Raw genomic sequence first — 56,611 nt, forward strand, 5'->3', positions numbered from 1 at the left:
CACGGTCCTGAACAGCGCACAGGTCTCCTCGATCGCGAGCTGCGCCGCCTGCGAGTGGTGGCCCATCGCGAAGAAGCCGTGGATGAGGCCGTCGCAGTGGTGGTAGGTCGTGGGGACCCCAGAGCTCTCCAGCGCCTTGGCGTACGCGATGCCCTCGTCGCGCAGCGGATCGAACTCCGCGGTCACCACGACCGCCGGCGCCAGACCTTCCAAGGAACCCTTGATCGGACTCAGCCGCGGGTCGGTGCGGTCGGCGTCGGCCACGTAGTGGTCGGAGAACCACTTCATCGTCGGCAGCTCGAGGAAGTAGCCGTGGCCGTTCTCCGCGTAGGAGGGGTAGCCACTGGTCATGTCGGTCGCCGGGTAGATCAACAGCTGGCCGGCGAGCTCGCGCCCCTCGGTGCGGAAGGCCTGGGCCACGGCGGCGGACAGGTTGCCCCCGGCGCTGTCGCCGGCGACCGCGATCCGGCCGTCGCCGCCGAACGTCGCCGCGTTGTCGCTCACCCAGCGGGCCGCGGCCACCGCGTCGTCGTAGGCGGCGGGGAAGGGGTGCTCGGGCGCCAGCCGGTAGTCGACCGCGACGACCACGGCGTCGCAGATCGTGGAGAGGTTGCGGGCCTGGTCCTCATGGGTGTCGAGGTCGCCGACCACCCAACCGCCGCCGTGGAACATCACGATCGTGGGCAGCGGTCCCTGCGTGGTGGGCCGGTAGATGCGTACGTCCAGGTCGCTGGCCGGCCCTGGGATCACCGCGCTCTCCACCGATCCGATCGGTGGAAGTGGGATGCCCTCGCCCAACGCGCGGTAGAGCGCTCGTGCCGTCGGCGGATCGTAGGACTCCAGGGGCTGGCCCTTCGCGAAGAGGGTGAGCAGGTCAGCGATCTGGCTGTCGAGCGGAGGCATGGCGACAGTCATATCGGTAATCGCCAAAATGTGTCGAGCGTCACGTTCTACTGATGGGACCGATTGGTCGAACGCGACCGGGAATAACCATTCGACAGAGGTGCCAGACTGGACGGCTGTGGGACATGTGGACGTTGCTGGAGTGCGGTTCCAGCTGCCTGACGGGCGAGTGCTGCTCGACGACGTCTCCTTCCGGGTGGGGGAGGGCGCCAAGGTCGCGCTGGTGGGCGCCAACGGCGCCGGGAAGACGACGCTGCTGCGGATCGTCACGGGAGAGCTGACCCCGACGTCGGGGTCCGTCGTCCGCTCGGGCGGTCTCGGGGTGATGCGGCAGATGGTCGGCAAGGGCTCCTCGACCGTGGGCGAGCTGCTGCTCTCGGTGGCGCCCGCGCGCGTGCGCGAGGCCACCGCGGCCGTGGAGGCGTGCGAGCTGGAGCTGATGTCGTCCGAGGACGAGCGGCTGCAGATGCGCTACGCGACCGCGCTGGCCGAGTACGCCGACGCCGGCGGCTACGACATCGAGGTCGTCTGGGACGTGTGCACCATGGCCGGGCTCGGCGTTCCCTACGACCGCGCCCGCTACCGCGATCTGGACACCCTGTCCGGCGGCGAGCAGAAGCGACTCGTGCTCGAGTACCTCCTGCGCGGCCCCGACGAGGTGCTGCTGCTCGACGAGCCCGACAACTTCCTCGACGTGCCCGGCAAGATCTGGCTGGAGCAGCGCATCCGGGAGTCTCCGAAGACGATCCTCTACGTCAGCCACGACCGTGAGCTGCTGGACAACACCGCCACCAGGGTGGTCACGGTCGAGCTCGGTGCGTCCGGTGCCGGCAACAGCACGTGGACGCACCCTGGTGGGTTCGCGTCCTACCATGAGGCCCGCAAGGACCGGTTCCTGCGGTTCGAGGAGCAGCGCCGCCGCTGGGACGAGGAGCACGCCAAGATCAAGGCCCTGGTCCTGCGGCTGAAGGTCAAGTCGGAGTACAACGACGGGATGTCCAGCCAGTACAGGGCGGCCCAGACCAGGCTCCGGAAGTTCGAGGAGGCCGGCCCGCCCGTCGAGCAGCCACGAGAGCAGGCTGTGCAGATGCGGCTGCGCGGCGGGCGCACCGGCAAGCGGGCAGTGGTCTGCGAGGCGCTCGAGCTCAGCGGACTGATGAGACCGTTCGACCTGGAGGTCTGGTACGGAGAGCGGGTTGCCGTGCTGGGCTCCAACGGCTCGGGCAAGTCCCACTTCCTGCGGTTGCTCGCTCGCGGCGGGACAGACCCGGACGTGGAGCACCGCCCGGTCGAGGACACCCCCATCGAGCCGGTCCGCCATCGTGGGAAGGCCAAGCTCGGCGCCCGCGTGCGGCCGGGCTGGTTCGTGCAGACACATGCCCATCCGGAGCTGGTGGGACGTACGCTGCTCGACATCCTGCACCGCGGTGACGTCACGCCTGACGGGCGGGGACGCGCGGGGATGGGCCGGGAGGCCGCCTCCCGGGTGCTGGACCGCTACGAGCTGGCGCACGCCGCGGAGCAGACCTTCGACTCGCTCTCGGGCGGGCAGCAGGCGCGCTTCCAGATCCTCCTGCTCGAGCTCTCCGGTGCCACGTTGCTGCTCCTCGACGAGCCGACGGACAACCTCGACGTCCAGTCCGCCGAGGCGCTCGAGGCCGGCCTGGAGTCGTTCGAGGGCACCGTCATCGCGGTCACGCACGACCGCTGGTTCGCCCGCGGCTTCGACCGGTTCCTGGTCTACGGCGCCAACGGCGACGTCTACGAGTCCCCGGAACCGGTCTGGGACGAGACGAGAGTGGAGAGGTCACGATGAGTGAGCTGGTGATCGAGCGGGTCGACCCGTTCGACGACGAGGTCTTCGACGCCTGGCACGACGTGATGACCGCCTCGTGGCTCGACGCCCGCGGCCCCGACGCGGATCTGTGGGCACGTGAGGAGCAGCGCGTCGAGCTGCAGCAGCAGACCGCGAAGACCGACCGGCGGGCCTACGTCGGCCGCGTCGACGGCGAGACGGTGGCCGCCGGCTGGATCGCCATGCCGCTGCTCGACAACCTCCACCGAGCCACGCTCGTCGTGGCGGTGCTGCCCGCCCACCGCAGGCGCGGCCACGGCACCACGCTGCTGGACCATGTCGAGGCGGAGGCCCGCGCCCAGGGACGTACGTCGTTGACGGGTGAGGTCTGGTGGCCGTGGTCGTTGGGCTCCGGTGGTGAGGGCTCGCCGGGTCGCGACTTCGGGGTGGCCCGGGGCTACGCGCCCGCCCTGGTGGAGGTACGCCGCCTGCTGAGGCTGCCGGTGCCCGACGACGTCCTCGACCGGCTGGCGGCGCAGGCCGCCGAGCGGCACGCCGCCTACACGCTGCGGTCCTGGGTCGGCCGGGTGCCCGACGACATCGTCGAGAGCTGGGCGGTGCTCGACGCCAGCCTGGAGACCGAGGCGCCGACCGGTGACCTGGACATCGAGGCGCCCGAGCCCGATGTGGCGAAGGTGCGCGAGACCGAGGAGCTGGTCGCGGCCCAGAAGCGGACCCTCTACCACTCGGTGGCACTGGACGCCGACGGCAAGGTGGTGGCCTACACGGTGATCGGCTACTCGAGCCTGGACGGCAAGAGCTACCAGTGGGGCACCCTGGTCGAGGCGGCGCACCGCGGCCACCGGCTCGGGCTCGCGGTGAAGGTCGCCAACCTGAGGCTGCTCCAGTCCGAGCGGCCGGAGGTGCCGACCCTGGGCACCTACAACGCCGAGGTCAACTCCCACATGATCCAGGTCAACGAGGCCATGGGCTTCGAGCCGGTCGAGTGGCTGTGCAGCATCCAGAAACAGGTCTCCTGACCCGCGTCCGCACAACGCACGAGCGCCTCATACCCGGTCAGAGACGGGCATGAGGCGCTCGGTTGGTGGCACCCCGCGGCTACTGAGACCCTGCGGACCCCAGCGTCTTGCGGGGAGTCAGGATGCGTCGGAGTCCAGCGTCACCTTCTCGGTGCGCTCCTCGCCGTCGCGCGACCAGGTGACGTCGACCTCGTCGTCAGGGCGATAGGAGCGGACGGTGGCCACGAGGGAGTCCGATCCGGTGATGACGTGGTCGTCGACCTTGGTGATGATGTCGCCCTTCTGGAGGCCTGCCTTCTCGGCGGTGCTGCCCGAGCTGACCTCCTGGACCTGGGCCCCGGTGACCGAGTTCTGGCCGTTCTGGGCCGCGGGGGCGTCCGAGACCGAGATGCCGAACTGGGCATGGGTGGCCTGCTCGCCCTTCTCGAGCTGCTCGACGATCGGGCGGATCTCGTCGATCGGGATCGCGAACCCGATGCCGATCGAACCCGCGTCCTCGCTGCTGGCGCCGCCGGAGCGGATCGAGGCGTTGATGCCGACGAGGTTGCCGTTGAGGTCGACGAGCGCGCCACCGGAGTTGCCCGGGTTGATCGCCGCGTCGGTCTGCACCGCGGGGTAGACGGTCGCCGCGCCGTTCTGGTCCACGCCGACGTTGACCGGACGGTTGAGCGCGCTCACGATGCCGGTGGTTACCGTGGAGTCGAGCCCGAAGGGGGACCCGATCGCCACGACGCTCTGGCCGACGGTGAGGTTGGCGGACTTGCCGATCGTGATCGGGGTCAGGCCGGAGACGTCCTTGGCCTTGATCACGGCGGTGTCGGTGAGCGGGTCGGTGCCGAGCACCTCGGCGGAGGCCTTCGTGCCGTCGTTGAAGTCGACGGTCACCGTGCCGCCGTTGGCGGCCAGCTCGACCACGTGGTTGTTGGTCAGGATCGTGCCGTCGGAGGAGATGACGACGCCGGAGCCCGAGCCGGAGCCCTGCTGGGAGGTGACCTCGATCTTCACCACCGAGGGGAGCACCTTGGCGGAGACCTTCTCGATGCTGCCCTCGGGAGCCTTCGCGTCGACGACCTGCGAGGTGGCCGGCGTGTTCGCCCCGCCGATGGTGCCGTCACCGGAGAGGGCGTCGTAGATCGCCGCGCCACCGACGCCCGCGGTGCCACCGGCGACCAGGGCCCCGGCGAGGACCGCGGCGACGAGACCGGTGCGCCCGAGGGTGCGCTTCTTGGGAGGCGTGCCGGGCGCGCCTGGCACGGAAGGCATGACGGAGGTCTGGGTCGGCGGGGTTGCGAACGGGCCGGCGGGAGGCTGGGTGGATCCGGCAGGAGGGGCCGGGAGCGTCCACTGCGGCGGGGTCCCACTCGGCTGCTGAGGAGGGAGTTCGGTCATGTCTTCGAGTCTGGCCAGCGTCCCTGTGAACCGGCTGAGACAGCCCTATGCGGTCGCGAAGAGATGGTTCAGGACCCGGCGAGGAGGCCGCGGCGTACGCAGATCCGCGCGGCGGGCTACTCGGCCTCGAGGCGCAGGGTCACCTGCTTGAGCATCGCCGCCAGCTCCGTACGCCGCTCCGGGCTGAGCGCCTCCAGCAGTCTGTTCTCGGCCTCGCCGCGCAGGTCCATCGCCCGCCGCCAGATCTCGATGCCGGCCTTGGTCGCCTCGACGCTGATCTTGCGGCGGTCCTCCACCGATGCCGTACGCCGCACCCACCCGGCCTTCTCCATGCTGTCGAGCCGTCCCGTCATCCCGGCCGGACTGATGTCGAGATCCTTCGCGAGGGCCGTGGGTGAGGCGTGGCCGGGGGTGTCGCGGATCATCAGCTGGTGAAGGGTCATGTACTCGAAGTCGGCCAACCCGACCTCGCTCGCCGCCGCGCGGCGCGCATCGCTGAAGAACTTGGAGATGGACCCGATCCGCACCGTGATCGCCTCGACCTCGTCGTCGAAGTCGATGTCGAGCCAGTGGTCGCGCCACCGCGCCACGTGGCGGTCGGCCCGGTCCTCGGGGATGTCGTCGACGGACGTCTCGGAGGCTCGCATCTCGGGCATACGCCGATCCTACCCTTCGCCGACTGATAATTCGTTGACGAATAGTTCGTCGGCGAACTACCTTCTCGATATGACCGCAACCACCCCGTCGCCCACCGCGCGTCGATCGCCGCTGAGGCACCGCAACTTCCGTCGCCTCGTGACCGGCACGGCGTCCTCGTCGCTGGGCAACGCGATCACCCCGGTCGCGCTGGCGTTCGCGGTGCTCGACCTGGGCGGCACGGCGACGCAGCTCGGCCTGGTCGAGGCTGTCTTCGCGGCCTGCCAGGTGCTGACCACGCTGGCCGGGGGAGTGCTCGGCGACCGGGTCTCGCGCAAGGTGATGATGGAGGGCACGGCGGCGATCAGCGCCGTCGTCGTCGGGTCGCTGGCGGCGACGGTGATCCTCGACGTCGCGACCATCCCGTCGACCGCGGTGATGGGTGGCCTCGCCGGCATCGTCGCGGCGCTCAACCAGCCCTCGGCGATGGCGATGACGAGGGTGGTCGTGCCCGACGAGGAGCTCGGCGCGGCCGTCTCGCTCCGGTCGCTGCTGCAGACCACCGCCTCGACCGTCGGCTACGCCCTCGGCGGTGTGCTCGTCGCGGCCGTCGGGCCGGGGTGGGCGATCACGATCGACGCGCTCACCTTCGCCATCGCCGCCATCGCCTACTCCGGGATGCGGGTCCCGCACGACCGCGAGCCGCGCAAGGCCTCGATGCTGGCCGACCTGGGCGAGGGCTTCCGCGAGGTCATGCGGCACTCCTGGCTGTGGTTCCTGATCCTGCAGGCGCTGCTCTATCACCTGTTCTGGTCAGGGGCTCACAGCGTGCTCGGCCCGATCGTGGTCGGCGAGGGGATCGGCCGGGCCTCGTGGGGCTTCGCGCTCGCCGCACTGATGGCGGGCTTCTTCGTCGGGGGCCTGGTCTGCCTGCGGTTCCGCCCGCGCCGGCTGCTCTCCGTGGGCGTGGTCTTCCTGGCGATGACCGGCCTCTTCCCGATCTCGATGGCGCTCTCGGACACGCTCTGGCCGATCCTGCTCGGTGCGTTCCTGCACGGGGTCGGGCTCCAGATCTTCGACGTCTTCTGGCAGATCGCGATCCAGCAGGAGATCCCCGAGGACAAGCTCTCCCGGGTCTACGCCTTCGACATCGTGGGCTCGTTCGTCGCCCGCCCGGTGGGGCTCGCCCTCGTCGGCCCGGTCGCGGTCGCGGTCGGCTTCGACACCTGGCTGCTCGTGGTCGCCGCGGTGATCTCCGGCAGCGCTCTGCTCTCGATGTCCTTCGCGGGCGTACGCCGTCTCGAGCGGGCGCCCGACCAGAGCCTCGTCTAGAGCGCCGTCACCGGGAGGCCGAGCGCGAGCAGGTCCTTGCGGAGCTGCTCGGCCCCGGTGAACTGGAACGCCTGCATGCCGAGTGCCGCCGCGGCGGCCACGTTGGCGACGCTGTCGTCGACGAACGCCAGCCGCTCCAGTGGGATCCCGGCACGCTCGGCGACGAGCCGGTAGATCGCCGGATCGGGCTTCGCCAGGCACACCTCGCCGGAGACGACGACCTCGCGGAGCAGCCCGATCACCTCGTACGTCGCCGGAGCATGCGGATAGAGCTCGGCCGACCAGTTGGTCAGCCCGAGCTGCGGGAACCCGGCGGCCGCGAGCTCGCGGACCAGATCATGGGTGCCGGGGACCGGGCCGAGGAGCGAGAGCGGGAAGTTGTCGACGTACGCCGCCCCCGCCGCGATCCACTCGGGAGCCTCGTCCTCGAGCACGGTCAGCGCCTGGGCCCAGGTGCGGCCGGCGTCTTGGGCATAGTTCCACGCCCCGAAGTCGTAGGACTCCATGAACGCGCGGGCATCGGCGTCACCCACCCCGGCGGCGATCGCCGGGAGCGGGTCCCAGCGGATCAACACGTTGCCGAAATCCCAGACGACCCCGTCCACCACGGCCGTGGTGGACGGGGTCTGAGTGTCGGGAGTGCTCACGACCAACGAACGTCGCGAGGCACGAAGGTGAGCCCGCGCTCGCCGGTGTAGATCTGCTTCGGACGGGCGATCTTCTGCTCCTTGTCCTGGACGAGCTCCAGCCACTGGGAGAGCCAGCCCGGTGTACGCCCGATGGCGAACAGCACGGTGAACATCTCCGGCGGGAACTCCAGGGCCTCGTAGATGAGGCCGGAGTAGAAGTCGACATTGGGGTAGAGCTTGCGGGAGACGAAGTATTCGTCCTCCAGCGCGATCTTCTCCAGCTCCTGGGCGATGTCGAGGAGCGGGTTGGTGCCGGTCACCTCGAACACGTTGTAGGCCTGCTGCTTGATCAGCTTCGCCCGCGGGTCGTAGTTCTTGTAGACCCGGTGGCCGAAGCCCATCAGCCGCTCGTTGCCGGCCTTGACGCCCTCGATGAAGGCGGGGATGTTCTCGACCTTGCCGATGCGGCGCAGCATCCGGAGCACGGCCTCGTTGGCGCCGCCGTGCAGCGGGCCGAAGAGGGCGCCGACGCCGGCGGCCACCGAGGAGTAGGGGTCGACCTGGGTCGAGCCGACGCTGCGAACGGCGTTGGCCGAAGCGTTCTGCTCGTGGTCGGCGTGCAGGATGAAGAGGGTGTCGAGCGCCTTCTCGATGCGCTCGTCCGGCGCGTACTTCGACTCGCTCATCTTGAAGAGCATGGAGAGGAAGTTGCCGGTGTAGGACAGGTCGTTGTCCGGGTAGACGTAGGGCTTGCCCTGCGCGTGCCGGAAAGCCCAGGCGCCGAGGGTCGGCATCTTGGCGATCAACCGGATGATCTGCAGGCGACGGTTGTCGGGGTCGGAGATGTTGGCGGCGTCCGGGTAGAACGTCGACATCGCACCGACCGACGCCATGAGCATGCCCATCGGGTGGGCGTCATAGCGGAAGCCCTGCATGAACTCCTTGATGTTCTCGTGCACGAACGTGTGGTAGGTGATCTCGTGCACCCACGCGTCGTACTCCTCCTTGGTCGGCAGCGCGCCGTGGACCAGGAGATAGGAGACCTCGAGGAAGTTGGAGTTCTCCGCGAGCTGCTCGATCGGATATCCGCGATATTCGAGGATCCCCTTGTCACCGTCGATATAGGTGACGGAAGATCGGCATGAAGCGGTGTTGACGAAACCGGGGTCGTAGACCGCCAGGCCGGGCCCCTCTTCGTTGCTAGCCGGGTCCGCGGCCTTGATCTTCCCCAGGTCGGCGGCGCGGATGGTGCCGTCGGTGATCGGGATGTCGTACTCCACCCCGGTGCGGTTGTCACGCACTGTTAGAGATTCGGTCACGATCAGCAACGGTAACCCTCTTGAAATCGCCTACGTAACTCGGCGTCCCACCCATTGGCCGATTTCGACTCAGAGGCGGAACCTGCTCCGCGCCGGTCTGGTGTCGCCGGAGGGCTCGTCGTCGCCGAACCGGGTGAGCGCGTCGCGCAGCCGATGGAGGTCGAGAACGGTCTGCACCGACCGCTCGTTGAGGGTGTCGTCCTCTCCACGGAGCGCACGCAGCGCGTCCTGGACCTCGGTCTCGCTCGGCTCCCCGGTCATGGGGACATAATCTAGGTGCCCCGGCCAAGGGAAGCGACCACGGGTTGTCGCGGATCGCGGATCCCAGGCTGGCAGATTTCTGTCAGAAGTCTGTGAGGGCGGGCGCGCAGCATGGTCGGACGATGGTCGCGGAAAGCGGCTGGAGACGCCATCATGCTCGGGGGACGCGATGCTGCGGATTCACTTCACCTACGAGGACCTTGCCCGGGTCAGGATCGCCGACGGGCCCGATGCGCTCTGGGAGGTGCAGCTCAGCCTGCATGCGCTCCAGACGCACGGGCGCGCCGTGGAGCTGACGCCGTGGCGTCGACACACGCTGCACACACTGCCCCGCGAGGTGGTGCGACCGCTCGCCGAGATCGCGCCACCGTGCGGCATCTCGCCGGACTTCCTGACGCCGTCGGGCGGTGGTCACGGGTTCGGCGACGGGATGGAGATCTCGCTGCGTACGCCGAGGGCCACGATCTCCGCGCAGGTTGCCGCCATGGCGAGCCAGCGTCGGCTGACGCCCTGGCTCGAGGCCGTACGTCGTGCCGAGACGTCGGCGCTGCGTACGTTGGGGCGGGCGGTGGCGATCTATCACGAGGGCGCGATCGCACCGGTGTGGCGATCGTTGTCGGACGTCGTCGCCGCGGACCGGCGCATGCGCGCCCAGCAGATGTCCGCCAGGGGCGTCGGGGCGGTGCTGGCCGGGCTTCCCGGTTGTCGTTGGCGGGCGCCGGTGCTGGAGATCGAGAACTACAAAGACGCCGAGGTACGCCTCGAGGGCCGTGGGCTCCTGCTCCAGCCGTCCTACTTCTGCGAGCCGGACACCCCGATCAAGCTGTGCGACCCCGGGCCGGAGCCGATGCTGGTCTATCCCACGGCCAAGCCGGCCACCGGCCTCACGGCTTCGACGGAGTCGGCATCGGCGCCCGGGCGGTCGGTGACCGCGCTGCTGGGGCGTACGCGGGCGGCCGCGCTCGCCGCGATCGGGACCGGGTGCTCGACCGGTGAGCTGGCCCGCCGGTGCGAGATCTCGGTCGGCTCCGCCAGCCAGCAGGCGAGCATCCTCCGCGAAGGTGGACTCATCACCACCCGGCGCGTGGGCACCTCGGTCCGTCATGAGATCACCAGTCTCGGGGTGCAGTTGCTGAGCGGGGCGGCGGCGTCCTGATACGCCTTTCGGCCCTGGCCAAAAAGGTTTCGCCGACGTGACCGCTGCCCCGAACCTCGGAGCGTCATTGCTCCACATCAGGTTCTCTGGAAGGAAAGCTCATGATCAAGCGCATCCTGGCGGCGGCAGCACTCACGATGGCCGTCACCAGCATCAGCTCCGGCGCCGTGGCGGCGACCGGCGAAGGCACGGACGTCGCGACGAAGGGCGGCGGCGACGCTCGGGAGGGCGTGGTCGCGGCTGCGGTCTCGCCGTCGGTCTCGCCTGCGGCAGAGGCGGTCGTCTACCGGGCGACCGGTGTCCGGGAGTACGACTGCCCGTCGGGCCGTCTGTGCGTGGACGTGTGGGACCCGACCCGCGGCACCTACAAGGTGTTCCAGTTCTACCGGTGTCAGACGCACTCGCTCTCCGCCTTCTACTCGACCTACGTCCCGGAGTTCGAGAACAACCAGACCAGCGGAACCAACACCTACTTCGAGCGGAGCTGGGGTGACCGGTACCTGAGGTCGACCGCGAAGCACGGCGAGCGCTCGATCAACTGGGACCCGATCAACTTCATCGACGTCTGCTGACCCACCCGCAGCGCACAGCTGAGCGACGGGCGATCTCGTGTCGAGATCGCCCGTTCTGCGTCGCTCAGCGCTCCTGATCGGTGCCGTGGGCCACCCGCCAGAGCAGTAGCGCCACGGCAGCCCGCTGCCGTCCCCGGCCCTTGACCGGCGAGTAGCCGAGCTGGCCGCTCAGCCAGGTCAGCCGGTCCTGCAGGGTCGAGTGGTGCACGTGCAGCAACGCGGCCGACTGCCTCAGGCTCGGCTGGTCCAGGACCGCGTGGAGCGTGTCCACGACCCACGGATGTCCGGCGAGCAGCTCGTCCAGACGTCGTACGTCACCCACCCCCGCCGCCTCCGCGGCGCTGATCCGCTCGGCGATGACGGCGAGCGCGCCGAGGTCTTCGTGGCGGACCACCGACGGCGCGAGGCCACCGACCGTTGCGGCGAGCCGGAGCGCGGTGCGCGCCTGCTCCAGCGCGCTCGGCAGCTGCAGCGGGTCGGGAGCGACCGCGGCCCCGGCCCGGATCCCCTCCGGGAGTGCGGGCGTGCCGGGCAGCAGCCCGACCACCAGGGGACCCATGGTGCTGATCAGTGTCGTCGGCAGGTTGGCGGAGGTGCTCGATATCACAGTCACGGGCCCGGCCAGCCCGAGCCGGGCGACGGCGTCGCGCCTGTCAGCCTCGCCCGCGTCGGGGTCGCACGCGATCCTGACCATCCCGCTGGCCGAGGGCTGAGAGGAGCCGGTGCTGAGCGCCTGCAGCGCCCGGGCGGCGCGTTCGAGGATCAGCGCGTCCAGCGGACCGTCGTCCCCCGCCCGCTCCAGCCAGAGCCACGAGCCCGGCTGGCCGGGGACGGGCTCGTGGCGCCGGTCGCCCTCGTCCTTTCCGGTCAGCGTTCGGCCGTCGGGGGTGAACCGCCGCACCAGGGCCCGGGCCGCGTCGTGGAGGCCGACCGTGGCACCAGCGAGCGCCGCGGCGGCGCGGACGACCGCGGCGCTCGACGCCCGCTCGTCCACGAGCCGGTCGAAGTGGTCGATGACGCGCAGCGCGCTGGCCGCGTCGTCGTCGACCACCTCGAGCTTGCCGATCAGATCTCGCACCTGAACCTCCCTGGCCTACTCTCGCCCACCGAACGCGAGCAGACCAGCGGATCAGCCCTCGAGTGCTCGGCGGACGAACTCGTCGCGGGTCGCGACCGAGGCGCGGGAGACGGCGGCGTGCGCGGCCACCATGTCGAACGCGTGGAACCCGCCGCCCCACATGTGGAGGTCGACGCTGACCCCGGCCTCCGAGAGCCGCCGGGCGTAGGCCAGCGTCTCGTCGCGGAACGTCTCCGCCGAGCCGGTGTCGATGTAGGTGCGGGGCAGGCCGCTGAGGTCCTCGGCGCGTGCCGGCGCTGCGTACGGGGAGACGTCGGGGCCGCCGCGTCGGTCGCCGAGCAGCGCCGTCCAGCCGAACAGGTTGGCCTGGCGGTCCCAGACGCCCTCGTCGTCGAGCATGTGGCTGCTGTGGGTCTCGAAACGGTCGTCGAGCATCGGGCAGATGAGGATCTGGTGGCTCAGCCTCGGGAAGGCCCGGTCGCGGGCGAGCAGCGCCGTGCCGGCGGCGAGGCCACCGCCGGCGCTCGCTCCCGCGACCATGATGCGCTCGGGGTCGATGCCGAGCTCGGCGGCGTTCTTGGCGGTCCAGACCAGACCGGCGTAGCAGTCCTCCACGGGTGCGGGGTCGGGATGCTCAGGGGCGAGGCGGTACTCCACCGAGACGACCACGGCGTTGCCGGCCGCCACCTGGTCGAGGAACATCTCCACCCCGAGCCGGCGGTTTCCGATCACCATGCCGCCGCCGTGGGTGTGGTAGACCGCCGGCCGCGGTGGGCCGTCGGTGGCGGGGCTCAGGATCAGCAGCGTGATGTCGGGGTCGCCCTCCGGGCCGGGGACCTGACGCTCCTGCACCGTGACCGCACCGCCGACGGTCAGGTCCACCGGTTCCATGCCGGGCAAGCCGTCGGCGCTCTGCTGCCGCGCCAGCGAAAGGGTCTCGGCCGAGAGGGACGGCATCGCCTGGCGTACCACCTCGAGGACCGGCACGAGCTCCGGGTCGAACGGCGGGCGGGCGGGGGCGTCGGGGAAGATCTGGTCGGCGGTCGGCTCGGTCATGGGGGACACTCCTTCGGTGAACTGGGGTGTACCCAGCGTCCTCCGGGCATCATGCGTCACGGAACCCGGCCCGTGGCGGGAATCACATCGACAGCTCCCGCCATCCGGCGGGCCGGGCCCCGGGCCGAGCCCTCGCCGGGGCCGAGGAGAAACCGATGTGCGGTGGAGGGGTGGGCCAGGGGAGAATGGGAGACCTCATGTCCGAGTCCGACCAGTCCGCCGCCGCCTCCGTAGCGATCACCTACCCTGCCGAGCTCCCGGTCACTCAGCGCCGCGAGGACATCGCCGCGGCCATCCGTGAACATCAGGTCGTGATCATCGCCGGTGAGACCGGGTCGGGGAAGACGACCCAGCTCCCCAAGATCTGCCTGGAGCTGGGCCGGGGCTCGAACGGGATCATCGGGCACACGCAGCCTCGCCGGATCGCGGCCCGGTCGGTCGCGGAGCGGATCGCATCGGAGCTCGGGACCTCGCTCGGCGATCTCGTCGGCTATCAGGTGCGGTTCACCGACAAGTCTTCTGCCGCGAGCCGGATCAAGCTGATGACCGACGGCATCCTGCTCGCCGAGCTGCAGCGCGACCGCGACCTGCGCCGCTACGACACGATCATCATCGACGAGGCCCACGAGCGGTCGCTCAACATCGACTTCCTGCTGGGCTATCTGCGCCGGCTGCTGCCGCGACGCCCGGACCTGAAGCTGATCATCACCTCGGCGACGATCGACCCGGAGCGGTTCGCCGCCCACTTCTCCGATGTGCGCACCGGTGAGCCGGCGCCGATCATCGAGGTCTCCGGCCGCACCTATCCGGTCGAGGTCCGCTATCGGCCGCTGATGGAGCTCTCCGAGGAGACTCTGCCCGAGAAGGATGGCGAGGGCGAGGTCGTCGTCCGCGACCAGACCGAGGCCATCGTCGACGCGGTCAAGGAGCTCTCCGCCGAGGGGCCCGGCGACGTGCTGGTCTTCCTGCCCGGCGAGCGGGAGATCCGGGACGCGGCCGATGCGCTCGCGGATGCGCTGGGGCTGAACCGAGGGGGCCCGTCGACCGGCCTCGTCGAGATCGTCCCGCTCTTCTCGAGGCTCTCGGCCGCCGACCAGCACCGCGTCTTCTCGCCCCACACCGGCCGCCGGATCGTGCTCGCGACCAACGTCGCCGAGACCTCGCTGACGGTCCCCGGGATCAAGTACGTCGTCGACACCGGTGTCGCCCGCATCTCCCGCTACTCCGCACGCACCAAGGTGCAGCGCCTGCCCATCGAGCCGATCTCGCAGGCCTCGGCGAACCAGCGGTCGGGACGTACGGGGCGCGTCGAGGCGGGCATCGCGATCCGGCTCTACTCCGAGGAGGACTTCCTCGGGCGACCGGAGTTCACCGACCCGGAGATCCTGCGGACCAACCTGGCCAGCGTCATCCTGCAGATGGCCTCCCTCGGGCTGGGCGACATCGCCCGGTTCCCGTTCGTGGAGGCGCCGGACCGGCGCAACATCACCGCCGGCGTACAGCTGCTGGAGGAGCTCGGCGCGATGCGCGGGCAGCGGCTGACGAAGCTGGGACGGCGGCTGGCCAGGCTGCCGATCGACCCGAGGCTGGCGCGGATGGTGCTCGAGGCCGAGCGGCTGGGCTGCGTACGCGACGTCATCGTCGTCGCCGCCGCGCTCTCGCTCCAGGACCCGCGGGAGCGGCCGGGGCAGGACCACCCCAAGGAGCAGGCGCAGGCCGATCAGCTGCACGCGCGGTTCAAGGACGAGACCTCGGACTTCCTCACCTGGCTCAACCTGTGGCGCTACCTGAAGGAGCAGCAGCACGAGCTCTCCTCCTCGGCGTTCCGCAGGCTGTGCAAGCGGGAGTTCCTCCACTACGTACGCGTCCGGGAGTGGCAGGACCTGGAGTCGCAGCTGCGGCAGGTGTGCCGAGAGATGAAGATCGACCTCGGCAAGGGACATCGCGACATCGGTCACGACGAGGCGGAGGACAAAGCCGCCTACGACGCCGACGGCATCCACCAGGCGTTGCTCTCCGGCCTGCTCTCGCACATCGGCGCGTTGGAGGAGCGCGACTCGAAGGCCGACGCTGCCCGGGCTCGGGAGAAGCGGCGACCCGGGCCCCGGGAGTATCTGGGGGCACGGGGAGCGAAGTTCGCGATCTTCCCCGGCTCGACGCTGCACCGGAAGAACCCGCAGTTCGTGATGTCCGCGGAGCTGGTCGAGACCTCGCGCCTCTGGGCCCGGCAGAACGCCTCGATCAAACCCGAGTGGGCCGAGCGACTCGGCCGTGACCTGGTCAAACGCACCTACTCCGAGCCGCACTGGTCGCAGAAGCGCGCCTCGGTGATGGCCCGGGAGAAGGTGACTCTCTACGGGGTCCCGCTGGTGGCTGATCGTCCCGTCGCCTTCGGCAAGATCGATCCCGAGCTCTCGCGTGAGCTCTTCATCCGGCATGCGCTGGTCTACGGCGAGTGGCGCACCAACCACCGTTTCCTCCGTGACAACGCGAAGCTCATGGAGCAGGCCGAGGAGCTCGAGCACCGCGCCCGCCGCCGGGACATCGTCGTCGACGAGCACGCGCTCTTCGACTTCTACGACCGCCGCCTCCCGGCGGACATCGTGTCGGGGGCGCACTTCGACCAGTGGTGGAAGTCTGCGCGGCGGGAGAGCCCCGACCTGCTCACCTTCGACCTGTCGATGCTCACCAACGAGGCCGCGGGAGAGGTCACCGAGAGCGACTTCCCGGCTTCGTGGGACGCGGGTCCGCTGACCTTCGACCTGAGCTACCAGTTCGAGCCGGGGGCGGTCGATGACGGGCTCACGATCGACGTACCTGTCGCCACGCTCAACCGCGTCGGCGCCGACGACTTCTCCTGGCTGGTGCCGGGGTTGCGCGAGGAGCTGGTGACCGCGTTGATCCGGTCCCTGCCCAAGCCCCTGCGGGTCAGTTTCGTGCCGGCCCCCGACAAGGCGCGTGCCTTCCTGAAGGAGACGCCCCCGGGGGAGGAGCCGCTGCTGACCGCGCTGGAACGCTGGGCGCGCTCGACCGCCGGTGTGCACATCCCGCGCGAGGCCTGGGACTGGGACAAGGTGCCCGAACACCTGCGGCCGACCTACCGCGTCGTCGGCGAGGACGGTCGCGAGACGGCTCGCGGCAAGGACCTGGACGCGCTCAAGGCACCGCTGGAGGGTGAGTTCGAGGCCGCGATCGCCGAGGTCGCCGCCTCGGCCGGTCATACCCGCACCGGCGAGACGTCGTGGGTCTTCGGGTCGATCTCCGCGACGGTCACCGAGAAGCGCGCAGGTCACGAGGTCACTGTCTTTCCCTGCCTCTCCGACGAGGGCGCGACGGTCGGTCTCGTCGTCGCCGGATCCGCCGAGGAGGCCGAGGCGCGCCACCGTCTGGGCGTCGTCAGGCTGCTGCTCCTGGCCCTGCCCGACGTCGGCAAGCAGGTCGTCGACGGGCTCTCCACCATGGAGAAGCTCGCCCTGGCCGGTTCCCCCTACCCGAGCGCCGCCGAGCTCGTCGAGGACTGCCGTGCCGCCGTCGTCCGCCAGCTGGTCGATGCCCGCCCGCTGCCGCGGACCGAGGAGGCGTACGCCGCGCTGCTCGCCGCCGCCGGCACGCCGGCCGACCTGGTCGCCGGCGTCCGGGCGGTCCTCGCCGACGTGATGCGGGCGCTCGAGGCGTACCGGGAGACCGACAAGGCCCTCTCCGGCCGGGCCGACATGTTCCAGCTCCCCGCCCTGACCGACATGAAGGACCAGCTCGCCCGGCTGGTGCACCGTGGTTTCGTCGCGGAGGCGGGTGCGCTGCACATCCGGCGGTATCCGACCTATCTGAGGGCCATCGTCGAGCGCCGTCGCAAGCTCGACGCCGACCTGCGTGCCGACCGGGCCACCCACGACCGGATCGCGTCGCTCCAGGACGCCTACCTGCACCAGGTCGAGGCGCTGCCCGAGGGTCGGCCGCCCGGGCCGAGGCTACGACAGGTGCGGTGGATGCTCGAGGAGTACCGCGTCCAGCTCTGGGCCCAGCAGCTCGGCACCGCGGAGAAGGTCTCCGACGCGCGGATCCGCAAGCTGCTCGGCTGACCGACCCGTCCGATCAGGATGCGTCCGGCGGTGACGGTGGCTACGCTCGGAGGGATGCCCAGAGAGTTTCATTCGCCGATGCGTCCCGGGGACGGCTTCTTCGACTCCCTTCTCGGGGGCGACGACCCTGCCCTGGTGCAGGAGGCGGCTGACGCGGCGGCGACGGCGCTCGTGCGCGGTGCGCGGGACAGCGACGACCCGGCGGTCGCCGAGCGGATCCTCCATCTGGCCGAGTCCGAGGGCATCGAGACGATCGCGGAGGTGTGGTCGAGCTCGCCGGCGGAGTCGCTGGCCGGCTGCCTGTGGCGCCTCTATCTGCTCCGCAGCTGGGTCTACGCCGACCCGGTCGGTGCCGCTCGCGAGTTCGAGGCCGGACGGGCGAAGGCCCAGGTCGCGCAGGTCGTGGCCGGAGTCGCGGAGCCTCCGGGCCCGCAGGAGCTCAAGGCGATGGTCGACGAGGTGCTGCGCGGCATCGCGGGCAGCGACTTCGCCGTGGTGCTTCTCCGCGCTGCCGCCTTCTCCCGCGTCATCGCCGCCGGGCGGGCAGCTCTGGACCCGGACGCGGCCGCCAAGGACGTACGCAACGTACTGCAGCTCTCCGAGCAGCTCGAGGCCGCGGGGCACGCCGAGCTGGAGCAGCGGCTCACCTAGTTGCTGCGGAGCCCGAAGCGAGGGGTCCGGCTGAAGCGGAGCCCGAAGCGATGGGTCCGGCTGAAGCGGAGCCCGAAGCGATGGGTCCGGCTGAAGCGGAGCCCGAAGCGATGGGTCCGGCTGAAGCGGAGCCCGAAGCGATGGGTGCTGTAGCCTCCTGCTCGCTTTGATGTGGCTGAGGTTGGCGGCACCGTTACACTGGTCGCCGAACACGTCGGGCTGCGGCAGCCCCGGGTCCCAACTTCAGCCGCTACGAGCGGCCTTGCGCCGTGAGGCGCTCCCGGTCCGGCGTGTTCATCTGGTTTTCGATGTTCCTCGGCCGGGTGGCCAGACGAAGCCACCGACCCAGGAGCCGAAGTGACCGACACCCAGCCCACCTCGCGTGAGGGCGCCATCTCCTACGACCCCGAGATCGGCGACGGCAACGCCGACCCGGGCGAGGTCGTGTGGGGCTGGGTCCCCTACGAGGACGACGAGACCCAGGGCAAGGATCGGCCCGTCCTCGTGATCGGCCAGAAGGCCGGCGTACTCCTCTGCCTGATGCTGACCAGCAAGGACCACGATCGTGACGAGGCCCAGGAGGCCCGGTACGGTCGGCACTGGATGGATGTCGGCACCGGAGGGTGGGACCGCCAGGGCCGACCCTCGGAGGTTCGTCTGGACCGACTGATCCGGATGGATCCCGCCGATGTACGCCGTGAGGGCGATGTGCTGGCCAAAGACATCTTCGATGATGTGATCAAGGCCGCACGCGATCACCTCGCCTGAGGCGGTCCGGAGACCGGCTTCTCAGGAAGTGTCCAGGTACATACCGTAAAGTGAATCGCTGGTAAACCGGGTCTGTGGTTCCATCACAGACCCGGTCCTGGTGTTGAGATGGAGGAAATGGTGCGGCGCACGCGGTTGGCAACGGCGCTTCTGGTGACGGTTCTCTCGGCGTCCCTCGCCGCCTGCGGCGGTGAGCCGGCCTCGAAGCCCTCGCCGAGCACTGCGACGAAGGCGCCGACGAAGGTGAAGCTCGTCTTCGGGGTCTCCGGCCACAAGACGCTGGTCGATACCTACAAGCAGCTGGCCGCCGAATACACCCAAGGCGTCCCCAACGTCACCGTCGAGGTGAAGTCCTGGCCGACCGAAGACCAGCTCACCGCGGCGGTCAACGGCGGCGAGAAGGTCGACGTGGTGCTGACGCCGCGCGCCGACGTCGGGAAGTTCGCCGAGGACAAGCGGATCCAGCCCGTCGACACCCTGCTCGAGGCCCGCAACGTCGACTTCGGTGACAAGTACTCCCGCGAGGCGATGGAGGACTTCTCCGTGGAGCGCCGCCTCGAGTGCATGCCCTACTCCGTCTCACCGCAGGTCGTCTACGTCAACACCGGGCTGATCGACTTCGACGCCATGAAGGAGGAGGGTCTCCCGACCCCCACCGTCCGCGCCGACGGCTCGCTGCGTGGCTGGACCCTCGAACAGTTCGGATCGGCGATGACCTACGCCGCCGAGCACCACAAGGGGGTCCGGGGCACGTATGTCGCGCAGAACCTCTCCGCGCTGATGCCCTGGCTGGCCGGCGCCGGCGCCACGCTCTTCGACGACCCGCTGGCCCCGACGACCACGGCGCTCGGTGACTCGGCCGGTGCCTATGAGGACCTGGTCGAGGTGCTCGCCCAGCCCAACGTGCTGGCCACCGCGAAGGACCTCGGCGGCCGCACCCCGTTCCAGGCCTTCAAGCAGGGCCGCCTGGTCGCGCTTGCCGGTGACCGCTCGCTGGTCTCGGACCTCCGGGCGACCGACGGCATGGAGTGGGACGTGATGCCGATGCCGGGTGGCAACGGCACCACCGGTGACTACGCCGGCCTGTGCATGGGCTCGGAGACCGTCGATCCCGACGCCACCGCCGACTTCCTCACCTACCTCATCTCGACCGAGTCGGTCGTGAAGATGGTCCGCACCGGCCACTTCGTGCCGGTCAACTCCGAGGTCGGCTACGCCCCGGTCTTCACCCAGCCCGAGCGCAACCCCCGGAACGCCCGCATCTTCACCGACACCGTGCGTGACATGCAGGTCCTCCCCGAGGCCACCCAGCTCGCCCAGCTCCAGAAGGTCGCCGCCGTCGCGGTCCGAGGCTCGCTCGCGGTCACCGAGCCCGACCAGGTCGAGGAGTTCGCCGTCCAGATCGACGAGCTCTCCAAGACCGTCTTCCCCCAGCTGACGCCGTCGACCTCGCCGTCCCCCTCCACCTCGCCCAGCTCCTAGCTGCCGGGGCGTCGCGTACGTCGGCTGAGACGTCGGGCGGATGCCACCTCGGCCAGCGCGGGTGACGCTTCGACCGAGGGGGCTGTCGCTTCGTAAGGGGTCAGGACTCGAGGTCTGCGTGCAGGACGGCGTCGGTGAGCAACGGGGCGGTGAGAGCGATCTGCCAGCCGCGCGCGCCGAAGCCGGAGAGGATCTCGATGATGCCGTCGAGCAGGGCGCCGGGGTCACGGGTCTTCGGAGGCGTCCACATCGCGCGACGCAGGAAGTCGGGGGTCAGGAGGTTCTCCGCTGGTAGGTTGCGGGCCTCGGCGAGAGCGTTGACAGACTCTCGCGCCAGCGCGAGGCGCCGGGCGGCGGTGGGGTCCTTGTCGGCCCACGCGCGGGGCGGGGGAGGACCGTCGGCGCGCGGTGAGCGCACCGGAAGCTCGTCCTCGTCCATCGTGAGCGCACGGTTGAGCGCCTTCACCCACGAGGTCACGTAGCGCTCGGCGCCGCGGCCGTGGAAGCCTTTCAGCCCGAGCAGCGCGGCCTTGTCCTGCGGGAGGTCCTGCGCGGCGGCCACGATCGCGGCGTCGGGGATGATCCGGCTCGGGGTGACGTCGCGCTGCTGCGCGATCCGGTCGCGCTCGGTCCACAGCTCACGCACTGCGGCGAGGCCGCGTCGGCCGCGGACGCGGTGCATGCCTGAGGTGCGCCGCCAGGCATCCGTACGCACCGGCGCCTCGAACCCGCGCAGCCAGTCGAACTCCTGCCGTGCCCAGGCGTCCTTTCCCGCACCGACGAGCTCGGCGGCCAGCGCCTCGCGCAGCTCGACGAGGACCTCGACGTCCAGCGCGGCGTACTCCAGCCAGGCGTCCGGCAGCGGCCGGGTCGACCAGTCGGCCGCCGAGTGCTCCTTGAGCATGGTGAAACCGAGCACCGTCTCGACCAGGGTGCCGAGGCCGACCCGCGGATAGCCCAGCAGACGCCCCGCGAGCTCGGTGTCGAACAGCGCGGCCGGATGCAGGCCGAGGTCGCTGAGACACGGGAGGTCCTGGGTGGCGGCGTGCAGGATCCATTCGGTGCCCTCGAGCGCCTCGACGAGCGGCTGCATCGTGGTCAGCTCGATCGGGTCGATCAGCCAGATCCCCGAACCCTCGCGGCGCAGCTGGATCAGGTAGGCGCGGTTGGAGTAGCGGTAGCCGGAAGCACGCTCGGCGTCGATCCCGACCGGACCGGTCCCGGCGGCGATGGCCGCTGCGGCCTTGACCAGACCCTCGTCGGTGTCGGTCACCGGAGGCAGTCCGTCACGCAGGGTCAGCAGTGGCGCCGGAGCAGCATCTTCTGGTGTGTCCGGCCCCGTATCGGCCTCGGTGTTCTCTTCGATCACGCCGCCACCTCCGTAGCGCAGGCGCCAGTATACGGACGTGGTGACGCGATGGTCCTGGCGGTCGCTCGCTGACGCTCGCTCACGCGCCTCGCTGCCCCCGCCGGCTCGGCATGACGGTGACGCCCTCCGGCACCGGAGGAAGTCCCGCAGCCGTGCAGAGCAGCTCGCCCCACGCCTCGGTGTGCGGTCGCAGATCCAGCTCGCCGGACGGCGCACCCACCGGGGTCCAGGAAGCGCGGATCTCGATCTGCGCGGTGCCGTCCTCGTCGGCCATCCCGCCGTAGGACTCGGTGGCGACGCGGGTCACCGTGCCGGCAGCGGCGACGTGCTCGGCACCGTGACCGGACAGCGCGTCGAGCAGCCAGGACCAGCCGACCTCGCCCAGCAGCGGGTCGCTGATGTGCTCGACGTCGATGTCGGCCCGCGCGTAGGCCACCAGCCGGAACGTGCCGGGCAGTCCGTGCACCGTGCCCCATGCGTCGTTGCCGTCCGGGTCGTGCAGCAGGATCAGCCGTCCGGTCGCCACGTCGACGTCGCCGACGGTCACATCGGCCGACAGCGCCGCGGCGTACGGAGCGATCCGCTGCGGCGCCGGCATCTCCTCGGCCAGCACCTCGTGCCGGAAGGTCGCGGCGCGCATCCCCTCCGCGGCGGACCGGAACACGGCAGGACCGTTCTCCGGCCCCGCGGCGGGACGCGACTCTCCACGGACGACCATGTGAACAGGGTATGTCTTCTGCGCGATTCGCGATGTGCGTACACGCCGCACCGGATGGGACCATTGCCCGGTGGCCGCTGTACACATTCCTGGAAACACCGCTGACGCGCTCGCTTCCTCCCCGTTCCTGCAGGCGCTCGCCGGGCAGAAGCCGAGCCGTACGCCGGTGTGGTTCATGCGTCAGGCCGGCCGCTCGCTGCCCGAGTATCTGAAGGTCCGCGAGGGCATCGGCATGCTCGAGTCCTGCCAGAACGCCGAGCTGATCACCGAGATCACCCTCCAGCCCGTACGCCGCTACGGGGTCGACGCGGCCATCTTCTTCTCCGACATCGTGCTGCCGTTGAAGGCGGTCGGGGTCGACCTCGAGATCAAGCCCGGTGTGGGCCCCGTGGTAGCCGCCCCGGTGCGCACCATGGCCGACGTCGAGGCGATCCCGGACCTGACTCCGGAGCACGTCCCCTACATCACCGAGGCCGTCCACAACCTCACCGGCGAGCTGGCCGGCGTCAACGGCGGCACCCCGCTGATCGGCTTTGCCGGCGCCCCGTTCACGGTGGCCTCCTACCTGATCGAGGGCGGCCCCTCGAAGGAGTACGCCAAGACCAAGGCGCTCATGTTCGGTGCTCCCGACGTGTGGGACGCCCTGATGCGCAAGATCGCCGGGATCTCCGGCGCGTTCCTGGAGGTCCAGGTCCGCGCGGGTGCCTCCGCGGTGCAGCTCTTCGACTCCTGGGCCGGCGCCTGCACACCCGCCGACTACGAGCGCCACGTGCTGCCCTACTCCACCCAGGTGATGGCCCGGATCGGTGAGCTCGGCGTCCCGCGGATCCACTTCGGTGTCAACTCCGCCATGCTCCTGCCGCTGATGGGCAGCGCGGGTGCCGAGGTCGTCGGTGTCGACTGGCGCACCCCGCTGGACTGGGCGATCGGTCAGCTCGGCGACGGCTTCGGTGTCCAGGGCAACCTCGATCCCGCCCTCGTCTTCGCGCCCACCGAGGTGATGCTCGAGCAGGCCGGGAAGATCATCGAGGCCGGCCGGCAGGCCAAGGGTCACGTCTTCAACCTCGGCCACGGCGTCATCCCGAGCACCGACCCCGACCAGCTCGCCCGGCTGACGGAGTTCGTGCAGAGCTACGAGCCGGCCGCGGGCTGAGCTCGGGCAGCCGTCTCGACGAGCAGGTCGAGCAGGCTGCGCGCCCCCGAGGTGGTACGCGCGGTGTGCCGTCGCACCGCGACCATCGTCACCCGGGAGCGATCCCCGGCGAGGGGTCGCACGGTGATGTGCCCGCCGGTCTCGCGCGGGTCGCCGACGACGCTGTAGTCGGGCAGCAGGGTGAGCCCGAGGCCCTCGCCGACCATCATCTTGCCCATCTCGGCGCCGTCGGTGGCATGCCAGTGACGGGGGAGGTCGCGACCGAAGACGCGATGGGCGAAGCGGTACATCAGGTAGCCCGCGCGCATGCCGACGAACGGCTCCTCGCGGAGCTCCTCGACGCTGATCTCGTCACGGGCGGCGAGCGGGTGGCCGGCAGGTAGCACGACGACCGGCCGCCCGTGGAGGAGCGCGGTGCCCTCGACCGTCGGTGGCAGGTCGTCGCCGTCGAGCAGGTTGACCAGGCCGATGTCGGTGGTGCCCTCGGTCAGGGCCAGGTAGATGTCCTCCTGCACCATGGTGCGCACCTCGACGCTCGTGCGCGGATGCTCGTCGCTGAAGTGGCGCAGGGTCGGGAGAAGCACGGTCGAGGTGCCCGCGTGGACGGTGCCGACCCGGACCGAGCTGATTCCCGCATGCTGGTCGCCGGCGGCCAGGCGGAGCCGGTCGACCGCTTCGAGCACGTCGGACATGGAGTGCAGCAGATCCTGGCCCTCACGGCTGATCCGGGCGCCTGCCCGGCGCCGGTCGAGCAGCGTCACGCCCAGCTCGCGCTCGAGCTTGGTGATCGCCTCGCTCAGGGCGGGCTGGGAGATGTGGAGCTGCTCGCTCGCGCGGCGCAGGGAGCCGTGCTGCGTCACGGCCGCGATGTACTCCAGCTGCTCGATCCTCATGTCGCTCCCTTGGGGGTGATCGGTCATCCCGAGCGGGTGATCGGTGATCGCTGGCGTCCATCCGGCGCCCGCACGTCAATTCTCTACTAATTTAGTCGACTAAGGATGCAAGGTTTCACGACACAAGACTGAGAGGGCGCGAATGACCACAGAGGCTGTACGCAACGCCGCGGAGTTCGGTGCGGCACCCACGACCCCCGCGGGATGGGTCGACCGGGCGCGGGAGGTGGCCACGCGTCTCTCCGTGGACGCCGTCGCGCGCGACCGGGCGAACCAGGTCCCGACGTACGAGGTGAACCTGCTCAAGCAGAGCGGCCTGGTCACCCTGCTCGGGCCCGTCGAGCACGGCGGCGCCGGCCAGGACTGGACGACCGCGCTGCGCGTCGTCCGGGCGGTCGCCGCGGGGGACGGCTCGATCGGGCAGCTGCTCGGCTACCACTACCTCTGGGCCTGGGCGGCGCGACTGGTCGGCACTCCGGAGCAGATCGCCGCCGTCGAGCAGCTCTACACCGAGAACAACTTCTTCTTCGGTGGCGCGGTCAACCCCCGCGACGACGACCTGGTGATCGAGGTCGACGGCGACGAGCTCGTCTTCACCGGTCGCAAGTCGTTCTCGACCGGCGGGCGGATCTCCGACCTGACCGTGCTCGAGGGCGTCATCGAGGGCACCCAGAAGCATGTCTTCGCGATCGTCCCGACCCAGCAGGAGGCCATCGTCTTCGCCGGCGACTGGGACAACCTCGGCCAGCGGCTCACCGAGTCCGGTGCGGTCGAGATCAACGGCGTGCGGGTCCCGTGGGAGGCCGCGGCCGGCTACGTGAAGCAGGCCGACGGCTCGTTCGAGTTCCAGCCGCGGGTCTACAACACGCTCAACGTCCCGCTCATCCAGATCATCTTCGCCAACTTCTACATCGGGATCGCCGAGGGTGCGCTGAAGACCGCGGCGACCTACACCCGCGACACGACCCGGGCGTGGCCCTACGCCGGCGACGTCAAGGAGAGCGCGAGCGAGGAGTTCTACATCCAGGAGACCTACGGCGACCTCACCTCCAAGCTGTGGGCGGCCGAGGCGCTGGTCGAGCGTGCCGCGACCCTGATCGAGGCCATCAACTCCCACGCCGACGACGTCACCGAGCAGGAGCGCGGCGAGGCCGCGGTCGTGATCGCTGCCGCGAAGCAGGTCGCGATCGACGTCGGCCTGGAGATCGGCACCAAGGTCTACGACCTCACCGGTGCCCGGGCGACCTCCAACAAGGTCGGTCTGGACATCGCGTGGCGCAACATCCGGACGCACTCGCTGCACGACCCGGTGGCGCACAAGCGGGCCGAGGTCGGGCGCTACGCGCTGCTCGGCGAGATCCCGGCTCCGACCTGGTACACGTGAGGAGGCGGCGTTGACGACGCTCGACAACACCTTCCTGACCCGGCCGACCATCCGGACCGAGCGGCTCGACAAGCTGCGCGCCCGCTTCGCCCCGATCTTCGAGGAGATCGCCGCGGGCGCCCTCGAGCGCGAGCTGTCCGGAGAGCTGCCGACCGAAGCCGTCGACCGGCTCAAGCGGGCCGGCTTCGGCGCGGTCCGGGTCCCTGAGGAGTTCGGTGGCGCGGGCGCGACCCTTCCGGAGCTCACGCAGCTGTGGATCGACCTGGTCGCGGCCGACGCCAACCTCGCCCAGGCGCTGCGCGGGCACTTCGCCTTCGCCGAGGACCGGCTCTGGCACCACCACGCCGGGACGGGTCAGGAGACCTGGTTCGAGCGCTTCGTGTCCGGTGAGATCGCCGGGAACGCCTGGTCCGAGGTGGGTTCGACGACCATCGACACCCAGCAGACCGTGCTCACGAAGCGGTCGGACGGGACGTACGTCCTGAATGGGTCGAAGTACTACACGACCGGGACGATCTTCGCGGAGTGGGCCGACGTCTACGCCCTGCTGGACGAGGCTCCTGTTGATGGGGCACGGCCCGAGGGCGAGAAGCAGTTCGTCATCGCGGTCACCGACACCCGGGAGAACGGCGTCACCACGACCGACGACTGGGCGGGCTTCGGCCAGCTCGGCACCGGGTCGGGAACGACGACGTTCGAGAACGTCACCGTCCGGGCCGAGAACGTGCTCCCGTTCGGGCAGCGCTATCCCTACCAGACCGCGCTCTACCAGTTGAACCTGCTGGCGACGCTGGCCGGCATCGCCAGAGCGGCCACCGCGGACACGGTCGAGGCGGTGCGGGCGCGGGAGCGCAACTACTCCCACGCCAACGCCGCGCGGGTGCGCGACGACCCGCAGGTGCTGGCGCGTGTGGGTGAGATCGCCTCGGCGGCGTACGTCGTGGAGGCGGCGACCATCCGCACCGCGACCGCGCTGCAGGAGAACGCCGATCTGGCCGGCTCGGGGGACGAGGCGGCGATCGCGGCGGCCAACGAGCTCGCCGAGCTCGAGTCCTCGGCGGCCCAGGTCGTCCTGACCGAACAGGTGCTCACCGCGGTGACGAACCTGTTCGACACGCTCGGCGCCTCGGGCACGGAGCGCGAGCGTGGGTTGGACCGGCACTGGCGCAACGCCCGCACGGTCTCCTCGCACAACCCGCGCATCCTCAAGGCGAAGGTCGTCGGTGCGCACCTGGTGAACGGCACTCCGCCGCCGTATGCCTGGGCGATCGGCACCACCTCTCGCCCTGCCGCCAGGTGATAGGCGGCGCCTGTCACGGGATCGGAGCCACCGATCAGCACGGCCGGTGGTCCACATCGGGAGATCCGGTCCCGTTCCCCACCTAAAAAAATAAGTTTAATAGACATTAGCGATCCAAGGAGACCAGCATGACTTCACCGGCAACCGAGCCCCTGAAGTTCGCCTACTGGGTGCCCAACGTCAGCGGCGGCCTGGTGGTGAGCAAGATCGAGCAGCGCACCGACTGGAGCTACGACTACAACAAGTTGCTCGCGCAGCTGGCCGAGAAGAACGGCTTCGAGTACGCCCTCTCCCAGGTTCGCTACATCGCCTCCTACGGCGCGGCCTACCAGCACGAGTCGACCTCGTTCTCCCTCGCGCTGCTCCTGGCGACCGAGCGGCTGAAGGTGATCGCCGCCGTCCACCCGGGGCTCTGGCAGCCCGGCGTGCTCGCCAAGTGGCTGGCCACCGCCGACCACCTCTCCGGCGGCCGCGCGGCCGTCAACGTCGTCTCCGGCTGGTTCAAGGACGAGTTCACCAAGCTCGGCGAGCCGTGGCTCGAGCACGGCGAGCGCTACCGCCGGTCGGAGGAGTTCATCCGCTACCTGCGCGAGATCTGGACGAGCGACGCCGCCGAGCTCAACGGCGACTTCTACCGTCTGCACGACTTCGACCTGAAGCCGAAGCCGCTGGCCAGCGAGGGCCGGCCGCACCCGGAGATCTTCCAGGGCGGCAACTCCTCCGACGCCAAGGCGATGGCCGGCCGCGTCTCGGACTGGTACTTCGCCAACGGCAACACCCCTGAGGGCCTGGCCGCGCAGATCCAGGACGTCAACGCCGTCGCCGAGCCGCTGGGCCGCCGGGTCCGGTTCGGCATCAACGGCTTCATCGTCGCCCGCGACACCGAGAAGGAGGCCCGCGAGACCCTCAGGGAGATCATCGACAAGGCCGACCGCGAGGCTGTCGAGGGCTTCGGCTCAGCGGTCAAGCAGGCCGGGCAGTCGACCGGCGACAAGACCGGGATGTGGCAGGACTCCACCTTCGAGGACCTGGTGCAGTACAACGACGGCTTCCGGACCGGGCTGATCGGCACGCCCGAGCAGGTCGCCGAGCGGATCGTGGAGCTCAAGCGGGCCGGTGCCGACCTGATCCTCGGCGGTTTCCTGCACTACCTCGAGGACGTGGAGTACTTCGGTCAGCGCGTGCTTCCGCTCGTGCGCGAGCTCGAGGCCCAGCAGCTGGAGCCCGTGGCTTGAGCCCGACGGAGATCGCCCGGCTCGACGCCGAGACCGCGCCCCTGGTCGCCCGACGGATCGCCGAGGAGCTCGCGCTCGGCGACGGTGCCCGCGACCGGGACCGGGCGCTGCCCCACGACCAGGTCAAGACGTACGCCGCCGCCGGGCTCGGTGCGCTCACCGTCCCGCTCGAGTTCGGCGGTCCCGCGCTCCCGGCGACGACCGTGGCGGAGGTGTTCCGGCTGGTCTCGTGGGGTGATCCCAACGTCGGCCAGGTGCCGCACAGCCACTTCGCCATGCTCAATGGGCTCCGTCTCAACCAGCTGCGGCTGAACGGCAGCCGCGAAGCGGCTCAGCGGATCTACAGCGAGGTGCGGGCCGGGGCGCTGGTCGCCAACGCGCAGTCGGAGTTCGGCACCAAGCACGTGCGGGACATCCGGACGACGCTCACCCCTGCCCGGGAGGACGGCGAGTGGCTGCTGAACGGCGAGAAGTTCTACTGCACCGGCTCGCTCTTCGCCGACTACCTCGCCGTCCTCGCCCGGCGTGACGTCGACGGGCCGCTCCACGTGGCGTGGGTCCGCACCGAGACCCCGGGCGTCGAGATCATCGACGACTGGGACGCCGTCGGGCAGCGTACGACCGGGTCCGGGACGGTGCGCCTCACCGACGTCGTGGTTCCGGACGAGTGGATCACCCCGTTCGCGGTCACGTTCGACGTGCCGACGACCTACGGTGCCTTCGCGCAGCTGCTGCACGCGGCCATCGACGCGGGGATCGCCCGGCGCGCGCTGGACGAGGCCTCCCGGTTCGTGTGCACGAGGTCCCGCCCCTACGCCGACGCCGTCGCGCTGGCCGGTGCCGAGACCGCCGCACAGGACCCGCTGGTCGTCCGGGCCTTCGGTGAGATGGAGCTGGCCGTACGCAGCGCCGAGGCGCTCCTCGCCGAGGCCGGGCGACGCGTGGACGAGGCCGACGCGGACCTCACCGAGAGCTCGGCCGCAGAGGCGAGCCTCGCCGTGGCGGCCGCCCGGGCGTCGACCGCCGAGGTCTCGGTCGACGTCACCAGCAGGCTGCTCGAGGTCTCCGGTGCCCGGTCGGCTCTGAGGGCCGCCAACCTCGACCGGCACTGGCGCAACGCGCGCACCCACACCCTCCACGACCCGGCCGCCTGGAAGGTCCAGCACCTCGGACGCTGGGCCGTCGACGGCACCCGGCCGCCGCGGCACGGCCAGATCTGACATCCCTACGTCCCCCACGCGAAAGGCAGATGATGAGCGCCCTCAAGTTCCACTGGTTCCTCCCGACCAACGGCGGCGACGGCCGTCACGTGATCGGTGGCGGGCACGGCGTCAGCGCGCTGGCGGCCGGCCGTCCCGCGACGGTGCCCTACCTCGGCCAGATCGCCCGCAGCGCCGAGCAGCTCGGCTTCGAGGCGGCGCTGACGCCGACCGGGGCGTGGTGCGAGGACGCCTGGGTGACGACCGCGATGCTCAGCTCCCTCTCGGAGCGGCTGAAGTTCCTGGTCGCCTTCCGGCCCGACTCGGTCTCGCCCTACCTGGCCGCGCAGATGGCGAGCACCTTCCAGAACCTGTCCGATCGGCGGTTGCTGCTCAACGTCGTCACCGGCGGCGAGGACCACGAGCAGCGGATGTACGGCGACTTCCTCGCCAAGGACGCGCGATATGAGCGCTGCGGAGAGTTCCTGCACATCGTCCGCCGGCTCTGGGCGGGGGAGACGGTGACCTTCTCCGGCGCGCATCTCTCGGTCGAGAACGCCCGGCTCGAGCAGCGGCCGACGCCGGTCCCGGACGTCTACTTCGGAGGCTCCTCGCCGGCCGCGCTGGAGGTCGCCGCCGAGCATGCCGACGTCTATTTGACCTGGGGCGAGCCGCCGGCGGCGGTCGCCGAGAAGATCGCTCGCGTTCAGAAGCTGGCCGCCGACCGTGGGCGCGAGCTCCGCTTCGGGATCCGACTGCACTCGATCGCCCGGGACACCTCCGGGGCCGCCTGGGCGGAGGCCGGCCGGCTGCTGGAGAACATCTCCGACGAGGACATCGAGCGTGTCCAGGCCGGGCTCTCCCGCAGCGTCTCGGAGGGCCAGCGGCGGATGCTGGAGCTCAACCGGGGCTCACGCGACGGGCTCGAGATCCACCCCAACCTGTGGGCCGGCATCGGGCTGGTCCGCGGTGGCGCCGGCACTGCGCTGGTCGGCTCCTACACCGAGATCGCCGACCTGATCGAGGCCTACCACGCCGTCGGGATCACCGAGTTCGTACTGTCCGGCTACCCGCACCTGGAGGAGTCCTACTGGTTCGGCGAGGGCGTCCTGCCCGAGCTCGCTCGCCGGGGCCTGTGGTCCCACCCCGCCCCGGTCGTCGGCCGAGAGGCAGCGGTTCCGTTCGGAGCCCGGCGATGAGCCAGGTGGCCGGTCTGGCTTCAACCGACCCGACCGTCGAGGAGGTCTCCGGGGCAGAGCCCGCCGGGCGGGCCGTCTCGGTGCGCAGGAGCGTGCTGGCGCCGCGTACGCTCAAGATCCTGCGCTCGCTCAGCCCGGTGTTCGTGCTGGCGGTGTGGCAGCTGCTCTCGTCGCTCGGGATCCTCGACGAGCGCACGCTGGCTTCGCCGGCGCAGCTGGCCGGCACCGCCTGGGAGCTGCTCGGCAGCGGGCAGCTGCAGGAGGCGATCGCCGTCTCCGCGCGCCGTGCCGCTCTCGGCTTCCTGCTCGGAGCGCTGATCGCGTTCGTGCTCGGCGGGATCGTCGGGCTGAGTGCCCTGGGTGACGCCCTGGTCGACCCGTTGGTGCAGATGCTGCGGACCCTGCCGCTGTTCGGGCTGGTGCCGCTGTTCATCATCTGGTTCGGGATCAAGGAGGAGCCCAAGATCTACCTGGTCGCGCTCTTCGTGATCGTGCCGCTCTACCTCAACCTGGTCGCGGCCCTGCGCGGTGTCGACCCGGATCTCGCCGAGGTGGCCGGGGCACTGCGGCTCACCTGGTCCGAGCGCCTACGCCACCTGTACCTGCCGGCGGTCACACCCGGCCTGCTGGTCGGGCTGCGGCAGGCACTCGGCATGGCCTGGATCGCGCTGATCGTGGCCGAGCAGGTCAACGCCGGCGCCGGTCTCGGGTTTCTGATCAACAACGCGCGCGACTTCTTGCAGACCGACGTGATCGTGGTCGGCCTGCTCTGCTACGCCGCGCTCGGCCTGGTCACCGACTGGGCCGTACGACTGCTCGAGCGCCGCGCTCTGCGCTGGCGCGACGAAGGGAGAGGCGCATGAGCGAGCGTCAGCGAGCGACCATAAACCTCAGGCCGCCGCTTCCGTATTCTTCGCCATCCGCGACGGAGGCGGCGGCATGAGCGTCGTTGCCTCGCTGGCGCGGGTGCACCGCGCCTTCGGTGAGCACGAGGTGCTCGCCGGAATCGATCTGGAGATCCGCTCCGGAGAGTTCGTGGCCCTGTTGGGTCGCTCCGGCAGCGGCAAGTCCACCCTGCTGCGCATCGTCGGCGGCCTCGACACCGGCGCCACCGGGACGGTGGTCACCGGCACCGCCCCGGCGGTCGTCTTCCAGGACCCGCGGCTGTTCCCGTGGCGTACGGTCCTCGACAACGTCTCCCTGGGGCTGAGGGGGGCCGGTGCTGCCGCTCACGCCCGGCAGATGCTCGCCGAGGTCGGTCTGGAGGGGCGCGAGAAGGCGTGGCCGCGCCAGCTCTCCGGCGGCCAGCGCCAACGGGTGGCTCTGGCCCGTGCGCTGGTGCGCGAGCCCGACCTGCTCCTCCTCGACGAGCCGTTCAGTGCGCTGGACGCTCTCACCCGGATCGCCGCCCAGGACCTCGTACGCCGCCTGGTCGACGCCCACCGCCCGGCCGTCCTGATGGTCACCCATGACGTCGAGGAGGCGCTCCTGCTCGCCGACCGGGTGATCCTCGTCGACGAGGGCGCCATCGTCCATGACGAGCAGATCGCGTTGCCGCACCCGCGTCGACGCGACCACCCCGAGATCGTCGAGCGCCGAGCGGCGCTGCTGACGCTCCTGGGTGTGGTCGACCAGGCCGCTTGACCCCCTCCCGACCGACAGACAGAAGGCATCGAAATCATGTCCCCACACAGCATCCTGACGCGTCTCCTCGTGGCCCCGGCCGCGCTCGCCCTTCTCGGCAGTGCACTGGTCGCCTGCGGCTCGTCCGGCGCAGGAAGCGCGGACAAGCCGGTCCTACGGGTCGGCGTCCAGAAGGACGGCATCCGCTCCGTGCTCACCCAGGCCGGTCTTCTGGAGGACTTGCCCTACGAGATCGAGTGGTCGGAGTTCACCGCCGGGCCGCCGATCATCGAGGCCGCCGCCGCCGACCAGATCGACGTGGCCTGGGTCGGCTCGGCGCCGCCGATCTTCGGTGCCGCGGCCGGCGCCGCCTTCAAGGTCGTCGCCACCGTCGAGGAGCAGGACGAGAAGACCGACTCGATCCTGGTGCCGAAGGGGTCGGACATCAAGTCCTCAGCCGACCTGAAGGGGAAGAGGATCGCCGTCGGCAAGGGCACCTCCGCCCACGGCCACCTGCTGCTGGCGCTGAAGTCGGCCGGCCTGACCCTCGATGACGTCGATCCGCAGTACCTCCAGCCCGCCGAGGGGCTGGCGGCGTTCCAGGCCGGCGAGGTCGACGCCTGGTCGATCTGGGACCCGTTCGTCACTCAGGCCGTCGAGGAGGAAGGTGCCGTCGACATCACGGCGGACGAGGGCGGCACCACCGACCCGTACCTCGCCTTCGAGATCGCCTCGGCGGCCTCGCTGGAGGAGTCCGACACCCGCGAGTCGATCGAGCACTTCGTCGGCCTGGTCAGGGACGGCTTCGAGTGGGCACAGCAGAACCCCGACAAGTGGGGCGAGGGCTGGGCCTCGGAGTCAGGGCTCCGGGTCTCGACGACCAGCGAGGTGGCGGCGAAGAAGGCCTCCGTGGTCGGCCCGGTGACCGAGGAGCACATCGCCTCTGAGCAGCAGCTGGCCGATGCCTTCTTCGAGGCGGGCGAGATCCCCGAGAAGGTCGAGTTCACGTCGGTCGTCGAGCCCGGGCTCATCGAGTAGATGATATCGCGACGAGAGGACGAGAGATGACGCACGTACCGCCGCTGACGACCAACCAGGATCTGGATCCGCAGGCACTGCGGAAGGCGTTCGGGGTCTTTCCGACCGGCGTGGTCGCGGTCGCGGCCCTGGTCGACGGCAAGCCGATCGGCCTGGCTGCCTCCTCGTTCACCTCGGTGTCCCTGGACCCGCCGCTGGTCTCGTTCTCGGTGGCCCGGACCTCGAAGACCTGGCCCGACCTGCGCCGTTCCTCGCACCTGGGCGTCACTGTGCTCGCCGAGCACCACGGCGAGGTCTGCCGACAGCTCGCCGGTCCGGTCGGCTCCCGCTTCGACGGCCTGGTCGTCAGCGAGACCGTCGACGGCGCGCTGACCTTGGACGAGGGCCTCGCCCGGTTCGACTGCACCGTCTACCGCGAGGTCGAGGCCGGCGACCACATCGTCGTACTCCTTCAGCTCCACGCCGCCGACCACGGCGCCGGCCGACCCCTGGTCTTCCACCGCTCCAACTTCGGCCGGCTCGCCGGGTGAGGTTGTCCAGCGGGAAAATTCCCGCCATGGCGGGGTTCTGCACCCGCAGTGCCGTGCCTGGCTGAGGACGGCCGTACGCCGCACCCAGATGTCGCTGTCGTCGGCCCACTCCGCGACGACTGGCGTGGCCCGGTCGCGGCCAACCACGCCGTCTCGTCCAGAGGGTGTGCCTGGAAACAGTCGCGCGTCAGCCGTTTCATCACCGGTGATGCGATCCCGTGGAACGGCCTGTCCGACTTCATGTAGGCCTGCATCTGCGGTGCCAGCCCGGGATCCGCGGCCTCTGCCATCCGCTCGTGCAGGTCGCGGACCAAGGCATCGCCGGGATCGGACATGGGCCTGATCGTACGAAATGTCCACGGTCGTTACGGATGGGGCGTTTGAGGCGCCTCATCTGTCACATGCGAAACCATCGTGTGCGCTACCTGACTCAGGATCTGCTCAGCGCAGAGTGAAAGACTGACCCGGTGCGAGTGATCGTCGTAGGGGCAGGCATCGCCGGGCTGACAGCAGCGCGTGATCTGTCGTCGAAAGGACACCGGGTCACGGTGCTGGAGGCCTCGGACCGGGTCGGCGGGAAGATCCGCGGGGAGTCGGTCGCCGGGCAGCTGGTCGACGTCGGTGCCGAGGCGATGCTCAACCGCCGGCCGGAGGGCGTATCCCTCGCCCGTGAGCTCGGGCTCGAGATCGTGCACCCGACCGACGCGAAGTCCGCGATCTGGTCGCGCGGCGCGCTGCGGCCGATCCCACGCTCGATCATGGGCGTACCTCTCGACCTCCCCGCGCTGGAGTCGGCCGGTCTCCTCTCCGAGGAGACCCTGGAGGTCGTACGCCGCGAACCCACGCTCCCACCTGCGAAGACGGACGAGGACATCTCCGTCGGTGACTTCATCGCCTCGCGGTTCGGCGACGAGACCGCCGACCGGCTCGCGGACCCGTTGCTCGCCGGGGTCTACGCCGGCCACGCCCGGGCGATCTCGGTGAAGGCGGCCGCGCCGCAGCTGTTCATGCTCGCCGAGAAGGGGTCGCTGCTGGAGGCCGCCGCGGCGCTGCCTGCCTCCGACGTGCCGGTCTTCGCCGGGATCGACGGCGGCATGTCCCGGCTGCCCGAGACCCTCGCCGAGAGCCTCGACATCCGGCTCGACACCCCGGTCGACACCGTCACCCGGACCCCGCAGGGCTTCCTGATCGAGATCGGCGGCGAGGTCGAGGCGGCCGACGCCGTCGTGATCGCCACCCCCGCTCCGGTGGCCGCGAGACTGCTCCGCTCGACCGCCCCGTCGGTCGCCCGTGAGCTCTCCGGGATCGAGACCGCGAGCGTCGCGGTGGTGACCTTCGCCTTCCCCGAGCTTCCCGCGGAGCTGGCCGGAAGGTCCGGGTTCCTCGTCCCGCCGGTCGAGGAGTGCGCGATCAAGGCGTCCACCTTCTCGTTCGCCAAGTGGGCGTGGGTGGGGGAGCGCGGCAACTACCTGCGTACCTCCATCGGACGCCACGGCGAGCCGCCCTCGGACGACGACGACCGCCTGGTCGCCGACTCCCTCGCGGCCCTGGCCGACATCGCCGGGATCACCGCGAAGCCGACCGACGTGCACGTCCAGCGCTGGACCGACGCGCTCCCGCAGTACCCGGTCGGTCACCTCGACCGGGTCGCCCGGATCCGCCAAGGGCTCCGCGGCGTGCCCGGTCTGGCCCTCGCCGGAGCCTCCTACGACGGCGTCGGCATTCCTGCCACCATCGGCTCGGCTCACCGGGCAGCGGCCGAGATCGGCTGAATGCTCACCGAGATGACTCGGCGAGCGCTCACCGACTTCCTGGAACTCCGCGAAGTCAGTGACCGCTGACCGAGTCACCTCGGTCGACATCCCGCAGGAACTCGATGATCCCCGCGAGCGCCTCGGGCGCGGCCGGGGCGACCCCGGGCAGCGACATGAACCCGTGGAACGCGGTGTCGTAGTCGACCAGCGAGACGGGCGATCCGGCGGCACGCAGCGCCTCCGCATACCGAGTCCCGTGGTCGCGGATCGGGTCGTGTAGCGCGGTGATGATGTGCGCCGGCGGCAGGTCGGCGTGCGAGGTGGCACGCAGGGGGGAGGCCTGCCAGGACTCGTCGCCGTAGCGTTCGCCCATGTAGAGGTGGCCGAAGGTGTGCATCTGCGTCGAGGTCAGCACCGGCCCGTTGGAGTTGGCGGCCTCGGAGGGGAACTTCTCGTACATCTCCACCGCCGGGTAGATCAGCACCTGAGCCCGCACCGTGGGTCCGCCCGCATCGCGGGCCATCAAGGACACCACTGCCGCCAGGTTGCCGCCGGCACTGTCACCCATCACGGCGATCCGCGACGGGTCGCCGCCCAGGTCGGCAGCATTCTTCGCCACCCATTCCAGGGCAGACCAGGCGTCCTCGACGGCAGCCGGGAACGGATGCTCGGGGGCCAGCCGGTAGGCCGGCGCGATCACGATCGACCCGGTCTCCGCGGCCACGTGCGAGGAGACCCACGCGCTCTGCTCCGGCGTCCCGAGACACCAGCCGCCACCGTGGTAGTTGATGACGACCGGTGCCGCCTCGCCGACGCCAGGAGGCGTGTAGATCGCGAAGCGGCGCCCGTCGACGTACGTCTCCTTGACCTCGACGTCCGCGGGGCGGCCGAAGAGAAGCGCGGTGACCGGTCCGGTGCGGAACCCCTCGCGCTGGGCCCGCAGGGCGATCATCTCCTCGGCGTTCAGCGGTGTCTTGACCAGGCGCTCCTGGAGGAAGGCGAAGATGCGGGTACGCAGCGGCAGCATGCGCTCACCATAGAGCCCGGTGGGAAACCGGTGACCGGCCGTGGCGCAAAATGGGGGCATGACCGACCCGCAGGCCGACATCAAGTCCAACGCAGCCAAGATCAACGAGCTCAACGCGACCATCCGCTACACGATGTGGTCGGTCTTCTCGCTGGAGGAGACCCTCGGCGACGCCGATCGGAAGGCCGAGGCGGTCGAGGTCGAGGAGCTCTTCGCCGCCTTCGCCGAGGAGGACATCGTGGTGCGTGGCACCTACGACGTGGCCGGCCTGCGCGCCGACGCCGACGTGATGTTCTGGCTCCACGCCGACTCCTCCGACAAGCTCCAGTCGGCCTACCACCGCCTGCGCCGCACCGCCTTCGGCGGCCGCCTGGTGCCGGTCTGGTCGCAGATGGCCCTGCACCGCCCGGCCGAGTTCAACCGGAGCCACCTGCCTGCTTTCCTCGCCGACGAGCGCACCCACGACTACGTCGCGGTCTACCCGTTCATCCGTTCCTACGAGTGGTACCTCCTCGACGACAAGGAGCGCCGCCGCCTCCTCGCCGAGCACGGCCAGATGGCGCGCGACTACCCCGACGTGCGGGCCAACACGGTCCCGTCCTTCGCGCTCGGAGACTACGAGTGGATGCTGGCCTTCGAGGCCGACGACCTCTCCCGAATCGTCGACCTGATGCGTCACCTCCGCGGCTCCGAGACCCGTCGCCACGTGCGCGAGGAGGTGCCGTTCTACACCGGTGCCCGCGTCGACGTCGCCGACCTCCTGGAGCGCCTTCCCTGACCGCTCGGCCGGGTCCCGGAAATTCGCTGTCGGCCTCCGTACGTCTCCACTAGCCTCATCCGTCGCGGTGGCTCGTGCTCGGGGTCGATTGCCGATCCCGCCATGGTCGCCTGATCTCCAAACGACCGCGGGAGGGCAGAAGTGTGGGGATGACGATCCCGGGAGAGCTCGATTTCGTACTCGACCTGCTCGGCTACGAGTGGCCGAACGTCGACGAGGACGCGGTCCGTGACGCCGCGCAGCTGCTGCGCGGGCTCGAGTCCGACCTGCGGGGCACCCTCGACGACCTGCAGGTCCGGGTCAACGAGCTCGGAGACGGAGCCAAGGCCCAGTCGACGAATGCGCTGATCAGGGCGTGGACCGAGAACCGTACGGCCAACATGGATGCGGTGCTCGACGCGCTGCCGGGGGTCGCGACCGGGATCGATGTCGCCGCCGACGCGATCGTCGCGCTGAAGGTGAAGGTGATCGCCGAGCTGACGATCACCGCCGCACAGATCGCGGCTGCCGCCGCGACCGCGGTGGTCACCGCCGGTCTCAGCGTGGCCGGCAACGCCGCGCTCATCGCGGTGCGGAAGAAGGCGCTCGACATCGCCACCGACATCGCGATGGAGGAGCTCATCGGCCAGCTCGCCTCCATGGTGATCGAGCCGCTCACCGGAACGATCGCCGAGCTCGCCATCGCGATCGCCGACGCCCCGTTGGTGACCGACGGGGACGCGACCGCCGCGACCGAGCTCAGCTACGACGTGATGGAGCAGATCGCCACGGCGCTCAACGACTGCGGCGCGGATCAGTACGACCTCTGCACCACCTTCGCAGCCGAAGTGTCCGCCCTGCCCTTCTTCCAGTCCTAGGAGACCTTCGATGGCCAGAAAGATGGATGACGTCGTCGAGGAGCTCCGAGATGCCTCGACCAAGGCGCTCAGCGACGTCGGTCGCTCGCTGAAGAAGAACGCCGACGATGTCGCCGACGGGATCCGGAAGCACGCGGATGCCCGGCGCGACCTGGACAGCGACATGGCTAGGTCCGGCTCCGACAAGCCCGGCCGGACCGACGGCCTGCCCTCGGACAAGGGCGGCACGGACAAGGACGGAAGCCGCGACCAGCAGGCCTGTGGTGACCCGGTCGACGTGGCCACGGGTGCGGTCTTCCTACAGCAGACCGACCTGTCGCTGCCGGGCGATCTCCCGTTGGTCCTGACCCGGAAGCACTCCAGCGACTGGACCTACGGTCATTGGTTCGGGCTCTCATGGTCCTCGACGTTCGACGAGCGGATCGATGTCCACACCGATCTGGTCGGACGGCGCTCAGTAGTTGTCGTGGCCGCCGACACCAGAGCGCATGTCTTCAAGAACCTCACGGCCGGCGAGGACGCCCGGCCGGTCGCGGGCGGGTCGCTCCGGCTGCACGTCGGCGACGACGGTGGCTATCGCCTGCTGGACACGGTGACCGGCGAGACCCGCCACTACGGCACCGCCGTGGGCGGCACCGCCTGGCTGTCGTCGATCACGAATCCCTCCGGCGACTGGATCCGGTTCACGCGTGACGAGCAGGGCGCACCCGCGGAGGTGACCCACAGCGCCGGGTACCGGGTGCAGGTGGCCACCACCGGAAATCGGGTGACCGGGTTGTCGATGACCCGCCCCGACGGCGCCGATGCGGTGCAGGTGACGGGCTACCGCTACGACGCCCACGGTGATCTGGTCGGCGTCGTCAACGGCTCCGGCGAGGAGCTCGAGTTCGGCTATGAGCGGCACCGTCTGACCCGCTGGGTCGACCGCAACGGGACCTTCTACGACTACGTCTACGACGACCGAGGTCGTTGTGTTTCCCAGGGTGGTTCCGAGGGCGTCATGCGGAACACGTTCACCTACGGCGAGCCCAATGCCAGCGGCCTGCGCGAGACCCGGGTCACCGACTCCCGCGACCTCGCGACGGTCTTCAAGATCAACTCCCGCTACCAGGTCGTCGCGACCATCGACCCGCTCGGTGGCGCAACCAGCTCGGAGTGGAGCGAGCAGAACCAGCTCTTGGCCCGGGTGGACCCGCTGGGTCGCCGCACGTCGTTCGTCTACGACGCGACGGGGAACCTCACCGAGGTCACCCGCCACGACGGCAGCCAGATCACCATGGAGTGGGTCGACACCCCGGCCGGGCCGCGCCTGTCCGGCCAGGTGCTGCCCGACGGCTCCGCGACCACGATGGCCTACGACGAGGCCGGGCGCCGCACCTCGGCCACCGACCCCACCGGCGCCACCACCTCGTTCGGCTACGGGGCCGACGGTCACCTGGCATCGGTCACCGACCCGCTCGGCCGCGTTCGCGCCATCGAGACCGACGCCGCGGGTCTGCCGCGGCGCGTGGACGAGCCCGACGGCCGCTGGGCCGAGTTCGAGCGCGACCACTTCGGCCGGGTTGTCGCCAGCACCGACGCCCTGGGCGCGCGCACGACCTACTCCTGGACCGTCGACGGCCAGCTCGCGTCTCGGGTGCTTCCGGACGGCTCGACCGAGTCCTGGACGTACGACGGCGAGGGCAACCCGGTCTCCTACACCGACCCCGCCGGCCGGGTCACGATGACCAGGTTCACCCATTTCGACATGCCGGCCGAGGTGATGGCGCCCGACGGCTCGACCACGCGCTACGCCTACGACCCCGAGCTGCGGCTCACCTCGGTGACCAGCCCCCAGGGTTCCGTCTGGTCCTACGTCTACGACGAGGCCGGCCGCCTCGCGACCGAGACCGATTACAACGGCCGCACCCTGACCTACGCCTACGACGCCGCCGGCCAGATGGTCGAGCAGGTCAACGGCGCAGGGCAGCGACTGGTCTACGACTACGACGCCCTCGGCAACGTCGTCTCCGAGCAGGCCGACGACCAGACCACGACGATGGCGTACGACCCGGTCGGCCGCCTCCTGCGGGCGACCTCTCCAGGCGTCGACCTGGTCATCGAGCGAGACCCGCTCGGTCGGGTGCTCGCGGAGTCGGTCAACGGCCGGCGTATGGCCAAGACGTACGACGCCCTCGGTCGCCCGACCCGTCGCACGACGCCTGCGGGTGTCGAGACGGAGTGGTCCTACGGTCTCGGGCTCGCGCCCGAGCGGATGACTGTCGCGGGCCAGGAGATCGCCTTCGAGCACGACCTGTCCGGCCGCGAGACCCGGCGCATCACCGGCGACCTCGTGCTGGAACAGACCTGGGATGCGTTGGGGCAGCCTCTGACCCAACGCCTCGCGCGCAATGCCGCTTCCTCGCCGGCGGATGTGCTCCAGGAGCGCACCTACGCCTACGAGTCCGCGGGCCGCCTGATCGGTGTCGAGGACAAGCTCACCGGCGCCCGCCGCTTCGAGCTGGACCTGGCCGACCGGATCACCTCGGTCGCCCTCGACGACTCGGTCTCGGAGACCTACTCCTACGACCCCCTCGGCAACATCACCCGCTCGGCCATCGGCGGCGGGGACACCGAGCGCCGCGTCTACGACGGCACTCTCCTCACCCGCGCCGGGCGCAGCCGCTACGCCTACGACACCCAGGGCCGCCTGGTGCGCCACACCCGCACCCGCCTCTCCGAGAAGCCCGACACCTGGCTCTACGAGTGGGACGCCAACGACCGCCTCACCGCCGTCCGCACCCCCGACGGCACCCGCTGGACCTACCTCTACGACGCCCTCGGCCGCCGCGTCACCAAGCGCCGCCACGCTGAGTCCGGCGAGGTCGTCGAGGAGACTCTCTTCGCCTGGGACGGCTCCGTCCTGGTCGAGCAGACCGGCGGACGCGGCGACACCCTTTCCTGGGCACACCAGGGCTATCAGCCACTCGCTCAGGTCCAGCTCACCGACGACGAGGTCAACGCGCGCTTCTACTCCATCGTCTCCGACCTCGCTGGTGCTCCCTCCGAGCTCGTCACCGCTTCTGGTGATCTGGCTTGGCATGCACGTCGCACCATCTGGGGTGTGCCCGCCGAGGCATCCTCGACGCCGTTGCGGTTCGCGGGTCAGTACGCCGATGATGAGACGGGTCTGTACTACAACCACCACCGCTATTACGACCCCGCCACCGGTCGGTATCTGAGTCAAGACCCGCTCGGCCTGGCCCCGGCTCCCAATCCGAACTCTTACGTGGTCAACCCCACGTCTTGGACGGACCCGAGTGGCCTCACTCCTTGCCACCCGATCGGGTTCGCAGAGGGCGAAGGGGCGTCGGCGCTCACCAATCGGCGCCTTCAGCATGCTTCTAGGCACCTCATCGAGCGACAGTTGCTCTCACCCTGGAGCGGGAAGAACAGCCCGAAGGAGATTCGCGATGCGTTGGTGCCGATTCTGGAGAGGCCGACTGCCACGTTCGACCACGTACTTCAGGGCGGGCAAAGAGTGAAGGGCTTCACGGGACAAATCGACGGGACGGATGTCTTCGTGATGGTGTTCAAGGAAGGAAAGTATGCCGGCGAAGTGGCTACTGCAGACACCATCAGCCCGAACCAAGCCGTGAACTGGGGATTGACATGATTCTAGGAACGTCAGTGTTCGTCGACGGCGAGGAGCGTACTGGCTACATCCTCTACGGGTTGTGGCCCGAGGCGTCGGCACCGTCTGAGCAGCTCGATGAACAAGTTCTCGGAGTGGGGGCGGAAGTCGCGCGTCCGTTCCGGTTGTTCGGAGAGGGTTGGAACATCTTGGGAATCGACTGCGCATTCGCCGACGACCTCCAGTATCGGCAAGCGCTCGATCGGATCGAAGGTCAACTGGACGCGATCATCGCGGCCGGGGCCCGCGTCGCATGGATGGGCAGCGAGGGTCTGCCGTTCGCGGATCCCCCAGACCTGTTCACGCAGGAGTGGATGGAAGATGGGGTGCTCGTGGGCAAGACCCGCGAGAGCGATCTGATGAGTGGGATCGCACCCGAGGGATTCATGCCGCTCGCCGATCACCAGATGCGCGTGCTCGAACAAGCTGCGCGCAGGACGTACGACGCTCCGTGACCCGATGAGGTTGGACCCGCTCCCGTGCCAGGTCGTCTCGGTTCGGGACCCGGGCTGGGTCGCGGGGAGGGCGCGCGAGCACTGCGGTGGACGTTGTGAAGCTTGAGAGTGACCTATGGGCCACTCTCAGCTTCACGACTACCTCCGCAGCCGCGCCAGCGCGCGCATCCCGTGGTAGATCACGACCGCGGCGATCGTGCCCAGCGCGATGCCGGTGAAGGTGAGGTCGCCGAAGGTCAGGGTCAGGTTGCCGATGCCGATGACCAGTGCGACGGCGGCGGTGAACTGGTTGACCGGGTCGGCGAAGTCGACCCGGTTGTCGAGCCAGATCCGGATACCGATCAGGCCGATGAGGCCGTAGAGCGCGACGGTGATGCCGCCGAGCACGCCGGCCGGGATGGTGTTCAACAACGCGCCGAACTTCGGCGACAGCGAGAGCAGGATCGCGACCACGCCGGCGACCCAGTAGGCGGCGGTCGAGAAGACCCGGGTCGCGGTCATGACGCCGATGTTCTCGCCGTACGTCGTGGTCGCCGAGCCGCCGAAGCCACCGGCGATGGTGGTGGCGAGGCCGTCGGCGAAGAGTGCCCGCCCGGTCTCGCGGTTGATGGTGTCGTCGCCGGCGAGGTGGGCGACGCTGCGTACGTGGCCGACGTTCTCGGCGACGAGGACGAGCACGACCGGCAGGAACATCGGCACGACCGACCAGGTCACGTCCGGCGTGGTGAAGTCGGGGAGCCCGAACCAGGCAGCCTTCTCGAACGCCGAGGTGTCGATCTGGCCCAGGATCAGCGCGGCGATGTAGCCGACGACGACTCCGACCAGGATGGAGAGCCGGGCGATCAATCCGCGGAAGGCGACCGCGACGACCAGCACGGTGGCCAGGGTGATCGCGGCGACCAGCACCGCGCCGTTGTCGGGCTTCGCGGGGTCACCGCCGACCACGTTGTTGGTCGCGGCACCGGCCAGGTTGAGACCGATGAGCGCGACGATCGCACCGGTCACCACCGGCGGCATCAGCGCTTCGATCCAGCCGGTGCCGGTGACCATCACGATCACGCCGACCAGCGCCAGCAGTGCACCGGTGACCAGGATGCCGAAGAGCGCAGCGCCCATCCCGCCGCCGCCCATCGCGGCACCGATCGGCGCGATGAAGGCGAAGGAGGAGCCGAGATAAGAGGGCAGCCGGTTGCGCGTGATGAGCAGGAACAGCAGGGTGCCGAGGCCGGAGAAGAACAGCGTCGTGGTCGGCGGGAAGCCGGTCAGCAGCGGCACCAGGAACGTGGCACCGAACATGGCGACCACGTGCTGGCCGCCGAAGCCGATCGTGCGTGGCCAGCTGAGCCGCTCACCGGGCTTGACGATCGCCCCCTCACGTACGTTCTTGCCGTCTTCGTGCAGGTTCCACCCGAATCGCATCTCGCACCCCTCTTCAGCTCTCGTACGGCACGATCCGCCGCCTGCCGAACGATAGGGCCGATTCGTGCGGGTACGGAAGCCAGGCGCTCCGTAGGGTTGGACACATGACCATCCGCATCGGAGTCCAGATCCAGCCCCAGCACGCCGACTACGCCCAGATCCGCGACGCCGCGCGCCGCGCGGAGGAGATCGGCGTCGACGTGATCTTCAACTGGGACCACTTCTACCCGCTCTACGGTGAGCCCGACGGCAAGCACTTCGAGGCGTGGACGATGCTCGCCGCCTGGGCCGAGCAGACCACGCGCGTCGAGATCGGCTGCCTGGTGACCTGCAACTCCTACCGCAACCCCGAGCTGCTCGCCGACATGGCCCGCACCGTCGACCACATCTCCGACGGCCGGCTGCTGTTCGGCATCGGGTCGGGCTGGTTCGAGCGGGACTACACCGAGTACGGCTACGACTTCGGCACCGCCGGCTCCCGCCTCGACGCCCTCGGCGAGGCGCTCCCGCGCATCGAGAAGCGCTGGTCCGAGCTCAACCCCGCCCCCGTCCGGAAGATCCCGGTCATGATCGGTGGCGGCGGGGAGAAGAAGACCCTGAAGTACGTCGCGAAGCATGCCGACATCTGGCACTCCTTCTCCGACATCCCCACCCTCGATCGCAAGCGCGGCATCCTCGCCGAGCACTGCAGAGGTGTCGGCCGCGACGTCTCCGAGATCGAGATCTCCGTCGAGGTCAGCGACGTCGAGTCGGCCAAGGCGTTCGCCGACGCCGGGGCGACGCTGTTCACCCACGGTGTCAACGGCCCCGACTACGACCTCTCGTTCCTGGAGGAGCTCGTCGGCTGGCGCGACGGCCAGGGCAGCGCAACGTAGGCAGCGCCTCAGCCGTCAAAACAACATGTGGCGATATGGGTGGGTGCTGCTCCTGGTGGCAGCGAGCGCGTGTGGGAACGACCGGGTGCTCGACCCGGCCGCGGCGGGCGGCACCGTCCGTTCGACGAGCACCGTGATGGTGCTCGACGACGGCGGTGGGCCGCAGCTCTGCTACGGGGCGATCGCGGAGTCGATGCCGCCACAGTGCGACGGGCTCGAGATGACCGGCTGGGACTGGGCCGACCATCCCGAGCACGAGGAGCAGGCGGGCACCCGCTGGGGTGAGTTCCAGGTCACGGGCACGCTCGACGACACGACGTTCGCCGTGACCGACGCGGTGCCGGCCGCCGACGCGTCGGTTCCGCCGACCGAGGAGATCGACTTCAGCAGTCCGTGCCCGGAGCCCGAGGGTGGCTGGAAGGTGCTCGATCCCGAGCGAACCACGGTGGAGACCCAGGAGGCGACCGTGGCCGCCGCCCAACGGCTGCCGGGCTACAGCGACCTGTGGCTCGACCAGACGCGGGTGGCACGCCCGATGAACGACCCGCGCGAGCTCATCCTCAACGTACGCGTCACCGGTGACCCCGCTGCGGCCGAGAAGGAGCTGCGCAAGACCTGGGGCGGGATGCTCTGCGTCTCGCGCGCGACGGTGTCGCAGGAGGAGCTCGGCAAGATCCAGGAGGAGCTCTCGGACCAGCCGCACCACGTCAGCAGCGGTCTGTCTCGTGGCGTCGTCCATCTGCGTGTGCTGATCGACGAGGGCGGTCTCCAAGAGCGCCTCGACGAGAAGTACGGCAAGGGGACAGTGATTCTCGACGGCGCCGTCTTCGAGCCGGTGGAGTGAGGCGTCAGCCGACGACGACCGTCCCCGAGGTCGCCTGCAGGTCCGCGTACGCCTTGGCGAGCTGCTGCGTCACCGGCCCGCGCTCGATCGGGCGGCCGTCGAGGGAGACGACCGGGGTGATGCCGCCCATGGTGCCGGTGACGAAGGCCTCGTCGGCGGTGTGGGCGTCGGTGAGCGAGAAGTCACCGACGTCCACCGGCAGGCCGAGGTCGGCGGCGAGCTCCAGGACGGTGGCCCGGGTGATCCCCTCGGGGCACGCCTTGGTGGTCGAGGTGCGCAGCACCCCGTCGCGTACGTGGAAGAAGTGGGTGGCGTTCGTCTCCGCGATGAAGCCAAGATCGTCGAGCATCAGCGCGTCGTCGGCCCCGGCGCTGTTGGCCTCGACCTTGGCCAGGATCGAGGGGATCAGGTTGTTGTGGTGGATCTTCGGGTCGAGCATGTCGGCGCGCGGGCGGCGCTGGGCCGCGGTGATGAGCGTGATCCCGGAGTCGTCGTAGACCGGAGACTTGAACTCGGCCAGCACGATCAGCGTGGGGCCCGACTGGTTGAGCCGCGGGTCCATGCCGGAGGTCACCTTCACGCCGCGGGAGAGGGTGAGCCGGATGTGGACGTCGTCGCGCATGTCGTTGGCGGCCAGGCACTCGCGGATCGCCTGGGTCATGAACTCGTCGGACGGGATGTCGGAGAAGGCCATCGCCCGCGCCGAGCGCCGCAGCCGGAGGAGGTGCTCGGAGAGCTTGAAGATCCGTCCCCGGGTGAGCCGCAGGCCCTCCCAGACGCCGTCGCCGCCCTGGGCCAGCGAGTCGAACGGGGAGATCCGCGCCTCCAGGCGGTGGGTGAGCTCGCCGTTGATCCAGACCTGGATGTCGTCGTTGCGGGGGTCATATGTCTGCAGCATCAGTCACCCTTCCTGATAGTGGGGGCCATGACATAGGGGGCGAGGCGATCGTAGTAGGGCAGGCAGCGCTCCAGCAGCGGCGCCAGGCGTGGTGGCAGCGGGTCGGCCGCGCCGGGGGAGGAGGCCGCGAACCCGGTCGACGCCCACACACCTGAGTACCAGTGCGGGGCCCACACCCCGTCGGAGTCGCGCCTGCCGGCCGGCCAGGCCAGCATCGCCTCGTCGAACTCGATCCCCAGCGCCTCGCACAGTGCGGTCAGCGAGGCCCGCGGCGAGGCCAGGATCGAGGCGGCATCGACCACCGGCCCGCCGAACTCCTCGAAGAGCGCCACCTGCTGCGGCAGCCCGAGATCCTCGAGCGTCGGCTCCTCACGGACCTTCGCGTACGAGGTCAGCACCCGCTCCGGGTCCCGCACCAGGAACGCGTGCGAGAGCCCGGCGAAGGCGCCGTGGTCCATCTCCGGAAGCAGGTGATGGGTCATGTGCTTCTGGTACTGCACCGCCGAGCCGACCGGCCCGGAGGTGATCTCCTTGGCCACGACCCGCCAGTCGTTCGGCTGGGAGGCGAGCACGTCGTCACGGCCCGGATGGTCGAGGCCCGTGGCCGCGAGGTAGGCGGCGTACAGCGGCTCGTCGAGGACCGTGCAGTCCGGCCGGTTCTCGAACGAGCGCATCAACGCCGTGGAGAGGTTTCTCGGTCCTGACCACATGGCGATCCGCACTGTCACGGCGCCACGCTAGCCGGATCAGGCCTGGTCCGCGGGCTCCAGCGAGATCGAGATCGAGTTGATGCAGAACCGGTCGCCGGTCGGGGTGCCGTAGCCGTCGGGGAAGACGTGACCGAGGTGGGAGCCGCAGTTGGCGCAGCGGACCTCCACCCGGTCCATCCCGTGCGACTTGTCCTCGATGTACTCGATCGTGTCGCTGATCGGCTGGTAGAACGACGGCCAGCCGCAGCCGGAGTGGAACTTGGTGTCGGACTCGAACAGCTTGGCCTTGCAGGCCTTGCAGGAGTAGACGCCCTTGGTCTCGGTGTCGGTGTATTCACCGGTGAATGCCCGCTCGGTGCCCGCCTGGCGGAGCACTGCGTACTCCTCGGGCGACAGCTCTGCGCGCCACTCCTCGTCGGACTTCTCCACGTTGTAACCCATGGTTGAAATGGTACGTCTGGGGTGGGAGCACAACTCCATTGTCAAAGTGGACTGATCTACTATACTTAAACGCACGACGCTTCTGGAGGAGGCCACCATGACCGCACTTGCCACACAGCCCCTGCTGGACGCCATCCGCACCTACGCCGCCGACGAGAACCTGATCGCGCAGGTGCAGCCGCCCGAGACCGGGCGCGAGTTCCACCTGCTCCGTCGCGATGCCGCGGTCGAGGTGTGGCTGATCGCCTGGGCGCCCGGCGCCAGCACCGGCTTCCACGACCACGGCACCGCCACCACCGCCTTCACCGTGATCACCGGCAGCCTGGTCGAGCACAACTGGCTCGGCGGCCTGCAGCTCGCCGACGTCGGCCCCGGCGATGTCCGGGCGCACGCCGCCGGCCACGTCCATGACGTACGCAACGTCGGCCCGCGTCCGGCGCTCAGCCTGCACGCGTACGCACCGCGGTTGGACGCGATGCACAACTACCACTTCGGCGGCGACCGAATCACTCTGATCGGCGCCGAGCCCGGACGCGACTGAGCCGTCAGAAGCCGGTGATGCAGTAGGGCAGCGGACCGCCGTCGGCCATCGCCGCCCAGGTCTCGATCGCCTCGCGCGAGCCCGTGATCCGGCCGGCCGCCACCAGGGTGCGTACGTCGACGCCACCGAGATACAGGGCGCCGAGGGTGTCCGCGGCCAGCGCCACCGTCGGCGTGTCCTCGGTCCGGGAGACCTCGGCGACACCATCCCTCACGACGACCCGCCAGGATCCGTCGGCGTGCCCGAGCGGGTCCTCGACGCCGAGGACGATCTCGCCGGCGGCGTACCACGGTCGCGCCTGCAGCGCGGTCGGCACGTCGAGCACGCGCAGCCACAGCATGTCGTCGAGCTCGGCGCTCTTGACCGCGAACGGCTCGGCGAGCGCCCAGTAGAGCGGGTCCTGCATGGGTGCCTTGCGCCACGCCACCCGCTCCACGAGGTCGATGTCGGCGAGGAACCGCCACAGCCGCAGGTAGGCCGCGGGCGTCAGCGCGACCATGTCGACGACCTTGGCCATCCGCAGGCCGGAGTCGTTGCGCTCGTCGGCGGTCTTGTAGACGACGTAGCCGTCGGGAGTGCCGGAAGCGTCCAGGTGCAGCGCGGTGCGCTGCTTGGACTCGCCCTTGGAGTCGCTGTCGAAGTCGTAGCCGCTGGAGAGCCAGGGCTCGTAGAACTGCGGCCGGGTGACCGAACCGCGGGTGCGTTCCTGGAAGGTGGCGTAGATCTCGGCGACCGTCTTCCAGGCGTCGACCGGCTCGATCAGCGTCACCGAACCGTCGTCGCCCGGCACCTCGGGCCGGTAGCGGAACTTGGCGGTCACGTCGACCTCGATCTGGCGCAGGTGCGTGGCTGTGCCGAACCCGAAGCGGCCGTAGATCGAGCCCTCCGAGACGGTCAGCGCCGCCAGCGGCACGCCGGCGGCGACGGCGTCGGCGAGCGAGACGGTCATCAGCTTGCGCAGCAGCCCTTGGCGCCGGTGGGTGGGGGAGACGGTCACATCGCTGATCAGCAGCGTCGGCAGGCTGGCGCCGCCGCCCACGTTGACCGGCGAGGTCCAGGAGGAGAACGTCGCGACCGGCATCGTGGCCGAGGAGAACTCCGAGCTCTCCGTCCACGCCCCCAGCAGCGTCACCGAGTCGGCGCGGGTGTGATCGCGCCAGACCTGGATGCCGTCGTCGTTGCCGCGCGACTGGTGGAAGCCACGCCGAGTGGCTTCGTACCACCCCTTCAGCTGGGCCTCCTCCCCGTCGAACGGGTCGAGGCTGCGGAAGACGAGGCCGGGGTGCTCGAGCGCGCTCATGCTCAGAACGTACGCCGTCGACACCCCGATCTCGACCGGTTATTCCTCCGTCAGGTCGGTGGCCGGGGCGGTCGCGACCACCTGCCGGCGGCGCCGGGAGAGGAGCCACACGGGTGCGGCCAGGAGCAGGAGGACCGGCGTCCACGGGATGATCGCCCCGAGGGCGACCGCGAGGACGCGGGCCGAGGCGCCCAGCGCGTCCCAGCCGGCGCTCAGCCCGGCCAGGAACCCGGGGTCGTCGTCGGAGGAGCCGCCGGGACCAGCCCGGTCGATGGACACCGTGATGGTCGACAACGAGGTCTGGTCCTCGAGAGCCGCCTGCTGGGCGAGCAGCGAGTTGAGGTCGGCCTCGCGCCGGGCGAGCTCGGACTCGATCGAGATGACGTCGCCGATCCTCTCGGCGCGGGCGAGGAGCGTACGGATCCGCTCGATGCTGGTGCGGGCGTTCTTCACCCGCACCTCGGTGTCCACGACCTGGGTGGTGACATCGGTGGCCGTGGTGCTGGAGTCGACCAGGGTGGCGGTGTCCTCGAGGTCGGCCATGGCGTCGTCGAACGACTTCGACGGGATCCGCAGGACCATGCGCGCATAGCGCGGACCGTCGTCGTCGCTGTCGCTGGTCTCCTGCTCGGTGACCTGGCCGGCGTACTTGTCGGAGACGTGCTGCACCTGCGTACGCGTCTTTCCGACGTCCTTCGCGCTCAGCGCGACCGAGCCGGTGGAGATGATCGATGGCTCGACGACGGCCTGGCTCGGTGCCGCCGCATCCGCATCCTGCGCGGCCATCTCCGGACCGGCCGCCTTCCCGGCCGATGAATCGGCCAACGACTCGACCGGAGCCGAGCCGGCGTCGGCGGACTCTCCGGAACCGTCCGACCCACCGCACGCGCCGAGGGCGCCGAGGGCGAAGATGCTGACAATCACAAGGGCCGCACCCGAGATAGGCCTGACCTTTGCTGGTTTCATGCTCTCAGTACGCCCGGGGGCATGGAAACGGTGCGGGACCCGGCCGATTTCTTGGGGCGATCTTCCGGATCAGCTCGTCGCCGCCGTCACCACCAGGGCGAGGGTCTGGGAGACGATGTCGGCCCGCATCTCGGCGAGCGGCTCACCGTTGGCGTCTCCGGAGAGCACCGGCACGTGGATGTGTCCCTGCTTGGTGTCCGCCTCGAGCGCGTCGCGGAGGGCAGTGGTGCGGTAGGCCGACTCGTTGGACAGGTAGTCACCGCCGCCACCGGCGACCGCCGTGGAGCCGGGCGTCGGGTCCTCGCGGGTGACCGGCTCGGTCGACCCGGCCGGGATCTCGGTGACGACCCGGTTGATGTTCACCGGGAACGTGCTGGGCGCGGCCACCTTCATCGCCTCGACCGGCAGCGTGGTCCGGGTCCACTGCGGCTGCGGGGTGGCGTGCGGCAGGTCCTCGGGGATCGGGATCGTCTCGTTGACACTGATCCGGTCGTTGTCGGGGAAGGTGCCGCGATGGGCGCCGTTCCAGACCTCCAGGTCGAAACGGCCCACGCGGCCCTGGCTGATGGTGATGGCGGTGTCCACGTCGCGCTTGCCGGGAACCAGGTGCGGCAGGAACGCGCGCTCGACGAGGCCCTGCGTGAACGGCTCCCACAGCACCGGGAACACCACGGTCTGGATCTCGACGGGACCTTTCTCGGTCTGTACGACACGCCCGTCCATCGCCAGCGCAGTCGCCCCGGACGGGTTCGACTGGCGGATGTTGCGATCAAGGGTGAACGGGTCGAAGCCGGAGGCCAGCACCTGCCGCGACCGGCCGGTCTCGCCGCGCGCGAAAGCGGTCGACTCGATCCCGCGCGAGCTCTCGTCGAAGGCCGCCAGCACCTTCCCCCGAGCGTCCTCGGACCAGGTCGGGAAGCCCGGGGACACGCGGGCGATCTCGAGCTCGCCGGCGAGGCGCGCCCAGTAGAGCGGACGGTCGTCGCTGCGTGGCAGGTCACCTCCGGCGTCGCCTCGGCCCTGGACGCGGTCGACCGCGCGCTGCCACAGCGCCTCGCCGGCGAGCCGCGCCGCAGCGGTGGCGGCCTTGCTGTCGCGGGCCTCGCAGACGGCCGTCCGCACGGCGCCGGCGACGTCGTCGAACCCGGAGCGGGCCAGGATGTCGGTGACCGCCGGGTCGGTGATTCGGGTGTGCTCCACCCGGATATCGGGCGAGGCGACGGATCCGCAGCCCGGGTCGGCGCTCGCTGTCGAGGGAGCGCCGGCGAGGCCGAGGGTGATGGCGGCGGCCAGGGCCGCCGTGGCGGCGGCCAGCGCCGTGGTTCGAGTCGACATGTGGGGGTCCTCCGAGATCATGACGGTCGCCGTACGTTGGAGCGGATCATGCCGGTCCCGGGCCGTGCTGGCCAGTGAGTTGTGAAGTCGGCCGGGCGATTTCGGTGGGGGAGGGGCGTGGAGCGGGCTAGGTTGGCGCCATGGCGAAGACACCGGCGGCACACGTGCAGGCAGGCGAGCGCGAAGTGCGGATCTCCAGCCCGGACCGGGTGATCTACGAGGCGACGGACCGCACTCCGGAGGTCACCAAGCTGATGGTCGCGGAGTTCTTCGCGTCCGTGGGTGACCCGCTGATGCGGGCGCTGCGCGAGCGCCCGACCGCCCTGGAGCGCTGGCCCGACGGCTGGCGCGAGGGCATGAAGCTGGCCACCGGACCCACCGACAAGGAGGGCGACGGCTTCTATCAGAAGCGCACCCCCAAGGGCGCGCCCGACTACCTCGAAGAGGTCCAGGTGACCTTTCCGTCGGGACGTACCGCCAAGGAGATCTGCCCCACCGAGCCCGCCATCCCGGTCTGGTGCGCCCAGATGGGCACGCTCACCTTCCACCCCTGGCCGGTCCGCCGTGCGGACGTGGACCACCCCGACGAGCTGCGCATCGACCTCGACCCCCAGCCCGGCACCGACTTCGCCGACGTGGTGCGGGTCGCCGGCGTCGCCCGGGAGACCCTCGCGGAGCTCGGTCTGCGTGGCTTCGCCAAGACCAGCGGCAACCGCGGCGTCCACATCTACGTACGCATCCGGCCCGAGTGGACGTTCGAGGAGCTGCGCCACGCCGCGATCGGCTTCGGTCGCGAGCTGGAGCGCCGCGACGGGGGCGTGACGACCGCGTGGTGGAAGGAGGAGCGCGGGGAGCGCATCTTCGTCGACTTCAACCAGAACAACCGGGACCGCACGATCGCGAGCGCCTACTCGCTGCGTCCCAGGCCCGGCGCCCCGGTCTCCACCCCGCTCACCTGGGAGGAGCTCGCCGAGCTCGACGACCCGCGCGAGCTCAACCTCTTCACCGTCCCCGACTTCCTCACCGACGGTGACCGCTGGGCGCAGATCGACGACGAGGCGTACGACCTCACGCCGCTGCTCGAGCTCTGGGAGAAGCTGCCCGGGGGCGAGCTCAACTTCCCGCCCGACTACCCGAAGATGCCGGGGGAGCCGCCACGTGTGCAGCCGAGCAAGAAGGTCGCGTCCCACTGGGACGAGGATGGCAACCGGATCGGCGACAAATAGCAGAAGTGCCCGCTCAGCGCGGATCCCCCGATCGCACGAGCAGGCACTTCTCTGTCGCTGGATCCCCCCGGAACAGCGAACCCCAAGATCCTAAGGGAATGCGGGCCACAACTGCCACGCGAACCCGGTAACAGAGCGGTAACCTTTGATGTGCCCCCTGTCACATTTGCGGGTTTCGAGGTAATGGAGACGAAAACGCCTCACATTCCGCTGATTCCCTCGCCCTCGCCGGCCTGTTCGTCGAAGTTCTCGTGCTCGATCAGGTGCAGCACCGGGACGTGAAGGTGCCGCCGTGCCTGGTGGGTCCAGTCGACGTGGAAGAACTCGGCCACGACATGAGGCCGGGTCATGATGATCGCCTCGCGGCCGTCGACCTCGGCGACCTTGGCCCGCAGCGCCTTGACCGGGTCCTGGACGAGCTCGCCGTGGGCGGAGGCACCCGAGGTCTCGAGGACCTTCAGGGTCTGGGCGAGGGCCTTCTCGGCCTCCTCCTTGGCCTCTTCGCGCACCGCGTCGAGGTCGATCTCGTTCATGATCATGGCCGAGCCCAGGTATTCGGCAGCGCTGAGCGTGCCCATCGCCGACTCGATCCGTGCAGCGGCGTCCTCCAGGGGCAGCAGCACGTGGTAGACCGGGTCCTCGACTCCCTCGTGGAGGGAGTGGACCCGGGTTGCGTCGTCGAGGGTGATTGCCTGCTCGACCAGGAGTACGACGTCGTAGCTCATGTCCCCGACACTAGCCGGATTTAGACGCACCTCCGAGCACTTCGGACAGCTCGTACGCCACGGGTTCCTCGAGTTGCTCGTAGCCGCACGACTCCGGGTCGCGGTCGGGGCGCCAGCGCTTGAACTGCGCGGTGTGTCGGAACCGGCGCCCCTCCATGTGGTCGTAGCCCACCTCGACCACCCGCTCCGGGCGCAGCGGGGTGAAGGACAGGTCCTTCCCCTGCGACCAGCGGCTCTGGGTGCCGGGGACGCGGTCGGGGTTGGCGGTCAAGAACTCCTGCCAGCGGCCCCAGGGATGCTTCTCGATGGGGACGACGAGCTCCTGCATCTCCTGCCACAGCTCGGCGCGTCGCTTCGCCGTGAAGGACGCGGAGACGCCGATGTGCTGCAGCTCCGGCCGCCCGTCCTCCCCCGGCGCGTACAGACCCAGCAGCAGGCTTCCGAGCAGCGGATTCTCCGGGGTCGAGGTCTTGTGCTCGCGGTAGCCGGCCACGACCACGTCAGCCGTACGCGAGTGCTTGATCTTCAGCATCGTCCGCTTGTCGGGGGCGTAGGGGGCGTCCAGCGGCTTGGCCATCACCCCGTCCAGCCCGGCGCCCTCGAACCGGGTGAACCATTCCTGGGCCATCTCGGGGTCGGTCGTCGTCGTGCACAGATGGACGTTGTCCGAGGTCACCGTCGAGAAGACCTCCTCGAGGGCCGCCCGCCGCTCGGTCAGCGGCTTCTCCAGGAAGCTCTCCTCGCCGACCGCGAGCAGATCGAAGGCCGCGTACGCAGCGGGGGTCTCCTCCGCCAGCAGTGTGATCCGGGATGCGGCCGGGTGGATCCGCTGCTGCAGCACCTCGAACTCCAGCCGGTCCCCGATCGCCACGAAGATCTCCCCATCGAGCACGATCTTCTCCGGCAGCGCGGTGCGGAGCGCCTCCACGACCTCGGGGAAGTAGCGCGTCAGCGGCTTGGTGTTGCGCGAGGCCAGCTCCACCTCGTCGCCGTCCTTGAACACGATGCACCGGAACCCGTCCCATTTTGGTTCTAGTTGGACGTTGGGTGCCATGGAGAGCACCTTCTCAAGCGACGCCGGCTTGGCCAGCATCGGCAGGATCGGCGGCATCACAGGAAGGTCCACGCTGTCACGATAGGTGAGCCCGTGGGTGATCGTTGCCTCATTCGGTGTGTCGGTGGTCCAGGTGAGGCTGTCGGGGTTCCCGGTCGCAAGGTTCGCGATACTCGTCATCGACCTCGTCGGGCTCGCGGTGATGACCTCACCAGTGCCGCATCAGTGCTCGGATCTGATCGGGATCGAGCCCGTAGTCGGCCAGCCGTCGGAACACCCGCAGCCTCTTTGCGCGGGTAGCGGTCCGGCGTCTGTAGTCCTGCCCCCAGGCTCGAGCGTCGGCGAGGATCAGTTCCTCGACGGACTGATCCCGGGTCCATCCGACCAGTGGCCACCACGCGTCGCGGATCTCCGGGGGCAGGCCGTCGACCAGATCGGGCCACAGGTCGACCAGCAGCGCAGCGTCGACGTGCTCGAAGAGCTGGGTCTCGTCGCCATAGCGCAGCAGCCAGGCATAACCGGCGGCGCGTTTGTCGCGATCACTCAGCGCGAACACCCTGTGGTCACGACCGTGCCACACCCACAGCGGCGCGAAGCATTGCTCAGGCGACAACCGCCACAGCCGGTTCGGCACCAGCGCCGTGGACCGTCCAGGCCCGGCAACCGTGATCTGGTGGAAGGTGATCCGCTCGTTGAGGGCGAGCTCGAAGTCAAGGCATCGCAAGATGCGCTCGAGGACGGCGAGGGTGGGCGACTTCGCTCCACGTTCGTAAGCCGACAGCGATGGCTGTGATGTCCCGCATCGGCGCGCGAGCGCCTCTTGGGTCAACCCGCGAGCAGCGCGAGCGGCCTCCAACAGTGAGCCCTCGTGGCCGACGGCCATACCAAAATATAACTCTTCAGATCTGGCACGCTCAAGATCTGCATTTGTCTTGCGCACCTACCTGGTGACAGCCAGGAATGGGGGCCTCGATGAGTGTTGCAGACCAGTTCGGACTCGACGATCCAGCGTCACCGCTGCTCGCTGAAGCGCGAGAAGGGTGGGAGCGATGGTGCGCTGTCGACCCGTGCCTGGCCGTGGTCGATGACCTGGCTGACCTCAGGGAATGGACCCGCCAGGCTGACGTCGCGAACAAGGCGGCGGTGCTGCGGACCCTGGCGACGCTGACCGCGACCGACCGGTCAGCAGTCGCTGCCCTGGTGTGGCTTCTGATCCCCGGAGGGTGCCGGGTTGCGGAGGCGTTGAGCGATCTGTCGCCCGACATCGATGCGCTGGTCGCCTCGGAGCTGTGGCTGCAGGCCGCCCAGGCGCATCGGCTACGAACGCCGTGGCTGGCCCGGGCGCTGTTGAACGCGACCCGACGCGAGGTCGCGGCCTCACTCGGGGTCGGCAGTCGTGCCGACCGTCACTGGGCGCGCGTGCTGCTCGCCGACGACCTCACCACGCTCGCGAGCGGTGCCGGCGATCGTGAGTCGCCGGAGGCGGAGGTCGCGCCGGAGGTGGAGCTGGGCGAGTTCTTCGACGAGGCAGTCCGCGACCACGCGATAGCAGAGGATGAAGTGCGCCTGCTCTGCGAGCTCGCGGCGTCAGCCGAGACCGTCGGCGCACCGCTGCATCGCGGTCGATTGGGCCTGACTACCCCTGCGGCCGTCGAACTGGTCGCCCACGACCACCCGGAGGCCGCGCGTACGCTGCGGCGACGCGCCGCCCATGCACTGGACCGCCTGAAGACCTACGCCGCCGCGTGCACCGACGACATCAGCCTGGACCGCTGGCGTGCCGACCACCAGGGCGGCGACGAGGTCGGCGCAGCGTGACCCCCGGGGTCACATACCGATCGCCGATGGGCCAGCATGCCCGGCGGACTCGGATCGTGACTGAAGCGGGTCGCGCGGGGTGAGCCTGCGGACGCGGTAGGTCAGGGCGGCGATGGCATGCCCCTCGG

General features: G+C 69.9%; 53 protein-coding genes (2 of these 53 cut by a window edge). 29 read left to right on the plus strand and 24 right to left on the minus strand.

What is annotated here, in order from left to right:
• Positions 1–903, minus strand: the 5' portion of a protein-coding gene (locus ACFVDI_RS01615) for an alpha/beta hydrolase (protein ID WP_378899554.1). The gene continues 12 nt to the left of window position 1, outside the view; the window shows 903 of its 915 coding nt (coding positions 1–903); the start codon lies at positions 901–903; its stop codon lies off the left edge, out of view.
• Between the two features lie 118 nt (positions 904–1,021).
• On the opposite strand from ACFVDI_RS01615, the gene ACFVDI_RS01620 reads away from it, so the two are divergent.
• Both ACFVDI_RS01620 and ACFVDI_RS01625 read left to right on the plus strand, forming a co-directional pair.
• Positions 1,022–2,719: an ABC-F family ATP-binding cassette domain-containing protein gene (locus ACFVDI_RS01620; RefSeq protein WP_378899557.1), complete on the plus strand. Its 1,698-nt coding sequence runs from the start codon at positions 1,022–1,024 to the stop codon at positions 2,717–2,719.
• Entirely contained in the window at positions 2,716–3,738 is a 1,023-nt protein-coding gene (locus ACFVDI_RS01625) for a GNAT family N-acetyltransferase (protein WP_378899560.1), read from the plus strand. Before ACFVDI_RS01620 ends, ACFVDI_RS01625 begins: the two co-directional genes overlap by 4 nt.
• Before the next feature lie 117 nt (positions 3,739–3,855).
• On the opposite strand, the gene ACFVDI_RS01630 is transcribed toward ACFVDI_RS01625, so the two are convergent.
• Complete coding sequence (locus ACFVDI_RS01630) at positions 3,856–5,127, minus strand: trypsin-like peptidase domain-containing protein (RefSeq protein ID WP_378899563.1); 1,272 nt, start codon at positions 5,125–5,127, stop codon at positions 3,856–3,858.
• Positions 5,128–5,243: 116 nt separating this feature from the next.
• Positions 5,244–5,783: a MarR family winged helix-turn-helix transcriptional regulator gene (locus ACFVDI_RS01635; protein ID WP_378899566.1), complete on the minus strand. Its 540-nt coding sequence runs from the start codon at positions 5,781–5,783 to the stop codon at positions 5,244–5,246.
• Between the two features lie 70 nt (positions 5,784–5,853).
• On the opposite strand from ACFVDI_RS01635, the gene ACFVDI_RS01640 reads away from it, so the two are divergent.
• Complete coding sequence (locus ACFVDI_RS01640) at positions 5,854–7,095, plus strand: MFS transporter (RefSeq protein WP_378899569.1); 1,242 nt, start codon at positions 5,854–5,856, stop codon at positions 7,093–7,095.
• Here ACFVDI_RS01640 and ACFVDI_RS01645 read toward each other — a convergent pair.
• From ACFVDI_RS01645 to ACFVDI_RS01655, 3 genes are all read right to left on the minus strand, one after another.
• Complete coding sequence (locus tag ACFVDI_RS01645) at positions 7,092–7,742, minus strand: HAD-IA family hydrolase (RefSeq protein ID WP_378899572.1); 651 nt, start codon at positions 7,740–7,742, stop codon at positions 7,092–7,094. The genes ACFVDI_RS01640 and ACFVDI_RS01645 overlap by 4 nt on opposite strands.
• Complete coding sequence (locus tag ACFVDI_RS01650) at positions 7,739–9,043, minus strand: citrate synthase (protein WP_328528949.1); 1,305 nt, start codon at positions 9,041–9,043, stop codon at positions 7,739–7,741. The genes ACFVDI_RS01645 and ACFVDI_RS01650 overlap by 4 nt, the downstream gene beginning before the upstream one ends.
• Positions 9,044–9,112: 69 nt before the next feature.
• Positions 9,113–9,304, minus strand: a complete 192-nt coding sequence (locus ACFVDI_RS01655; protein WP_378899576.1) for a hypothetical protein — start codon at positions 9,302–9,304, stop codon at positions 9,113–9,115.
• Positions 9,305–9,473: 169 nt separating this feature from the next.
• Between ACFVDI_RS01655 and ACFVDI_RS01660 the strand changes: the two genes are divergently transcribed.
• Together ACFVDI_RS01660 and ACFVDI_RS01665 are read left to right on the plus strand one after the other, a co-directional pair.
• Entirely contained in the window at positions 9,474–10,460 is a 987-nt protein-coding gene (locus ACFVDI_RS01660; protein ID WP_378899579.1) for an ArsR/SmtB family transcription factor, read from the plus strand.
• A gap of 101 nt (positions 10,461–10,561) precedes the next feature.
• Complete coding sequence (locus tag ACFVDI_RS01665; protein WP_378899582.1) at positions 10,562–11,032, plus strand: hypothetical protein; 471 nt, start codon at positions 10,562–10,564, stop codon at positions 11,030–11,032.
• Positions 11,033–11,096: 64 nt separating this feature from the next.
• On the opposite strand, the gene ACFVDI_RS01670 is transcribed toward ACFVDI_RS01665, so the two are convergent.
• The gene (locus ACFVDI_RS01670; protein WP_378899585.1) at positions 11,097–12,110 is read right to left on the minus strand and encodes a helix-turn-helix domain-containing protein; all 1,014 of its coding nucleotides are present in this window, start codon (positions 12,108–12,110) and stop codon (positions 11,097–11,099) included.
• A gap of 51 nt (positions 12,111–12,161) precedes the next feature.
• Positions 12,162–13,166 (minus strand): alpha/beta hydrolase, encoded by a 1,005-nt coding sequence (locus ACFVDI_RS01675; RefSeq protein WP_378899588.1) that lies wholly within the window; start codon positions 13,164–13,166, stop codon positions 12,162–12,164.
• Between the two features lie 197 nt (positions 13,167–13,363).
• Here ACFVDI_RS01675 and hrpA point away from each other — a divergent pair, with 197 nt between their 5' ends.
• The 4 genes from hrpA to ACFVDI_RS01695 all read left to right on the plus strand — a co-directional run bounded on the left by hrpA (position 13,364) and on the right by ACFVDI_RS01695 (position 20,146).
• Positions 13,364–17,245 (plus strand): ATP-dependent RNA helicase HrpA, encoded by a 3,882-nt coding sequence (gene hrpA, locus ACFVDI_RS01680; RefSeq protein ID WP_378899591.1) that lies wholly within the window; start codon positions 13,364–13,366, stop codon positions 17,243–17,245.
• A gap of 78 nt (positions 17,246–17,323) precedes the next feature.
• Complete coding sequence (locus ACFVDI_RS01685) at positions 17,324–17,896, plus strand: hypothetical protein (protein ID WP_378899594.1); 573 nt, start codon at positions 17,324–17,326, stop codon at positions 17,894–17,896.
• A 357-nt stretch (positions 17,897–18,253) separates the two neighbouring features.
• Complete coding sequence (locus tag ACFVDI_RS01690; RefSeq protein ID WP_378899597.1) at positions 18,254–18,664, plus strand: type II toxin-antitoxin system PemK/MazF family toxin; 411 nt, start codon at positions 18,254–18,256, stop codon at positions 18,662–18,664.
• Between the two features lie 153 nt (positions 18,665–18,817).
• Positions 18,818–20,146 carry an ABC transporter substrate-binding protein gene (locus tag ACFVDI_RS01695; protein ID WP_378899601.1) on the plus strand — a complete coding sequence of 443 codons (1,329 nt, stop codon included), beginning with the start codon at positions 18,818–18,820 and terminating at the stop codon, positions 20,144–20,146.
• A gap of 100 nt (positions 20,147–20,246) precedes the next feature.
• Here the strand turns inward: ACFVDI_RS01695 and ACFVDI_RS01700 are convergent, their stop codons facing one another.
• Positions 20,247–21,515 (minus strand): HRDC domain-containing protein, encoded by a 1,269-nt coding sequence (locus tag ACFVDI_RS01700; RefSeq protein WP_378899603.1) that lies wholly within the window; start codon positions 21,513–21,515, stop codon positions 20,247–20,249.
• 79 nt (positions 21,516–21,594) lie between these two features.
• The gene (locus ACFVDI_RS01705) at positions 21,595–22,233 is read right to left on the minus strand and encodes a DUF3000 domain-containing protein (protein ID WP_378899605.1); all 639 of its coding nucleotides are present in this window, start codon (positions 22,231–22,233) and stop codon (positions 21,595–21,597) included.
• A gap of 70 nt (positions 22,234–22,303) precedes the next feature.
• Between ACFVDI_RS01705 and hemE the strand changes: the two genes are divergently transcribed.
• Positions 22,304–23,386 carry a uroporphyrinogen decarboxylase gene (gene hemE, locus ACFVDI_RS01710; protein ID WP_378899607.1) on the plus strand — a complete coding sequence of 361 codons (1,083 nt, stop codon included), beginning with the start codon at positions 22,304–22,306 and terminating at the stop codon, positions 23,384–23,386.
• On the opposite strand, the gene ACFVDI_RS01715 is transcribed toward hemE, so the two are convergent.
• Positions 23,365–24,279 carry a LysR family transcriptional regulator gene (locus ACFVDI_RS01715; protein WP_378899610.1) on the minus strand — a complete coding sequence of 305 codons (915 nt, stop codon included), beginning with the start codon at positions 24,277–24,279 and terminating at the stop codon, positions 23,365–23,367. The two genes, hemE and ACFVDI_RS01715, sit on opposite strands and share 22 nt — an antisense overlap.
• Positions 24,280–24,421: 142 nt before the next feature.
• On the opposite strand from ACFVDI_RS01715, the gene ACFVDI_RS01720 reads away from it, so the two are divergent.
• From ACFVDI_RS01720 to ACFVDI_RS01760, 9 genes are all read left to right on the plus strand, one after another.
• The gene (locus tag ACFVDI_RS01720) at positions 24,422–25,663 is read left to right on the plus strand and encodes an acyl-CoA dehydrogenase family protein (RefSeq protein WP_378899613.1); all 1,242 of its coding nucleotides are present in this window, start codon (positions 24,422–24,424) and stop codon (positions 25,661–25,663) included.
• Between the two features lie 10 nt (positions 25,664–25,673).
• Positions 25,674–26,963: an acyl-CoA dehydrogenase family protein gene (locus ACFVDI_RS01725; RefSeq protein WP_378899616.1), complete on the plus strand. Its 1,290-nt coding sequence runs from the start codon at positions 25,674–25,676 to the stop codon at positions 26,961–26,963.
• 128 nt (positions 26,964–27,091) lie between these two features.
• Positions 27,092–28,198 carry a dimethylsulfone monooxygenase SfnG gene (gene sfnG, locus ACFVDI_RS01730; RefSeq protein ID WP_378899619.1) on the plus strand — a complete coding sequence of 369 codons (1,107 nt, stop codon included), beginning with the start codon at positions 27,092–27,094 and terminating at the stop codon, positions 28,196–28,198.
• A complete protein-coding gene (locus ACFVDI_RS01735; protein WP_378899622.1) occupies positions 28,195–29,418 on the plus strand; it encodes an SfnB family sulfur acquisition oxidoreductase in 1,224 nt (407 codons plus the stop codon). Before sfnG ends, ACFVDI_RS01735 begins: the two co-directional genes overlap by 4 nt.
• Positions 29,419–29,450: 32 nt before the next feature.
• The gene (locus tag ACFVDI_RS01740; RefSeq protein ID WP_378899625.1) at positions 29,451–30,596 is read left to right on the plus strand and encodes an LLM class flavin-dependent oxidoreductase; all 1,146 of its coding nucleotides are present in this window, start codon (positions 29,451–29,453) and stop codon (positions 30,594–30,596) included.
• Positions 30,593–31,459: an ABC transporter permease gene (locus ACFVDI_RS01745; protein ID WP_378899628.1), complete on the plus strand. Its 867-nt coding sequence runs from the start codon at positions 30,593–30,595 to the stop codon at positions 31,457–31,459. Before ACFVDI_RS01740 ends, ACFVDI_RS01745 begins: the two co-directional genes overlap by 4 nt.
• A 76-nt stretch (positions 31,460–31,535) precedes the next feature.
• The gene (locus tag ACFVDI_RS01750; protein ID WP_378899630.1) at positions 31,536–32,240 is read left to right on the plus strand and encodes an ABC transporter ATP-binding protein; all 705 of its coding nucleotides are present in this window, start codon (positions 31,536–31,538) and stop codon (positions 32,238–32,240) included.
• 36 nt (positions 32,241–32,276) lie between these two features.
• Positions 32,277–33,257: an aliphatic sulfonate ABC transporter substrate-binding protein gene (locus tag ACFVDI_RS01755; RefSeq protein WP_378899633.1), complete on the plus strand. Its 981-nt coding sequence runs from the start codon at positions 32,277–32,279 to the stop codon at positions 33,255–33,257.
• 26 nt (positions 33,258–33,283) lie between these two features.
• Complete coding sequence (locus tag ACFVDI_RS01760; RefSeq protein ID WP_378899636.1) at positions 33,284–33,787, plus strand: flavin reductase family protein; 504 nt, start codon at positions 33,284–33,286, stop codon at positions 33,785–33,787.
• Here ACFVDI_RS01760 and ACFVDI_RS01765 read toward each other — a convergent pair.
• Positions 33,709–34,122, minus strand: coding sequence for a DNA alkylation repair protein (locus ACFVDI_RS01765; RefSeq protein WP_378899639.1), 414 nt, complete (start codon positions 34,120–34,122; stop codon positions 33,709–33,711). The genes ACFVDI_RS01760 and ACFVDI_RS01765 overlap by 79 nt on opposite strands.
• A gap of 132 nt (positions 34,123–34,254) precedes the next feature.
• Between ACFVDI_RS01765 and hemG the strand changes: the two genes are divergently transcribed.
• Entirely contained in the window at positions 34,255–35,559 is a 1,305-nt protein-coding gene (gene hemG, locus ACFVDI_RS01770) for a protoporphyrinogen oxidase (RefSeq protein ID WP_378899642.1), read from the plus strand.
• Positions 35,560–35,614: 55 nt separating this feature from the next.
• Here the strand turns inward: hemG and ACFVDI_RS01775 are convergent, their stop codons facing one another.
• A complete protein-coding gene (locus ACFVDI_RS01775; protein WP_378899645.1) occupies positions 35,615–36,568 on the minus strand; it encodes an alpha/beta hydrolase in 954 nt (317 codons plus the stop codon).
• A gap of 58 nt (positions 36,569–36,626) precedes the next feature.
• On the opposite strand from ACFVDI_RS01775, the gene hemQ reads away from it, so the two are divergent.
• The 4 genes from hemQ (at position 36,627) to ACFVDI_RS01795 (ending at position 42,331) form a co-directional block, all read left to right on the plus strand.
• On the plus strand, positions 36,627–37,346 hold the full coding sequence (gene hemQ / locus ACFVDI_RS01780; RefSeq protein WP_378899648.1) for a hydrogen peroxide-dependent heme synthase: 720 nt from the start codon (positions 36,627–36,629) through the stop codon (positions 37,344–37,346).
• Between the two features lie 149 nt (positions 37,347–37,495).
• Positions 37,496–38,203, plus strand: coding sequence for a hypothetical protein (locus tag ACFVDI_RS01785; RefSeq protein WP_378899651.1), 708 nt, complete (start codon positions 37,496–37,498; stop codon positions 38,201–38,203).
• Between the two features lie 10 nt (positions 38,204–38,213).
• Positions 38,214–41,858 carry an RHS repeat-associated core domain-containing protein gene (locus ACFVDI_RS01790; RefSeq protein WP_378899654.1) on the plus strand — a complete coding sequence of 1,215 codons (3,645 nt, stop codon included), beginning with the start codon at positions 38,214–38,216 and terminating at the stop codon, positions 41,856–41,858.
• 14 nt (positions 41,859–41,872) lie between these two features.
• Positions 41,873–42,331 carry a hypothetical protein gene (locus tag ACFVDI_RS01795; RefSeq protein ID WP_378899657.1) on the plus strand — a complete coding sequence of 153 codons (459 nt, stop codon included), beginning with the start codon at positions 41,873–41,875 and terminating at the stop codon, positions 42,329–42,331.
• A 138-nt stretch (positions 42,332–42,469) separates the two neighbouring features.
• Here ACFVDI_RS01795 and ACFVDI_RS01800 read toward each other — a convergent pair whose 3' ends face one another.
• A complete protein-coding gene (locus ACFVDI_RS01800) occupies positions 42,470–43,750 on the minus strand; it encodes a uracil-xanthine permease family protein (protein WP_378899660.1) in 1,281 nt (426 codons plus the stop codon).
• Between the two features lie 104 nt (positions 43,751–43,854).
• Between ACFVDI_RS01800 and ACFVDI_RS01805 the strand changes: the two genes are divergently transcribed.
• Entirely contained in the window at positions 43,855–44,625 is a 771-nt protein-coding gene (locus ACFVDI_RS01805) for an LLM class F420-dependent oxidoreductase (RefSeq protein ID WP_378899663.1), read from the plus strand.
• A gap of 55 nt (positions 44,626–44,680) precedes the next feature.
• Positions 44,681–45,469: a hypothetical protein gene (locus tag ACFVDI_RS01810; RefSeq protein ID WP_378899666.1), complete on the plus strand. Its 789-nt coding sequence runs from the start codon at positions 44,681–44,683 to the stop codon at positions 45,467–45,469.
• A gap of 4 nt (positions 45,470–45,473) precedes the next feature.
• Here the strand turns inward: ACFVDI_RS01810 and ACFVDI_RS01815 are convergent, their stop codons facing one another.
• From ACFVDI_RS01815 to msrB, 3 genes are read right to left on the minus strand one after another with little or no spacing between them, the layout of a single operon-like run.
• Positions 45,474–46,367, minus strand: a complete 894-nt coding sequence (locus ACFVDI_RS01815) for an aminotransferase class IV (RefSeq protein ID WP_378899669.1) — start codon at positions 46,365–46,367, stop codon at positions 45,474–45,476.
• Entirely contained in the window at positions 46,367–47,095 is a 729-nt protein-coding gene (locus tag ACFVDI_RS01820) for an HAD family hydrolase (RefSeq protein WP_378899672.1), read from the minus strand. The genes ACFVDI_RS01815 and ACFVDI_RS01820 overlap by 1 nt, the downstream gene beginning before the upstream one ends.
• An 18-nt stretch (positions 47,096–47,113) precedes the next feature.
• Positions 47,114–47,518, minus strand: coding sequence for a peptide-methionine (R)-S-oxide reductase MsrB (gene msrB, locus ACFVDI_RS01825; protein WP_357335336.1), 405 nt, complete (start codon positions 47,516–47,518; stop codon positions 47,114–47,116).
• 97 nt (positions 47,519–47,615) lie between these two features.
• On the opposite strand from msrB, the gene ACFVDI_RS01830 reads away from it, so the two are divergent.
• Positions 47,616–48,059 carry a cysteine dioxygenase gene (locus ACFVDI_RS01830; protein WP_378899675.1) on the plus strand — a complete coding sequence of 148 codons (444 nt, stop codon included), beginning with the start codon at positions 47,616–47,618 and terminating at the stop codon, positions 48,057–48,059.
• A 4-nt stretch (positions 48,060–48,063) separates the two neighbouring features.
• Here the strand turns inward: ACFVDI_RS01830 and ACFVDI_RS01835 are convergent, their stop codons facing one another.
• From ACFVDI_RS01835 to ACFVDI_RS01845, 3 genes are all read right to left on the minus strand, one after another.
• Complete coding sequence (locus ACFVDI_RS01835) at positions 48,064–49,359, minus strand: GNAT family N-acetyltransferase (RefSeq protein WP_378899678.1); 1,296 nt, start codon at positions 49,357–49,359, stop codon at positions 48,064–48,066.
• 39 nt (positions 49,360–49,398) lie between these two features.
• A complete protein-coding gene (locus ACFVDI_RS01840; protein ID WP_378899682.1) occupies positions 49,399–50,283 on the minus strand; it encodes a DUF4349 domain-containing protein in 885 nt (294 codons plus the stop codon).
• 111 nt (positions 50,284–50,394) lie between these two features.
• Complete coding sequence (locus tag ACFVDI_RS01845; RefSeq protein WP_378899685.1) at positions 50,395–51,660, minus strand: hypothetical protein; 1,266 nt, start codon at positions 51,658–51,660, stop codon at positions 50,395–50,397.
• Positions 51,661–51,800: 140 nt separating this feature from the next.
• Here ACFVDI_RS01845 and ACFVDI_RS01850 point away from each other — a divergent pair, with 140 nt between their 5' ends.
• Positions 51,801–52,886, plus strand: coding sequence for a DNA polymerase domain-containing protein (locus ACFVDI_RS01850; protein ID WP_378899688.1), 1,086 nt, complete (start codon positions 51,801–51,803; stop codon positions 52,884–52,886).
• A 200-nt stretch (positions 52,887–53,086) separates the two neighbouring features.
• On the opposite strand, the gene ACFVDI_RS01855 is transcribed toward ACFVDI_RS01850, so the two are convergent.
• The 3 genes from ACFVDI_RS01855 to ACFVDI_RS01865 all read right to left on the minus strand — a co-directional run bounded on the left by ACFVDI_RS01855 (position 53,087) and on the right by ACFVDI_RS01865 (position 55,548).
• Positions 53,087–53,611, minus strand: a complete 525-nt coding sequence (locus tag ACFVDI_RS01855; protein ID WP_328528986.1) for a hypothetical protein — start codon at positions 53,609–53,611, stop codon at positions 53,087–53,089.
• A gap of 10 nt (positions 53,612–53,621) precedes the next feature.
• Positions 53,622–54,737 carry an ATP-dependent DNA ligase gene (locus tag ACFVDI_RS01860; protein WP_378899691.1) on the minus strand — a complete coding sequence of 372 codons (1,116 nt, stop codon included), beginning with the start codon at positions 54,735–54,737 and terminating at the stop codon, positions 53,622–53,624.
• 136 nt (positions 54,738–54,873) lie between these two features.
• Positions 54,874–55,548, minus strand: a complete 675-nt coding sequence (locus ACFVDI_RS01865; protein WP_141779333.1) for a helix-turn-helix domain-containing protein — start codon at positions 55,546–55,548, stop codon at positions 54,874–54,876.
• Between the two features lie 89 nt (positions 55,549–55,637).
• Between ACFVDI_RS01865 and ACFVDI_RS01870 the strand changes: the two genes are divergently transcribed.
• Positions 55,638–56,483: a hypothetical protein gene (locus tag ACFVDI_RS01870; RefSeq protein ID WP_328528988.1), complete on the plus strand. Its 846-nt coding sequence runs from the start codon at positions 55,638–55,640 to the stop codon at positions 56,481–56,483.
• 9 nt (positions 56,484–56,492) lie between these two features.
• On the opposite strand, the gene mobF is transcribed toward ACFVDI_RS01870, so the two are convergent.
• Positions 56,493–56,611, minus strand: the 3' end of a protein-coding gene (mobF, locus tag ACFVDI_RS01875) for a MobF family relaxase (RefSeq protein WP_328528989.1). 3,385 nt of this gene lie beyond the right edge of the window; 119 of the gene's 3,504 nt are visible here — the last part of the coding sequence; its start codon lies off the right edge, out of view — the gene reads right to left on this strand; the stop codon is at positions 56,493–56,495.

It is taken from the genome of Nocardioides sp. NPDC057767 (assembly GCF_042798275.1).
Lineage (GTDB): Bacteria > Actinomycetota > Actinomycetes > Propionibacteriales > Nocardioidaceae > Nocardioides.

Bases quoted from the DNA above. Each gene is read 5' to 3' on its own strand.
- ACFVDI_RS01625 (WP_378899560.1), top strand. From the start codon at position 2,716: ATGAGTGAGCTGGTGATCGAGCGGGTCGACCCGTTCGACGACGAGGTC.
- ACFVDI_RS01630 (WP_378899563.1), bottom strand. From the start codon at position 5,127: ATGACCGAACTCCCTCCTCAGCAGCCGAGTGGGACCCCGCCGCAGTGG.
- ACFVDI_RS01635 (WP_378899566.1), bottom strand. From the start codon at position 5,783: ATGCCCGAGATGCGAGCCTCCGAGACGTCCGTCGACGACATCCCCGAG.
- ACFVDI_RS01640 (WP_378899569.1), top strand. From the start codon at position 5,854: ATGACCGCAACCACCCCGTCGCCCACCGCGCGTCGATCGCCGCTGAGG.
- ACFVDI_RS01655 (WP_378899576.1), bottom strand. From the start codon at position 9,304: ATGACCGGGGAGCCGAGCGAGACCGAGGTCCAGGACGCGCTGCGTGCG.
- ACFVDI_RS01660 (WP_378899579.1), top strand. From the start codon at position 9,474: ATGCTGCGGATTCACTTCACCTACGAGGACCTTGCCCGGGTCAGGATC.
- ACFVDI_RS01665 (WP_378899582.1), top strand. From the start codon at position 10,562: ATGATCAAGCGCATCCTGGCGGCGGCAGCACTCACGATGGCCGTCACC.
- ACFVDI_RS01675 (WP_378899588.1), bottom strand. From the start codon at position 13,166: ATGACCGAGCCGACCGCCGACCAGATCTTCCCCGACGCCCCCGCCCGC.
- hrpA (WP_378899591.1), top strand. From the start codon at position 13,364: ATGTCCGAGTCCGACCAGTCCGCCGCCGCCTCCGTAGCGATCACCTAC.
- ACFVDI_RS01685 (WP_378899594.1), top strand. From the start codon at position 17,324: ATGCGTCCCGGGGACGGCTTCTTCGACTCCCTTCTCGGGGGCGACGAC.
- ACFVDI_RS01705 (WP_378899605.1), bottom strand. From the start codon at position 22,233: ATGGTCGTCCGTGGAGAGTCGCGTCCCGCCGCGGGGCCGGAGAACGGT.
- ACFVDI_RS01715 (WP_378899610.1), bottom strand. From the start codon at position 24,279: ATGAGGATCGAGCAGCTGGAGTACATCGCGGCCGTGACGCAGCACGGC.
- ACFVDI_RS01720 (WP_378899613.1), top strand. From the start codon at position 24,422: ATGACCACAGAGGCTGTACGCAACGCCGCGGAGTTCGGTGCGGCACCC.
- sfnG (WP_378899619.1), top strand. From the start codon at position 27,092: ATGACTTCACCGGCAACCGAGCCCCTGAAGTTCGCCTACTGGGTGCCC.
- ACFVDI_RS01740 (WP_378899625.1), top strand. From the start codon at position 29,451: ATGAGCGCCCTCAAGTTCCACTGGTTCCTCCCGACCAACGGCGGCGAC.
- ACFVDI_RS01745 (WP_378899628.1), top strand. From the start codon at position 30,593: ATGAGCCAGGTGGCCGGTCTGGCTTCAACCGACCCGACCGTCGAGGAG.
- ACFVDI_RS01750 (WP_378899630.1), top strand. From the start codon at position 31,536: ATGAGCGTCGTTGCCTCGCTGGCGCGGGTGCACCGCGCCTTCGGTGAG.
- ACFVDI_RS01755 (WP_378899633.1), top strand. From the start codon at position 32,277: ATGTCCCCACACAGCATCCTGACGCGTCTCCTCGTGGCCCCGGCCGCG.
- ACFVDI_RS01760 (WP_378899636.1), top strand. From the start codon at position 33,284: ATGACGCACGTACCGCCGCTGACGACCAACCAGGATCTGGATCCGCAG.
- ACFVDI_RS01765 (WP_378899639.1), bottom strand. From the start codon at position 34,122: ATGTCCGATCCCGGCGATGCCTTGGTCCGCGACCTGCACGAGCGGATG.
- ACFVDI_RS01775 (WP_378899645.1), bottom strand. From the start codon at position 36,568: ATGCTGCCGCTGCGTACCCGCATCTTCGCCTTCCTCCAGGAGCGCCTG.
- hemQ (WP_378899648.1), top strand. From the start codon at position 36,627: ATGACCGACCCGCAGGCCGACATCAAGTCCAACGCAGCCAAGATCAAC.
- ACFVDI_RS01785 (WP_378899651.1), top strand. From the start codon at position 37,496: ATGACGATCCCGGGAGAGCTCGATTTCGTACTCGACCTGCTCGGCTAC.
- ACFVDI_RS01790 (WP_378899654.1), top strand. From the start codon at position 38,214: ATGGCCAGAAAGATGGATGACGTCGTCGAGGAGCTCCGAGATGCCTCG.
- ACFVDI_RS01800 (WP_378899660.1), bottom strand. From the start codon at position 43,750: ATGCGATTCGGGTGGAACCTGCACGAAGACGGCAAGAACGTACGTGAG.
- ACFVDI_RS01805 (WP_378899663.1), top strand. From the start codon at position 43,855: ATGACCATCCGCATCGGAGTCCAGATCCAGCCCCAGCACGCCGACTAC.
- ACFVDI_RS01815 (WP_378899669.1), bottom strand. From the start codon at position 46,367: ATGCTGCAGACATATGACCCCCGCAACGACGACATCCAGGTCTGGATC.
- msrB (WP_357335336.1), bottom strand. From the start codon at position 47,518: ATGGGTTACAACGTGGAGAAGTCCGACGAGGAGTGGCGCGCAGAGCTG.
- ACFVDI_RS01830 (WP_378899675.1), top strand. From the start codon at position 47,616: ATGACCGCACTTGCCACACAGCCCCTGCTGGACGCCATCCGCACCTAC.
- ACFVDI_RS01835 (WP_378899678.1), bottom strand. From the start codon at position 49,359: ATGAGCGCGCTCGAGCACCCCGGCCTCGTCTTCCGCAGCCTCGACCCG.
- ACFVDI_RS01845 (WP_378899685.1), bottom strand. From the start codon at position 51,660: ATGTCGACTCGAACCACGGCGCTGGCCGCCGCCACGGCGGCCCTGGCC.
- ACFVDI_RS01850 (WP_378899688.1), top strand. From the start codon at position 51,801: ATGGCGAAGACACCGGCGGCACACGTGCAGGCAGGCGAGCGCGAAGTG.
- ACFVDI_RS01855 (WP_328528986.1), bottom strand. From the start codon at position 53,611: ATGAGCTACGACGTCGTACTCCTGGTCGAGCAGGCAATCACCCTCGAC.
- ACFVDI_RS01865 (WP_141779333.1), bottom strand. From the start codon at position 55,548: ATGGCCGTCGGCCACGAGGGCTCACTGTTGGAGGCCGCTCGCGCTGCT.
- ACFVDI_RS01870 (WP_328528988.1), top strand. From the start codon at position 55,638: ATGAGTGTTGCAGACCAGTTCGGACTCGACGATCCAGCGTCACCGCTG.